At 42.9% G+C, this 54,187-nt stretch carries 46 protein-coding genes and 1 pseudogene; 22 read left to right on the forward strand and 25 right to left on the reverse strand.

All coding sequences use genetic code 11. The features are described 5' to 3' along the window. Positions 1-613: 613 nt before the first annotated feature. Positions 614-1,639: an anti-sigma factor antagonist gene (locus HXY43_RS18590; RefSeq protein WP_290885868.1), complete on the reverse strand. Its 1,026-nt coding sequence runs from the start codon at positions 1,637-1,639 to the stop codon at positions 614-616. A 196-nt stretch (positions 1,640-1,835) separates the two neighbouring features. Here HXY43_RS18590 and HXY43_RS18595 point away from each other — a divergent pair, with 196 nt between their 5' ends. Next, complete coding sequence (locus tag HXY43_RS18595; RefSeq protein WP_290885871.1) at positions 1,836-2,633, forward strand: 7-carboxy-7-deazaguanine synthase QueE; 798 nt, start codon at positions 1,836-1,838, stop codon at positions 2,631-2,633. Positions 2,634-3,256: 623 nt separating this feature from the next. On the opposite strand, the gene HXY43_RS18600 is transcribed toward HXY43_RS18595, so the two are convergent. Further along, positions 3,257-3,904 carry a DUF3318 domain-containing protein gene (locus HXY43_RS18600; RefSeq protein WP_026734014.1) on the reverse strand — a complete coding sequence of 216 codons (648 nt, stop codon included), beginning with the start codon at positions 3,902-3,904 and terminating at the stop codon, positions 3,257-3,259. A 75-nt stretch (positions 3,905-3,979) separates the two neighbouring features. After that, positions 3,980-4,537 (reverse strand): hypothetical protein, encoded by a 558-nt coding sequence (locus tag HXY43_RS18605; RefSeq protein ID WP_026734013.1) that lies wholly within the window; start codon positions 4,535-4,537, stop codon positions 3,980-3,982. A gap of 246 nt (positions 4,538-4,783) precedes the next feature. Here HXY43_RS18605 and HXY43_RS18610 point away from each other — a divergent pair, with 246 nt between their 5' ends. Then, positions 4,784-5,812: an alpha/beta fold hydrolase gene (locus HXY43_RS18610; protein WP_290885878.1), complete on the forward strand. Its 1,029-nt coding sequence runs from the start codon at positions 4,784-4,786 to the stop codon at positions 5,810-5,812. A gap of 69 nt (positions 5,813-5,881) precedes the next feature. Here the strand turns inward: HXY43_RS18610 and HXY43_RS18615 are convergent, their stop codons facing one another. Beyond that, positions 5,882-7,066 carry a hypothetical protein gene (locus tag HXY43_RS18615; RefSeq protein WP_290885880.1) on the reverse strand — a complete coding sequence of 395 codons (1,185 nt, stop codon included), beginning with the start codon at positions 7,064-7,066 and terminating at the stop codon, positions 5,882-5,884. Positions 7,067-7,135: 69 nt separating this feature from the next. Here HXY43_RS18615 and fghA point away from each other — a divergent pair, with 69 nt between their 5' ends. The 3 genes from fghA (at position 7,136) to HXY43_RS18630 (ending at position 11,571) form a co-directional block, all read left to right on the forward strand. Beyond that, the gene (gene fghA, locus HXY43_RS18620; RefSeq protein WP_290885883.1) at positions 7,136-7,981 is read left to right on the forward strand and encodes an S-formylglutathione hydrolase; all 846 of its coding nucleotides are present in this window, start codon (positions 7,136-7,138) and stop codon (positions 7,979-7,981) included. 437 nt (positions 7,982-8,418) lie between these two features. Then, a complete protein-coding gene (glgP, locus tag HXY43_RS18625) occupies positions 8,419-10,632 on the forward strand; it encodes an alpha-glucan family phosphorylase (RefSeq protein WP_290885886.1) in 2,214 nt (737 codons plus the stop codon). A gap of 156 nt (positions 10,633-10,788) precedes the next feature. Next, the gene (locus tag HXY43_RS18630; RefSeq protein WP_290885889.1) at positions 10,789-11,571 is read left to right on the forward strand and encodes a Tab2/Atab2 family RNA-binding protein; all 783 of its coding nucleotides are present in this window, start codon (positions 10,789-10,791) and stop codon (positions 11,569-11,571) included. Positions 11,572-11,799: 228 nt separating this feature from the next. On the opposite strand, the gene HXY43_RS18635 is transcribed toward HXY43_RS18630, so the two are convergent. Beyond that, positions 11,800-12,282 (reverse strand): MgtC/SapB family protein, encoded by a 483-nt coding sequence (locus HXY43_RS18635; RefSeq protein WP_290885892.1) that lies wholly within the window; start codon positions 12,280-12,282, stop codon positions 11,800-11,802. 553 nt (positions 12,283-12,835) lie between these two features. Here HXY43_RS18635 and HXY43_RS18640 point away from each other — a divergent pair. Further along, positions 12,836-15,250: a putative PEP-binding protein gene (locus HXY43_RS18640; RefSeq protein WP_290885895.1), complete on the forward strand. Its 2,415-nt coding sequence runs from the start codon at positions 12,836-12,838 to the stop codon at positions 15,248-15,250. A gap of 316 nt (positions 15,251-15,566) precedes the next feature. On the opposite strand, the gene HXY43_RS18645 is transcribed toward HXY43_RS18640, so the two are convergent. The 6 genes and pseudogenes from HXY43_RS18645 to HXY43_RS18670 all read right to left on the reverse strand — a co-directional run bounded on the left by HXY43_RS18645 (position 15,567) and on the right by HXY43_RS18670 (position 20,234). Continuing rightward, on the reverse strand, positions 15,567-16,391 hold the full coding sequence (locus tag HXY43_RS18645; protein ID WP_290885898.1) for a hypothetical protein: 825 nt from the start codon (positions 16,389-16,391) through the stop codon (positions 15,567-15,569). Positions 16,392-16,442: 51 nt separating this feature from the next. After that, positions 16,443-17,612, reverse strand: a pseudogene (locus HXY43_RS18650) (hypothetical protein). Positions 17,613-17,861: 249 nt separating this feature from the next. Next, complete coding sequence (locus HXY43_RS18655) at positions 17,862-18,533, reverse strand: DUF1361 domain-containing protein (RefSeq protein WP_290885901.1); 672 nt, start codon at positions 18,531-18,533, stop codon at positions 17,862-17,864. Between the two features lie 307 nt (positions 18,534-18,840). Next, positions 18,841-19,041, reverse strand: coding sequence for a hypothetical protein (locus HXY43_RS18660; protein WP_290885903.1), 201 nt, complete (start codon positions 19,039-19,041; stop codon positions 18,841-18,843). Positions 19,042-19,177: 136 nt separating this feature from the next. Next, positions 19,178-19,654: a hypothetical protein gene (locus tag HXY43_RS18665; RefSeq protein WP_026733999.1), complete on the reverse strand. Its 477-nt coding sequence runs from the start codon at positions 19,652-19,654 to the stop codon at positions 19,178-19,180. A gap of 46 nt (positions 19,655-19,700) precedes the next feature. Further along, entirely contained in the window at positions 19,701-20,234 is a 534-nt protein-coding gene (locus HXY43_RS18670; protein WP_290885983.1) for a DUF2085 domain-containing protein, read from the reverse strand. A gap of 564 nt (positions 20,235-20,798) precedes the next feature. On the opposite strand from HXY43_RS18670, the gene HXY43_RS18675 reads away from it, so the two are divergent. Continuing rightward, positions 20,799-22,559 carry a procyclic acidic repetitive family protein gene (locus HXY43_RS18675; RefSeq protein ID WP_290885906.1) on the forward strand — a complete coding sequence of 587 codons (1,761 nt, stop codon included), beginning with the start codon at positions 20,799-20,801 and terminating at the stop codon, positions 22,557-22,559. Between the two features lie 647 nt (positions 22,560-23,206). Here HXY43_RS18675 and HXY43_RS18680 read toward each other — a convergent pair. Together HXY43_RS18680 and HXY43_RS18685 are read right to left on the reverse strand one after the other, a co-directional pair. After that, positions 23,207-24,802 (reverse strand): iron uptake porin, encoded by a 1,596-nt coding sequence (locus HXY43_RS18680; protein ID WP_290885909.1) that lies wholly within the window; start codon positions 24,800-24,802, stop codon positions 23,207-23,209. A gap of 155 nt (positions 24,803-24,957) precedes the next feature. Further along, positions 24,958-25,860: an EamA family transporter gene (locus HXY43_RS18685; protein WP_290885912.1), complete on the reverse strand. Its 903-nt coding sequence runs from the start codon at positions 25,858-25,860 to the stop codon at positions 24,958-24,960. Between the two features lie 97 nt (positions 25,861-25,957). On the opposite strand from HXY43_RS18685, the gene HXY43_RS18690 reads away from it, so the two are divergent. Further along, positions 25,958-26,449, forward strand: coding sequence for a MarR family winged helix-turn-helix transcriptional regulator (locus HXY43_RS18690; protein ID WP_290885915.1), 492 nt, complete (start codon positions 25,958-25,960; stop codon positions 26,447-26,449). An 80-nt stretch (positions 26,450-26,529) separates the two neighbouring features. On the opposite strand, the gene HXY43_RS18695 is transcribed toward HXY43_RS18690, so the two are convergent. Beyond that, the gene (locus tag HXY43_RS18695) at positions 26,530-30,408 is read right to left on the reverse strand and encodes an amino acid adenylation domain-containing protein (protein ID WP_290885918.1); all 3,879 of its coding nucleotides are present in this window, start codon (positions 30,406-30,408) and stop codon (positions 26,530-26,532) included. A gap of 128 nt (positions 30,409-30,536) precedes the next feature. Next, positions 30,537-31,088: a DMT family transporter gene (locus HXY43_RS18700; protein WP_290885921.1), complete on the reverse strand. Its 552-nt coding sequence runs from the start codon at positions 31,086-31,088 to the stop codon at positions 30,537-30,539. Between the two features lie 104 nt (positions 31,089-31,192). Between HXY43_RS18700 and HXY43_RS18705 the strand changes: the two genes are divergently transcribed. Beyond that, complete coding sequence (locus HXY43_RS18705) at positions 31,193-31,375, forward strand: hypothetical protein (protein ID WP_290885924.1); 183 nt, start codon at positions 31,193-31,195, stop codon at positions 31,373-31,375. A gap of 247 nt (positions 31,376-31,622) precedes the next feature. After that, the gene (cobJ, locus tag HXY43_RS18710; RefSeq protein WP_290885927.1) at positions 31,623-33,545 is read left to right on the forward strand and encodes a precorrin-3B C(17)-methyltransferase; all 1,923 of its coding nucleotides are present in this window, start codon (positions 31,623-31,625) and stop codon (positions 33,543-33,545) included. A gap of 114 nt (positions 33,546-33,659) precedes the next feature. On the opposite strand, the gene aroA is transcribed toward cobJ, so the two are convergent. Beyond that, positions 33,660-35,009: a 3-phosphoshikimate 1-carboxyvinyltransferase gene (gene aroA, locus HXY43_RS18715; protein ID WP_290885930.1), complete on the reverse strand. Its 1,350-nt coding sequence runs from the start codon at positions 35,007-35,009 to the stop codon at positions 33,660-33,662. A 541-nt stretch (positions 35,010-35,550) separates the two neighbouring features. On the opposite strand from aroA, the gene HXY43_RS18720 reads away from it, so the two are divergent. Then, positions 35,551-36,015: a hypothetical protein gene (locus HXY43_RS18720; protein ID WP_026733992.1), complete on the forward strand. Its 465-nt coding sequence runs from the start codon at positions 35,551-35,553 to the stop codon at positions 36,013-36,015. A 98-nt stretch (positions 36,016-36,113) separates the two neighbouring features. Here the strand turns inward: HXY43_RS18720 and HXY43_RS18725 are convergent, their stop codons facing one another. The 3 genes from HXY43_RS18725 to HXY43_RS18735 all read right to left on the reverse strand — a co-directional run bounded on the left by HXY43_RS18725 (position 36,114) and on the right by HXY43_RS18735 (position 37,810). Then, the gene (locus tag HXY43_RS18725; RefSeq protein WP_290885934.1) at positions 36,114-36,695 is read right to left on the reverse strand and encodes a thioredoxin family protein; all 582 of its coding nucleotides are present in this window, start codon (positions 36,693-36,695) and stop codon (positions 36,114-36,116) included. A 165-nt stretch (positions 36,696-36,860) separates the two neighbouring features. Further along, a complete protein-coding gene (locus tag HXY43_RS18730) occupies positions 36,861-37,298 on the reverse strand; it encodes a DUF202 domain-containing protein (protein ID WP_290885937.1) in 438 nt (145 codons plus the stop codon). Positions 37,299-37,594: 296 nt separating this feature from the next. After that, positions 37,595-37,810, reverse strand: a complete 216-nt coding sequence (locus HXY43_RS18735) for a chlorophyll a/b-binding protein (protein ID WP_026733989.1) — start codon at positions 37,808-37,810, stop codon at positions 37,595-37,597. A 275-nt stretch (positions 37,811-38,085) separates the two neighbouring features. Here HXY43_RS18735 and HXY43_RS18740 point away from each other — a divergent pair, with 275 nt between their 5' ends. Further along, complete coding sequence (locus tag HXY43_RS18740) at positions 38,086-39,603, forward strand: thymidylate synthase (RefSeq protein ID WP_290885986.1); 1,518 nt, start codon at positions 38,086-38,088, stop codon at positions 39,601-39,603. Between the two features lie 163 nt (positions 39,604-39,766). Here HXY43_RS18740 and HXY43_RS18745 read toward each other — a convergent pair whose 3' ends face one another. The 3 genes from HXY43_RS18745 to HXY43_RS18755 form a co-directional block, all read right to left on the reverse strand. Beyond that, the gene (locus tag HXY43_RS18745; RefSeq protein WP_290885940.1) at positions 39,767-40,384 is read right to left on the reverse strand and encodes a hypothetical protein; all 618 of its coding nucleotides are present in this window, start codon (positions 40,382-40,384) and stop codon (positions 39,767-39,769) included. 59 nt (positions 40,385-40,443) lie between these two features. Continuing rightward, complete coding sequence (gene dcd / locus HXY43_RS18750) at positions 40,444-41,025, reverse strand: dCTP deaminase (RefSeq protein ID WP_290885943.1); 582 nt, start codon at positions 41,023-41,025, stop codon at positions 40,444-40,446. A 99-nt stretch (positions 41,026-41,124) separates the two neighbouring features. Further along, a complete protein-coding gene (locus HXY43_RS18755; protein ID WP_026733986.1) occupies positions 41,125-41,661 on the reverse strand; it encodes a P-loop NTPase family protein in 537 nt (178 codons plus the stop codon). A 366-nt stretch (positions 41,662-42,027) separates the two neighbouring features. Between HXY43_RS18755 and HXY43_RS18760 the strand changes: the two genes are divergently transcribed. The 9 genes from HXY43_RS18760 to trmFO all read left to right on the forward strand — a co-directional run bounded on the left by HXY43_RS18760 (position 42,028) and on the right by trmFO (position 50,526). Next, positions 42,028-42,582 (forward strand): nucleoside monophosphate kinase, encoded by a 555-nt coding sequence (locus tag HXY43_RS18760; RefSeq protein WP_026733985.1) that lies wholly within the window; start codon positions 42,028-42,030, stop codon positions 42,580-42,582. 138 nt (positions 42,583-42,720) lie between these two features. Then, the gene (gene rph, locus HXY43_RS18765) at positions 42,721-43,452 is read left to right on the forward strand and encodes a ribonuclease PH (RefSeq protein ID WP_290885949.1); all 732 of its coding nucleotides are present in this window, start codon (positions 42,721-42,723) and stop codon (positions 43,450-43,452) included. A 250-nt stretch (positions 43,453-43,702) separates the two neighbouring features. Continuing rightward, positions 43,703-44,422 (forward strand): 6-phosphogluconolactonase, encoded by a 720-nt coding sequence (gene pgl / locus HXY43_RS18770; protein ID WP_290885952.1) that lies wholly within the window; start codon positions 43,703-43,705, stop codon positions 44,420-44,422. A gap of 228 nt (positions 44,423-44,650) precedes the next feature. Further along, a complete protein-coding gene (locus HXY43_RS18775; RefSeq protein ID WP_290885955.1) occupies positions 44,651-45,550 on the forward strand; it encodes an FHA domain-containing protein in 900 nt (299 codons plus the stop codon). A 41-nt stretch (positions 45,551-45,591) separates the two neighbouring features. Further along, positions 45,592-46,026, forward strand: a complete 435-nt coding sequence (locus tag HXY43_RS18780; RefSeq protein ID WP_367161489.1) for an FHA domain-containing protein — start codon at positions 45,592-45,594, stop codon at positions 46,024-46,026. Between the two features lie 279 nt (positions 46,027-46,305). Next, a complete protein-coding gene (locus tag HXY43_RS18785) occupies positions 46,306-47,049 on the forward strand; it encodes a M50 family metallopeptidase (protein WP_290885961.1) in 744 nt (247 codons plus the stop codon). A 190-nt stretch (positions 47,050-47,239) separates the two neighbouring features. Beyond that, positions 47,240-47,833, forward strand: coding sequence for a TetR/AcrR family transcriptional regulator (locus HXY43_RS18790; protein ID WP_290885964.1), 594 nt, complete (start codon positions 47,240-47,242; stop codon positions 47,831-47,833). A 221-nt stretch (positions 47,834-48,054) separates the two neighbouring features. Beyond that, positions 48,055-48,930, forward strand: coding sequence for a hypothetical protein (locus HXY43_RS18795; RefSeq protein WP_290885966.1), 876 nt, complete (start codon positions 48,055-48,057; stop codon positions 48,928-48,930). Between the two features lie 249 nt (positions 48,931-49,179). Next, entirely contained in the window at positions 49,180-50,526 is a 1,347-nt protein-coding gene (gene trmFO, locus HXY43_RS18800; protein WP_290885968.1) for an FADH(2)-oxidizing methylenetetrahydrofolate--tRNA-(uracil(54)-C(5))-methyltransferase TrmFO, read from the forward strand. A gap of 121 nt (positions 50,527-50,647) precedes the next feature. Here trmFO and HXY43_RS18805 read toward each other — a convergent pair whose 3' ends face one another. After that, positions 50,648-50,965: a hypothetical protein gene (locus HXY43_RS18805; protein ID WP_290885971.1), complete on the reverse strand. Its 318-nt coding sequence runs from the start codon at positions 50,963-50,965 to the stop codon at positions 50,648-50,650. 446 nt (positions 50,966-51,411) lie between these two features. Between HXY43_RS18805 and HXY43_RS18810 the strand changes: the two genes are divergently transcribed. After that, positions 51,412-51,570 carry a hypothetical protein gene (locus tag HXY43_RS18810; protein WP_290885974.1) on the forward strand — a complete coding sequence of 53 codons (159 nt, stop codon included), beginning with the start codon at positions 51,412-51,414 and terminating at the stop codon, positions 51,568-51,570. 63 nt (positions 51,571-51,633) lie between these two features. Here HXY43_RS18810 and HXY43_RS18815 read toward each other — a convergent pair whose 3' ends face one another. Both HXY43_RS18815 and thrS read right to left on the reverse strand, forming a co-directional pair. Next, a complete protein-coding gene (locus HXY43_RS18815) occupies positions 51,634-52,332 on the reverse strand; it encodes a molybdopterin-dependent oxidoreductase (RefSeq protein ID WP_290885977.1) in 699 nt (232 codons plus the stop codon). A gap of 83 nt (positions 52,333-52,415) precedes the next feature. Continuing rightward, positions 52,416-53,606: a threonine--tRNA ligase gene (gene thrS, locus HXY43_RS18820; RefSeq protein ID WP_290885980.1), complete on the reverse strand. Its 1,191-nt coding sequence runs from the start codon at positions 53,604-53,606 to the stop codon at positions 52,416-52,418. Positions 53,607-54,187: the final 581 nt, after the last annotated feature.

Consider the following 54,187-nt stretch of genomic DNA (forward strand, 5'->3'; position numbering starts at 1 on the left):
AAACATAGAATGGTGCGTTAGCCTTTGGCGTAACGCAACGGCAATAAAGGGGGAGGAAAATCCACACCCCTTTTTGCCTCCCCTACGTATCTTTTCAAAAATCAAATACTAGTCCTATAGCTATGGACATTTCTGTGAAATGATCTGAACCTTATTGGCTGAAAGGGGAAGGAAAAAGTACTGGGACATGCAGTTTTGATTGACTGCTTTGTAAAACTAGAAATAAAGACAAAAAAATTATTGCCATAAGCGCGATCGCGCTCATGGCAATAGTCGTAATTGTGATTAATTGATTATTAGAAACTTATAAATATACTCTAGTAAAACTTTTCAAATCTGGTGTCAGTGAATATCCAGACTTAAGTAAGTGGGAATGTACTTACTAGCAATTTTTATTGGTTTTATCAGTACAAATTCATACATTTACAAAGTTGTAGCAAAACTATTGAAAAATACGCAAAGTGTAGAAGACTATCAAAAGTGCAAGGAGTGAGTGACTTCTTTATTTGCGAAAGAGGTGGGGCAGCTAAAGGTAGAAAATTAACCTTGTCATCTGGTCTTTTGCGGCAACTCTGCCCCTAGGCTTCCGGGATGCTACCTTTGTAGAACTAAGCTAAACAGCACCACTATTTTTGTGAAACAGGATGGTTACTGTTTTCCAAATCAGTTTCACATCATATAGCAAGCTCCAGTTTTTTTGATACTGTAAATCCAGACGAATTACGTCCTCAAATTTACGTATGCTAGACCGTCCATTGACTTGCCATTCTCCAGTCATACCTGGTTTCACATCGAGACGCTGCCACTCGGGTATCTCATAACGTTCTACTTCATCGGGTGTGGGTGGTCTGGTTCCTACTAAACTCATCTCTCCTTTAAGGACATTCCAAAACTGGGGCAGTTCATCCAAACTTGTGCGTCGCAAAAAGCTTCCGATTTTGGTAACTCTGGGATCGTTGTCAATCTTGAAAAATGCCCCTTGTACTTGATTTTGTTTTTCCAGTTCGGCTTTTCTCGCTTCCGCATCAACATACATCGAGCGGAATTTCCAAATCCGAAAGCGCTTACCCATCCAACCACAGCGAATTTGACTGAAGAAAATTGGGCCGGGATCGTCAAGTGCGATCGCCACAGCAATAGGAATAAAAATAATTCCTGTAATTACTAAACCTACTAATGCTCCCACAATGTCTATCAACCGTTTCATCCAAGAACGCACGGAAGGATGTGTGGTCGGTAGCTGTTCTTCGAGTTGGTTCTTTGAACGTGCTGGGATCAAAGCATCAGACTCAATGGAAAATACTTTCTCCAGTCCTGTTAGGTTTAATACAGCCATGACTTGAGGGGTAACATTCCGCAGTATAAACTCAATACCTTTATCCTGAGCGGCTTTGAAATTACTCACCAACGCGCCTAAACCACTACTGTCCATGAAAGTAGTTTGCTGGAAGTCGATGATGATTTTCTGCGGAATTGGATTTGCCTGGGTTAAATTTTGACAAGTTTGCTTGAAGGCTACAGCCTCCAGCACGCTCAATCGCTCGGATACTTGTACTATTGCTGTGTCATGTAAGAACATTACTGGAAAATCTGCCTCTTGGGGTTGGCTAGTCATGAGGTCCTGAACATTCATTGCCATTTCAGTCAATGTAATATGCCGAACATGATTTTGTCTTAGTGAATCACTTAACCTTATTTTCGATCAGTTGAAATCATAACTAATTACTAGTTAATGAGGTTGAAATTAGAGATTGCCATTACGGTTCACAATAGAACAAGAAGTTAAAAAACATCCCTGCTGTTTGAAGTGGGGCATACGCATTGCTATCATCAAAATGACTACTAAAACTGTTATTACACCTACAGCACGTCTGGTAGAGGTCTTTTCCGCTATTCAAGGGGAAGGGCTGAACGTTGGGACACGTCAGATATTTATTCGCTTTGCTCTTTGTGACTTGCGCTGTCACTTCTGTGATAGCGCTCACACTTGGAGTGCACCCACCACTTGTAGGATAGAGCGATCGCCAGGAAAGCGCGATTTTGAATTTTACTCAAATCCTGTCTCTTTACCCATATTACTTGAATCGGTTGAGCGACAAAATATACCTTCTCTACACGATAGCATTAGCCTGACAGGTGGCGAACCTCTTCTTCATGCCAGATTTTTAGTGGAATTTTTACCACAGGTACGTGCAGTAACTGCTTTACCCGTATACTTGGAAACTGGCGGACATCGTCCAGAACAGTTGGCAATGGTTCTGCCCTATTTGGACTCTGTGGGTATGGATTTGAAATTGCCCAGTACGAGTGGCGAAACTCGTTGGCAAGAACACACCAAATTTCTCCACCTTTGTTACTCTTCCCAAGTTGAATGTTTCGTCAAGATCGTCATTTCCGCTCAAACAGACCCCGCAGAGTTGGAGCGTTCGGCTTTATTAGTGTCAGAAGTGAGTCCGGAAATCCCTGTATTTTTACAACCTGTTACACCTTTGGCTGCTTCTGAGCAATTCACTGAAACCCCCATACTTGCACCTTCTCCCGAGCAAGTTTTGATGTGGCAAGGTTTGATGAAGAGGTTTGTTAAGCAAGTGCGTGTTGTGCCTCAGACGCATAAAATGTTAAATCAACTCTAAAGTTAGTAGCTAGTAGTTAGTAGTTAGCTAGTAACCACTAACCACTAACTAATATCTACTACCCAATAGCATTGTTTTATGAAGATGAGAGCAAATCTAAGCCAAAATTTATAAAAATTCTGCGTAAAATACTGTACTTAAGTTGACAGTTAACCTAGTCTGAATACGGAAGTTCGATTCTAAAAATAGAGACTGTTTGGGTGCAAAAATATAGATCTTATTGAACCACTAAGACACTAAGACACCGAGTCAAATCAGGAAAAACAGGCAATGAAAGCAGATTTTTCACACCACCAAAGGGCTGGTAAGCTGTTGTGCATTTAAATTGCACGAATTGGGCGGGCGGTGACGCCCACCCCACAAGAGTTAGACTAATTTAGAATATGCAGATAAATGTGTTTTAGCTTATGGTCTGAGCGATCGCGATTCCGGTGGTGGTGGCGTAATTGATTACTAGACGCGAATGCAAAAGTTTTTTTAGGGCTAGGTAGTTTCTGGTTGAGGCGGCGACAGATGGAATAAGCGTTTGGCGATTTGATTTATTCGTGTAGACTGAGCGGGAGATGGGGAGAAACTAAGAATTATTCCCCTTGTCTCCCTTGTCTCTCTTCCTTCGATTTTGCCTAATATATACCTTCATCCACAGTTGATTTAGATTTTGCTTTGACTTTGTTAGCACTGCGTTTGAGGGCTGAGAGTCGTGCTTCGTATCTAGACCGCTGACGCTTGCTAGGAGTCATATCAACTAGGGTTTTCAAAGCACTTCCCAAACTTTTATAGGCATTGGGGAGGCTATAACCAAAGCGAGTCGCCAAAGCGATCGCTTTTTCATCGGCTTCCACTAATTCTTTTAACTGCTTTTCTCCATTATTCTTTTGATAAAGTCGCCAGCCTGAAACTCCGCACAGTGCCAAAGCTAATATCAGCAATAAAGCGTCCTGTACCCACAATTCACCGACAGCACCACCCAAACCAATTGCTAAGGCTGCCATTTCCCAACCATCTTTGGGGATAGTATCATTTTGAATGCGGGCAACTTCGTGCCAAAACAGCAGATTGCGCTGATCCATTGCCAGCGAATCCCATTTCACCAGATCAATTTGAATTTCCACCTGATCTTTACCAATTTCTTCGCTGCGGATCAGCGGTGGGTTTACCTCTGTTGTACCTTCAACTGTTACCCAACTTTGCAATTCTGGCGGTAGTAAGCCTTTTAACCGCCGAAGTTCACCCATTTCTGCTTTAGCAGAAGAAGTAGCATAGGATGTCATATGATCCAACCCTAGAAAACTTCAGTATATTGAGCGTATCACTTTGGAGTATAGCTATTTCACCACCCATTCGGCTCATTCACCAGGAAAACTTCCTCGCTTTTTACGAGCTTCCATTGCCTTCTCCAAAAGTTCTAGCAATCCGGGAGCTTGTTCTTGAATGCTGAGTAAAAGTCTCTCACCCAATTCTACATTTCCTGGGTCTTGACCTGTTTCCATCACAGCTTTCAGGCGGGGGAGTGCCACACTATCAATCAGCTGAATCAACCCACTCAGACAGCGGTTAAATTGTTTTTCTGTGAGAATTGAGTCTTCTAAAGGAAACTCGATAATAGCACGAATTTCGCCGTCGGAAGGGTCATACTCCCATTGCAGCATTTTGGTTTCCCAAGAAATTGCTAGCATTGACTGGAGAATTGCTGCTTTGTAAGGATGGTCTTGTACTCCTGCAAGAACTTGTGGTGCAAATAGCCGAAAAAACTTTCCCTCCTCATCCAACTGGACAACGATTAAAAAATCTTCTATGTTTTCACTTTCTACACCTGTAATAATACGGTCTTCTTCTTCATCTAAACGATAGTCCCAACCAAGATTATCTAAGTAATAAGCAATCTGTTGCAGATTAGCTGCCATAAAAGCCTCATAATGAATGGTAGAGCGGCTGTTATCAGACCTAGTTTAACGTGATGGGGGCAAATAGTATTGCTACCTAATCTTCTGTCGGTCATAAATGCTTTGTTATATATCTTACAAAAAATACTCCTTTGCGGAGTTGCCAAGCATGTCTGGTAAAAGAATTTTATTGTTATAGATCTAATGGCAGATTCGATTTAGTCATAATTTGGTTTAAAACATAACAACTTTAACTTCTATAAAAATATGTCTGATTATTTCAGCAAAACAACTGCCATCCTTGAACAAGCCATTAATCTAGAGAACAATCTACCAATAAAAAACGAAGCTTGCCGCTCAAAATTCTTTTTCCATCCGCATCTAACTCGAAAAGTTTGCCTTTTCTTCCACGGATTTACTGCTGGCCCTTATCAGTTTGAACCTTTAGGAAAAGCTCTATTTGCGGCTGGTTATAATGTTTTAATTCCGTTGCAGCCTGGTCATGGAATAGCAGGAAACTGGAATAAAGATAATCCTCCTCCTTTACCTATGGAGCGAGAAGTTTATCAAGATTTTGCTCTGTTTTGGCTACAAACAGCACAAACATTGGGAGAGCAAGTGATAATCGGCGGATTATCTACAGGTGGAAATTTATCAGCTTGGTTAGCATTAGAACGTCCGCAAGAAATAGAGAAAGCTTTGCTGTTCGCTCCTTATTTAAGCGGTACTAATAAAATAGTAGATTTTTTAGTGGAAACTCTGCCTTTTTATTACGAATGGTTAAATAAAGATAACCCTGGTAATTTTGGCTATAATGGCTTTCGCATTCCAGCATTGCGATTATTTTTAGATATGGGTCAAGAAATTTTGGAACGAACTAAAGATAAATCGGCAGTGCCAATGTTTGTAATTTCCAGTGAAAGCGACCTCACTATAGATGAGCATGAACTGCAAATCTTGTTTGCAAATGTCAACAAATATCAGCAAAAATCTTGGTATTTTCGCTTTGATAAAATCTATGAAATTCCCCATACCATGATGACAAAAGCTGAAGGTAATGATTATCAAGACCTGCTTATTACTATTGCTAAAGCATATTTGGAAAGCGATATTACTTGGGATAATTTGCTTAAACTTGGCTATCAAATCCTACAAGGTAAAACGTTAGATACTGCCGTAAATATATTAAATTTAAATGAACCAGTTTCTCAAGAAGTGTCAGTATTACTGGCAGTAATGGATAAAAAAAAGATTATTGATGCTCATAAGTTAATGGTTGAGAAGCAATCAAAATGATTCTCAAACTGTTCATTTTGATTTGAATAGCTTTCTAAAACAGACAAATATTTTCGCTATTTATTAAACTCATACGGGTTGTTTTACTGATTCAATAGACTTTAAAATGCCACTTTCCACTTGATTAATTGCTGTCATTATGCCATTTTCAGGGTTTTCTAGCAGAGAATATTTGACTTGCTGCAAATAATCGTGAATCGCATCCCGTAAAATTGGTTTTTCAACTGCGACTGTATGATGATAATCCCATAAATCCCAGATGATAATCCCAACTCCTACAATTGGATCTAGTAACTCTGCACCTACCTTCGCAGCAACCGCACCACCAGTTTTTGCAGCCATTTTTGCGCCAGCTTTTCCAGCAAAAGATGTAACTATTTTGCTTCCTACTTTTGTCACTGTTGGAATCATTGCTTTAGTAAGTAGGTAAGCGCTTCCACCAGTCAAAACCTTTAAGGATAAATTAGAAATATTGCCTTCTGTATCATTAATAGTGATTGCAATATCATTTAGATAACGCTCCCAATCTCCTTGAGGTATTTTGTAACTGCTTTGGATATTAGAAATATTTTTACTCAATTGTGTGACATATAAATTTATAGTATCTCTAGTGAGGTTCTCTAATTCAAGTTGGGCAATTTTTGGTCTAAGGACACGCTTAGCAAATTCTGTTTGGAAATTCTCTGTCAATTTTTCTGCTACTGCTTGTGTAGGAGATGGATTATTTGTATTTGCCCAGTGAGCAACTGCTGAAGATAGCCATACAAATGGTGTGCTGAACTCTAGTTTCTTTTGATTGAAGTAATTAAAATACCAATCTAGGAAACTATCATCAACACGAGTCATCAATTCATCAACCCAATCGTTTAATTTTTCAGAAGCATAAGCTTCTGATTGAGATTTAGCATTTTCAAGAGCAGTTGCGATCGCCATCTCAATGCCTTTGGGTTGTGGAATTTTTTCAACAATAACTATATTGTTATTTGTTTGAGTAGGGATGCTTTTATCTTCAGGTGATGAACCTGCGATTAAAAATCTACCTAGCAAGGGAATAATTACAATAATGATGACAGCAGCCCAAACATAGGGAGTCACTGACTTAATAAACTCACTCCAAGCTCTTATACGATCTGTCTTGTGTACATAGGAAACTTTTTTATCTTTTTCCTGTTGTTTTTGTTCAGTATCTTGTGCGGATGTCGATGATTCCTGAACATATTTAGACTCGAAAATATGCTGTTGCTCTTGGCTCATAGTAAATTTTTAACTGATGTAAATAGCCTGACCTCCACTCGTAAGTTTAGCGAATATAATCAATAAACTATGTCTGTCGATCTTATTTCAGAATCAAGATGCTTTGATGGCAAACTCGGCTTTTATCGTCATTTCTCCTCTAGCTGCAATGGTGAAATGCGCTTTGCCATCTACCAACCACCACAGGCAAGTCACGATTCAGTACCAATTCTCTATTTCCTTTCCGGTTTGACTTGCACGGAAGAAAACTTTATGGCTAAGGCGGGGGCGCAACGCTTGGCAGCAAAGTACGGCTTAATGTTAGTAGTACCAGATACTAGCCCCCGCCAAACCGGAATTCCTGGTGAGGATGACGACTGGGACTTTGGCACGGGTGCTGGCTTTTATGTTGATGCGACTGTGGAACCGTGGGCGTCGCACTACCGCATGTATAGTTATGTCGTTGATGAATTACCTGCTGTAATTGCCGAAAACTTCCCAGTGCTACCAGATAAACAAAGCATTTTCGGTCATTCTATGGGTGGACATGGGGCGTTGGTTTGTGCAATGCGAAATCCCCAAAAATACAAATCAGTTTCAGCTTTCGCACCCATTGCTGCACCGATGCGTTGTCCTTGGGGTCAGAAGGCGTTTAGCGGTTATCTTGGTGAAGATCAAGAAGCTTGGCGTGCCTACGATGCTAGTGAATTAGTCAAGCAAGTTGGTTATCACAGTCTAATTCTCATCGACCAAGGCACTGCGGATAAATTTTTAGCAGAACAATTGCTGACTGATGTATTTGACCAAGCTTGTAGGGAAGCTAATCAACCTCTGACTTTGCGTTATCAACAGGGTTACGACCACAGTTATTACTTCATCGCTTCTTTTATTGAAGATCACATCCGCCATCATGCGATCGCCCTGATTGAAGTGTGAATTACTCTCAGCTAGAGGACTCCCTGATTTATCATTAGGGAGTTTTTGCTTAATTGTTTTATTGTTACAAAAATTAATTTAGTTATATAATTTTTATTAAAAAAGGTATTTTAATTGATAAATATAGTAGTAAAAAATCATTTGAGCTTATTGGACAGAAAGTTATAAACAGTTAAATAAATCTTAAATATATAAAAAATAATTTAAAACAACGTCAATAAATTTGAGATAGACAGTTATCAAAATTGTCACAAAAAGACGGATGATTGTTAGTATGTTGAAAAGCAAAAACCAGAGACTTGGATAGGTTTTTTGTCAATAAACTGCTGCATTTCCAGAGGTTGACTCAGCAACAAGGCGACGGGAAGCAGGTTGAAATAGTCGCCTTATTTGCCGTTATTGACTAGTAAACTTACAAAACTAAACGAACAATAATTATGACTAAAAGCAGTGCAATTAACGCAGCGCTTCGCTTGAGTGAAAAATTGCCTTTGCCGCTACGACGCTTAGCAGATTTGGCTTATAACTACTGGTGGTCATGGACAAGCGATCGCCTCGCCTTATTCCAAACCATCGATCCCCAAGAATGGGAACGCTGCGGGCATAATCCAGTAGCAATATTAGAATCGGCAACTTACGAACGCCTCACCCAGTTAGCAGAAGACCCGTTTTACCTCAAACAAATTTCTGCCCTAGCCAAAGAATTTGACGAGTACATGACGCAAAAAGATACTTGGGTGAGTCGGGTAGCACCGCAAGTTTCAACTGAACATCCCATTGCTTACTTCTGCGCCGAATTTGGCATCCATGAGTCCCTACCCGTCTACTCTGGGGGTTTGGGCATTCTCGCAGGCGATCACCTCAAATCAGCATCGGATTTGGGCGTACCAATGGTCGGTATCGGCTTGCTGTATCGCCAGGGTTACTTCCGCCAACGCTTGAACCGCGGTGGTTGGCAAGAAGATTACTACGTTGATAACCTCTTCCACCGTATGCCCTTGGAATTAATCAAAAATGAACAAGGGCAAGCACTCACCATCGAACTAGAAATTCGCCAGCGCTGGGTGAAAGTGCAAATTTGGCGAGTGCAAGTGGGGCGAGTCAGCCTCTATCTTTTAGATAGCGATCGCGATGACAACGATCCCATCGATCGCTGGTTAACCGGACACCTCTACGGTGGGAACCAAGAAACCCGCATCGCCCAAGAAGTCGTTTTGGGAATTGGTGGCGTTCGTGCTTTGACAGCTTTAGGAATTCAACCATCTGTCTATCACCTTAACGAAGGACACGCCGCCTTCTGCACCTTAGAAATTTCCCGGCAAGAAATTGAACGCACAAACAAATCCTTCTACGACATCGAAGCAGATGTGCGAAATCGGTGTGTATTCACCACCCACACACCCGTCCCAGCCGGTCACGATGTCTTCTCACCAGATTTAATCGACTCCTTCTTTGCCCACTACTGGCCGCAACTGCGCCTTTCCCGCGAACAATTCTTAGCATTAGGCGCACGTCGACTCGGCGATCCTTGGGAACCCTTCGGTATGACCGTTTTAGCACTGCGGATGTGCCGTACCTCCAACGGTGTCAGTGAACTACACGGTCGAGTTTCCCGCCAGATGTGGACAGTCATGTATCCAAATCGGTCTGAAGACAACGTCCCCATCGGTTACATTACTAATGGAGTTCATGCACCAACCTGGACAGCTCCCCTCATAGCAGATTTGTACAATCAGTATTTGGGTACAGATTGGAAAACTCGTGCAATCGATCCCAAAATGTGGGAGAAAGTAGACGAAATTCCCGATCGAGAACTGTGGTGGCGACATCAAATCCTCAAAGAAAGACTCGTAGCCTACACCCGCTATAAAGTCAAAAAAGCAAGGGAAGGACGAGGCGAAGAGTACGAAAGAATTCAAGCTACCGACTTCCTACTCAATCCGAAAGCACTAACCATCGGATTTGCCAGACGTTTTTCACCTTACAAACGCGGTCATTTGCTGCTGCGTGACGCCGATCGCGCTTTACGGATTTTTGGCAATCTCGATCGCCCTGTACAGATTATCTTCGCAGGCAAGGCACACCCTGCCGACGAAGAAGGCAAGCGGATTATTCAACGCTTGATGGAGTGGTGCAGACATCCAGCAATAACCAACCGCGTCGCTTTCATCGAAGACTACGATATCTACACCGCGCAAAAACTCGTGCAAGGCGTCGATGTTTGGTTAAACAACCCCCGCCGTCCCCTAGAAGCATCTGGTACAAGTGGGCAAAAAGTCTGCTTTAACGGTGGCATTAATTGCAGCGTCCTTGATGGCTGGTGGTGTGAAGGCTACAAAGCCGACGCCAACGGCAAAGGCATTAACGGCTGGGCAATTGGTGAAGACGCCCACACCAGCGATCAGGAATTACAAGACCGCATTGATTCTGAATCACTGTATAAATTGTTAGAAGAGGAAATAGTTCCCCTCTACTACAACCAAGATGCTAACGGCATTCCCCACGGTTGGTTGCAGATGATGAAGGCTTCAATTAAGACCCATGCACCACTGTTTAACACTGATAGAATGATTGCTGACTACGTTTCTCAGGTGTACGTGCCAGAAATTTCTGTAAAAGTGCCACCGATTTTAGCGAAAGTTCTGGTTTAAGAAAAATGAACCACCAAGACTCCAAGTCACCAAGAAACCCTTTGTGTCTTTGTGGTTCACTTTTTTATATGAATGAAACACCAAGACTCCAAGTCACCAAGAAATCCTTTGTGTCTTTGTGTCTTTGTGGTTCATTTTTTATATAGGTAAAACGAAATGCGTATCTGGCAAGCTGATTTTTATCGTCGTCCGCAGCAAAATGTATGGGAGTTGTTGATTTGCGATCGCGATCGCAGTTTTCAGTATGAAGCTACCTGTCCCCAGTCTGAAGCAAATTCCAATTGGGTTGCTTCTCAACTACAATTGGCTGCTGGTGGACAATTGCCGGATATCATTCAGGTATTTCGTCCTCAGTCTTTGGGTTTAATTGAACAAGCTGGACGCAGTTTGGGTATTAATGTTGAACCTACGCGGCGCACTTTTGCCCTGAAGCAGTGGTTGCAGGAAAAGCAATATCCAATCGTGTTAGACAAGCCACCACCCACGCCATTACCGGAAAATCTTTGGGGAGAAGAGTGGCGTTTTGCAACACTGTCAGCAGGTAATTTGGTGGAGGCGTTTGCAGAAGTTCCCATTCCCATTTTGGTAATGCCAGAGTTTTTGTTGCCTATTAATCTGGGTTTGGCGTCAACGGTGCCGGTTCCCGGTGTGGTAATTTATGGAGGACGCCAATCGATGCGCTTGGCGCGATGGTTGCAACAATCACGTCCTGTGGCGTTAAGTTACGTTGCTGGTGCGCCGGATGGGTTGGTATTAGAAGCAGGTTTGGTGGATAGGTGGATTGTTGTTACGTTTGAAGATCCAGAAGTGGCTGCGGCGGCTAGGGTTTACGAACAGCGCAAGCAGCAAAGTCACGGGTTACATTTTTTACTTGTGCAGCCAGATGACTCGGGAATGACTTTCAGCGGCTTTTGGTTATTGCGTGCGGAAGATTATTAATGTATACAAATATTTGATGATGTCAGTTTTTATGCCGCTAGCAAAACTATTGAAAATGAACGTGAAACTGATTGGAATTTTGTTAATTTCGTGAAATCAATTATTATAACTAGAGCAGAAGAAGAAATTTTTAATAAGGCATTAGCACTTTTTAATTATTAATAAAAATAAAGATAGAACAAAAAGCGATCGCAGTTTTAAAAATTACTTTTTCGGAAGCAGACAGACCTAATAGATTCTTTCATAAATTTTCACAACATAAAGAATAAACCAAGACAATAGGATGCCAATTAATCCTAATTGCCACAAACCACATCCAGCTGCCATTCCTAAAGCCGCTGACAACCAAATAGCTGCTGCTGAGGTGAGTCCCTTGACTTCGACTCGTTGTGATTCTTCTTGCGGAGATTCGCGCAAAATTACTCCAGCACCAAGAAATCCTACACCAGTTGCCACACCCTGAATTACGCGGCTAAGCCCATTGTAATCTCGGGGTTCTACATCTGTTTGCAGAATTATCATCACAAACATTGCGGCAGCAAGACTCACCAGCATATGAGTTCTCAAACCAGCTGGTTTGCGCCTACTTTCCCTTTCTAAGCCAATTATTGCCCCAAAAAACATCGCCAGAGATAGCCGAAAGGCAATGTTTAACCAATCATTAGGCGACAGGTAGTATGTATTTGACAATATTGATAATGCGAACATCATTTGTGGTTTGAGTCGAAACACGCACTAAAGCAGCGATCGCTCTCATATTTCAGATCCAACTGCCTCCTGCCCTCGCCATTCTGGTATTGTGATAAGATTCTCTGTATAGATTTTCTTTGATAAAATGCCCAGCAAGCTAGCAGCATTAAGGAACCAAGCTCAGGCAGAAATTCCCGTGTATGACTAGTTATTTATTACTCTGCTTCCAGATAGGCTAATTAGCAATATACAAACGCTGAGGCAACACAGGAGATAATAAATCTTTTCTTTAGTACTTTTAGTATAAACTAAATCGCAATACCAAAAGCCAGCAGCGCTGTTTCCAGACTGTCAAATGACTTAGACTGGGCGAAGCATTTGAAAATATTTTCTTTCCATTAAACTGAAAAATTATCGTACAAATGCTTTGCTCGTATAGTGGATAGCGGATAGTGATTAATAGTTAGAGATTTACAACCAACTACTAACAACTGTACAGGCGTAAAGCCTTGCACCCGTGCTAACTTCTCTGGTTTCCACCAGAGGCTATGACAACCGACAACTGACTAATTGAGTGGACAAACTCTACTGGCTTGAGCAAATTAAACCACTAGACCGCGCCGAAGTCGGTGATAAGGCTTTTTATTTGAGCAGAATCATGCAGCGTGGTTATCCGGTGGTGTCTGGTTTCGTCATTGCGGCATCAGTTTTGCGAGAATTTCTAGAAACTCTGAACAGTTCAGAAGCATTAGTTGCTGACTTACCCAATTCTTCTTTGCATTTAGATGTAAGCAATTGGCATCAACTTCAGCAGGTGGCTGGAAGCTTACGTCAGGAGATTATCACTGCCACTGTGCCACCACAGCTGTTAAATGCAATTTTAAACGCAGCGAGAAGGTGGGATACTAAATTTCTGATTTTTCGTCCTAGCCTGATGCTTCCGACAGGCAAACAGGGAGTTAGCAATTTATCTGGATTGCTAGAGTCACAAGTTTGTCGCTGCGAACTAGAGGCGATCGCCACAGCACTGAAGCGGACTTGGAGTCAGCTTTTTCGTGCTAGAAGTCTTCTCTATTGGCAGCAAGTAGGTATTGACTTGCAGCAAATAAAATTAGCAGTTTTGGTACAACCAATTCAAAATGCAATTGCCAGTGGCTTAGCGATCGCCAACTCTTCAGCATGGGAAATTCAAGCCACTTTGGGATTGGGATTTGCGATCGCCTACGGTGAAGTTCTGCCAGATGTCTACTACATCCAACCAGAAACTGGCATGGTGCTAGAGCAACAGTTGGGTTATAAAATGCTGGCTTATCGTATTGATGATGCAAATTCTGGGGCTGATTTGCAATCTGTGCCAGCCTCTGTGTCAACCTTAGATGATTCTTGTTTGCAAGTTTGCCTTCTTGAGGAAGCCCAACAACAAGCATATGCTTTATCAGAAGAACACTTACAACAATTAATTGGCCTGGCAAATCAACTTGTGACAGAATTTGGTGCGAACCTTACCTTAGAGTGGACAATTTCTCAAGAAATGCCTTCAGGGGTACTCTACCTGACACAAGTTAACGTTCCCCCATCTGGGATTTCCAATGTCCACTTCATCAAAGGATTGGGGGCAGCAATGGGACGCATAACAGCAACAGCCCATGTGGTGAACTCACAATACAGACCAGAACAAATACCTAAAGGAGTGATTTTAGTTGCTCCAGCCATCACGCCTAATTGGTTGCCAATATTGCAACAAGCAGGTGGGATTATCACTGAACAGGGAGGTTTAACTAGTCATGCGGCAATTCTGGCAAGAGAATTGGGCATTCCCGCTGTAGTAAACGCAGCAAATGCTACAACATTGATTCAAAACGGCGAACAACTGCTCATCGATGGCGACAAGGGAGAAATTTATCGCCTCAGTATGGGTGGAGGAGGAGACGATACCAGGAGGAAAAAATTAGATCAATTCTCTCCTTTTGCCTCGTTATCTTTATCTCCCCATCACTCTGTTAGTTCATCACACGTTAGTCATACACCACTGTCTGTAACAACGGAGCAAACTACTCCCCATCACCCCATCAATTCTCATTTACCTACGATCGCTACTCGGTTGCTGGTAAACTTGAGTCAGCCAAGCTTAATCGAGCAAGCGCTCTCTCTACCTGTAGATGGAGTGGGATTATTGCGCTCAGAACTGATGGCACTTACCATGTTGGAGGGACAACACCCCAATCATTGGCTAATCAATGGGCGTCAGACTCAATTACTAGAGCGCTGGTACGATCAGATTGTGCAGTTTGCCCATGCCTTTGCACCAAGACCTATTTTTTATCGCTCTTTGGACTGGCGATCGCACGAATTGTCATCTTTTAGCCATAATATCCCATCTTCACGACAGTCGGTTTTGGGAGAGCGGGGTACTTTCAGTTATTTAGAAAACCCCGCCGTTTTTGAGATGGAACTAACGGCTTTGGCAAATGTACAAAAAGCTGGTTATACCAATATCCACCTAATTTTGCCATTTGTTCGCACGGTAGAAGAGTTTCGCTTTTGCCGCCAAAAAGTTGAGCAAGCAAATTTAAATCAAGTACCACAATTTCAGCTGTGGATTATGGCAGAAGTGCCAAGCGTGCTGTTTTTGCTGCCAGAATATATCAAAGCAGGTGTACAAGGTATTTCCATTGGAACCAACGATCTCACTCAACTATTGCTAGGAGTAGATAGAGAACAAGGACAGCTAGCAAAAGCATTTGATGAACGCCACCCAGCGGTAATGGATGCAGTCGCTAGACTGATCCACATGGCGAGAGATGCCGGAATTCCTTGTTCTATTTGCGGTCAAGCACCAGCATTGTATCCGGAAATCATTGACAATCTGATCGAATGGGGTATTACTTCCATTTCCGTAGAACCGGAAGCAGTATTGAGGACATATCAAGCCATTGCCCGGGCTGAGAAACGCTTGCTTTTAGAAGCAGCGCGGCGACAAATACAGTAGTTATTAGTTAGTAGTTAGTAGTTAGTGGTTAGTAGTTAGTGGTTAGTAGTTAGTGGTTAGTAGTTAGTGGTTAGTAGTTAGTGGTTAGTAGTTAGTGGTTAGTAGCACCCCTTTCAAGGTGAGTGAAAAATCTGCTTTCATTGCCTGGTTTTTCATGATTCGACTTGGTGACTTAGTGTCTTGGTGGTTCAAGAAAATTTATTGTTTAGGATTGCAGCACCAAAGGGCTAGTGGTTAGTAGTTAGTAGTTGATTTTTTACCACTATCCACTGTCCACTATCCACCACCCACTAACCACTATCCACTAACTACTAACCTATTTCATATAACCAGTTTCCCGCAAGAACTTACGTAAATCAGCAAAGTATCGAGTGCGATCGCGTCCTTTATAAGCTTGCTTGACTTTCTGCCAACCATCTTGTCCTTGACCGAGCATATATTTATCTGCCAAGTATGCCGCTAAAAACCCCTTGCCGTTATCTCCTTGTTTCCGCGCTGATAAGAAAGTTTGCCATAGCTCAAAGGCATGATTGTAAATTAATTTGGGATAGCGGCGGGTAACATCTATCATCTTGCCTTGGCGATATTGCCAAATTTGCAACGGATAACCAGAAGCAGCATAGGCTGTGAATGCATAGGCAAAGCGATCGTCTCGACTTTCAAACTCTGGTAGCCCATCCTTATCTAAATCTTTAAGTCGATAGCCACCATTACCCCATTCATGGCGAATTTTTTTGTACTGCTTGGTTTTTGCATCATAGCGATAAATCAGTGAGTAAGTACAACAGTGCGCTCCACCAGTAAAGAAATCGGCAATTACTTCTGGTTCTTTGTCACCGTCCACGTCTAGCACTGGCAACTTATCGCGATCGTTTTCATCTAACAAAGCACCTATAGGTCGATCGTATTCGCTGTCTTGAGGCAACTTTTGATCTAAGACGGTTTTACCCTCCCGAACAATTTTTATCTGCACATTTTTATACTGATATTCCTGTGGTTGTTCGTAGGAGATTTCTGCTCGCACATTGCCTGATTGTCCGGTGATAACTTCAGCTCGTACAGATGTAGTAGATATAGCTGTTCCGCTTAAAATAGCTAAACCAATTAGAGATTGAGTAATAAACGAACTAATGCTCTTCATAAACGGTGTTGTATATAGCACGTTTAACTTTATACAACACCTCTGGAAGAATCAATATCGGAAAATTGCTGCTGCTGGTACACCATTTGGTAATTCTTCTGGCTTAACGATGTAAACTGCACCACCATTGAGGAGTGTATAAATAGCAGCAAAATCCAACATATCCTGGTCGTCAGGCTCTGGTTCTGGGTGTAAATCTACAGTCATTGTCTCTGGATCGAAATCACCCCATACCTGCTGCCCTATCGGCACTAACAAATAATCAACTCTTTGAAAATAAGCAGCGGGAACAATTTCTTTGAGATCGCTAGAGGCTCTACCAGTACCTTCCCCAGCAATTTGCTGGTAAAGCTCCATAATAGCCTCATGCGATTGAGTATACATGGGTTCCACAATTTGCCAAGCCTGCTCGTGTAATTCTTCCGGCTTGATAATGTCTACATTGGCATGAATACCTTCCTCCAGCAGATGTTTGTAAGAATTAGCTTCTCTGTAAATAGCAAAGAGATACTCAACTCCAGCCAGCACTAAAGGTGCTTTTTCATCCCGTAGTTTTTCGTGTAATGCGTCATCAATGGCGTGAAAGAATTGCAGGATGTCTTTTTGGTGTTCGTCTCTGTCGGGGCTACCCTGTCCGTGAAATTCACCAGGCTGCGAAGAAGGATTGGCAGTTCCCCCTCTGGATGTCCCAATTCGCCGCTGCCCCTCTTTGGCAGTCTCGTCATAGAGGAGAGCTTCATCTAGGCTCTTAGGCATATTTTCCACCTCTACCTCTTGGATGCTGTAGTGTGTTCCCTCAAAGAATCTGACATTATCTTGGCTGAGAGCCAGGACTAAGAACCGTCCATCATTGTTGATGAGATGCACCAGTGGCTTGAGGTGGAATTGATTGCTAACAACTACTAATTCTTGAAACTCCATCGGGAGTTGGTAGTAGCGAAACACATTTGGCGAGATAAAAATTGCCAAACCGTCGTCTTGATTTTGCCAAAATTCATTCGTATCAAGTTCTTTAGCTTGCTGGAGTAACTCTACTGCTTCAGTGTCGTCCATCCCCATTTCAGTCAAGCTTTGCTCTGCTTCACGAATTAAATTTTTGAAGCGAATTGGGTTCTGGCGAGTTTCTGGCCCTACTTTTTGCGTGGGCATGTACAGAGAAACACAAGGATTTTGAGCATTTTATACTAAAAACTTGAGTTCATCAATCGACAATAGCGGCATATTTTAAATTCCTATCCACGTCAATTAAAGCTGATCGATCTAGATTAATTTCAAATTCTTTTTTGTGAGTCTGCATCTTTCTTTTGATAAAAAAATACCTACCTTAAGTCCTCTCTTGAGATGGAGGAAAAGGTAGGTACAGACGTAGATGGCTTTGAACTGAAGGGTTAGTTGTTGGTTGTTTTTACAACCAAGCATCAACCATCAACCACTAACAGTCTCCACGATAAATACATTTATTTATCTGAATTAACCAGCATTATGGGTGTTGGAATTGATCGGTTGTGATTTAATCGCTATACCCTTGTTTGCTTGCCTAACAAAACCTAAAGTTACTCGTTTCATCAGCCAATACAAGCCAACAAGTATACCAAAAGTAATAGCAATAATTACTAGGGGCTGCTTGCCTAAAATTTCTTCTACACCTCTAGTTAGTAAAGCATCTGGTTGAGTAACGAAATCCCAACTGTTAAAACGCAAGAACCTACCCCAATAAATACCAACAGCACATAAAGCATGAGTAATCATTTCCACCCAGACAATCCATTGACTCTTACCTATGCGGTGCAAGTAGTATCCCACATTAATTAAAGATATGACGTAGGCTTCAAAACCAGCCAGAATTACTAGTAAATACAAAGGAATTAACACCAAGGTAATCATCCACACAGATTGAATTGTGCGGACATCGTCGATCAGGTGAATCACATCGGTTAACAGATAAGGCGCATTTGGTAAGAAAGCATAGAAAACTATAAATCCCAGCCACCAAACCCAAGAGCGTCCGCGTTTGATGCGAAACAACCAAACACTCAAAGCTAAAGGTATAAATGCCAGAAATAAATTCCAAGTCATCCAACGCATATTGATTTGCAAAACCGGTATTACCCTGGCTATTAATTCAATCAGTTCTGCTTTCATCACTGCTTCCTTAGAATATGTGTGTGAATGATTGTGTCTTCCCTCTGTTTATAAATTTAGTTGATTGAGGAATCAAACAACTCAAATCTGACTGTGGTTGTTGCCCGAAACTAGAAAATCAGTTACATAAAAACTGAATATGTATGCTGGTATTGCTGGGAAGGCAGGTGTATCAATCACTTAGTATAGCCATAACCACAAAATAAGCTACTCTCCTAGAACAGATTTGCTGTTTTGGAATTTTGCTCTGTTTATGACTATAGTTATAGATTTCATCTTGTCGTGGTTCTGTTCCAGAAATGAATTGTTAACGCAGCAAGACTCGGCTGCGAGGACCGATCGCTCTTTTAGGTGTAGATTCTTCTTTGGTACGGCAGTTCACAGAATCTCGTGAGCAAATAGCTGCAAGGTTAAAAACTGTTGAATTTCCTGTAAAGGAAGTACCGCTACTAAACTCCATGTCAGGTGTGGGAGAGGGAGTGGGGGGAGACACCCTTCGAGAAATCAAAAGTATCAAGTCAAAAATCACGCCTTAGAATCTTGACTTTTGACTTTTAAATTTTTTTGTCCTTCTTCCCTTCCAGATTTGAAGATTACTAAATTGGTGTTTCAGGAGTGGGCTTTGTGCGAATTGCAATGATGCACTATTCAGGCTGACTACAATACTTATTTATCTGTGCTGCTAAAACATCTGATTGCTTGCCTGCAATTTCGGCTGCTTTCAGGGCAGCGTCTATTTCATCTCTCGCCTTTTGCATCCTCTCTCTACCTACTGTTGTAGCTTTTGCTGTCTTTGCTGCACCAAGAGCCTTACCTGCCTTGTTAATGTTTTGACTGAGAGTTATAAATACCTTAACAAAACGGGTTTGAAAGTCTTGAAGTTTGGGGTCTTCTAAGTTTAGTTCCTCAATCTTTTTAGTGACAGCTTCCAAATCCTGAGCTAGTTTCAAGCTTGTTGACACCTGAGTAACTTTATTTGTCTCTAGAAGAGAATTTCCTTCATTAACAACCCCAATTAGTTGCTGGCATTGAGAAACTTTGCTGTTGTTGCAACCAGCAAGCAACAAAGTTATACCCAGGCTAATAGGAAAAATAACGCTATATTTAGGCCCAACAGACATTTACACCTTGTTAACAATCAACACAACAACTAATCACTATCCAGCCCTAATCCCCAGTCCCCATTCCCCATTTCTGCCCAGAGGGGGTTGCTCCATGCAATATCGGCATCGTAAATAACCCCCAAGCCAAACCTGTAACCAACCCAAACAAAGTCACAACATAATTATTAAAACTCCACCAGTCCAAAACTTCTGCTGCCAATTCCAATGCATAAGCCATCATCAACACACTGGCAAGCGCCGCACCACTCCAACCGTACTGATGCAGCCAGTAAAAACCTTTACCTTTTGTCATGCCATACACTAATCGAGTCAGGAACAAACCCGCCACCGTACCGTAACAACGCATACACACAGCCATAATAAAGGGTGCTGCCAAAGCTACTCCCATCTGGGGTTGCGGGCATACATGGCGACCCATGAAATATATAATATCCGCAATCATAGGTAACACTGGCAACTTTGATGCAGCAAGAAAAGGAGCAGCAAGTGGCCCTACTACCATCCCCGCCAATAGGAAGTCTGCTATAAAACTTACCCAATGAATTTGTAACTGTGTTTTGAAAGCTACTCCTTGTATCATCTCTGCCTGTGTTCCCTTTGTGTCCTTTATAGTTCGTTTAATACTAATTCACAATTATTATAAAACTTAACAAATCCCAAAAAATGAGGGTGAGCAATGGCCACCCTGAATAAAAAATAGGGAAAGGTTAAACATAAAAGAGCAGAATAGCAAAAAAGCTCTCTGGATTGGCAAGAGTGTCCAAGACCGCACCGCCTGAGTTCTCCTAAAATTTGGTGTAGGCAATGATAAATGCATGGCTCACTCCAACTGGATTTCAAAAGGAGATTGAAAGCTTACAGCTAATTAACGTTGCGGTATTAGTAAATTCGCTACTAAGTATTTTTATAGAAAATTTTCCAGACAAAATATTTAAAAAAAAAGTAAAAATTGAGACTTTATCTTGAGTACATGCAAGAATGGCCAGCAAGGTGAACAAGAGCCTTGAGAGTTTTTACTGTCAAAGCTTTAATCAGTAGTTAGCAAATAAACTTTGTTGTTGGTTGATGGTTGTATTTACTACCACCTACTAACAGTCATCACGAAAAATACTCTTTGTGCCGACCTACTAAATATAAAATTATGAGCGAAAGTCAGAGTTTTCCAGAAACCAGCGATCGCCTGCCGTTGCGATCGCCTGAAGAAGTAGATTTAAATATTTTCAATGGCATTAAGGGCCCAGACGATCGCGGAAGTTCGGCGGTTAAGGATATGAAGCAGTTGTTCCACAAGCTGGTTGTTGTGGATGATGAGACACTGCTAAATATCGAAACTATCAAAGTTCCAGGGTTTATTGGTATTTCCGACGAACAGCAAGTTTACGATCCTCAAGGAAACACAATCTCCGGACACGAGGATATTTTGAAGTTTCTAGATGCATATGGTCTTTTGGTCTGCACTTATCAATACCACAAAGACCGCTACGGCACAATTATTGACTTGCGCTGGCCTCCCAACGAGCAAGAACAGTATGATTTGATGGAAATTTTCATCAAAAACGAGGGACATCACTCGGGGGCGATTTTACCAGCACAAAGGTTTACAGGAGAGAAGACATTTGCTAGCTTTAACGAACCAGACAGTTACCACAATGGGATGTATGGAGACAATGGGTTCGTTGCTGTGGCTCAACGTCTGGTTTTTCCTGATTTTGTCACCAAAGAGCAATCTCGTGGCTACACTGATAGCATCATTTGCTGGATGGCGTTGATCAACCCATTTGTTCAATTTGCTGCCAACGATTTTAATGGCGGCGATCCTACTCGTGTTTGCGATCGCCCTACACTAAAGGAGTTTTTGAAAAATTGTGCTCTTGCTAGTCTTGGTTCCCAAGAAGCACTAGAATTCTTTTATCGTCCAGAAAATACAGCTTATTGCGCTGAATTCATTTATATCAGCTTGAATACACCTGTTTATCCTTTCAACAAACAGGGTTTGACTTTGTTGTTGGATGGTGATGAAGACAAGGCAGTGGAGATTCTCAAACTCCAAGAATACCAGAATATCAGACGCGAAAATATTCTCAGCTTCAAAAGCGACAACCCGCAATTTAAAGCCTTTAATATTCAGATGCCAGTAGTACCAGCTGATTTGCCACCTTTAGATGTGCTAATGGTTCAGCATGGACAAACAATTGACCCCAACAGTATCCCATTTCCTCCTTTTAAACTATCTCAAGTACTTCGCCGTGCCTTTCGCACATTACTTCCGCGCACCCATGCAATGAACAATCCTAAAATTGTTCAAGCGCAAGTCAAAATGTTTGGATATCTAGAGCCTTTGATTCTCAGGCAATTGGGTATTGGCATTCCTAGTCCTCAACCTGTACCCAGGCCAATGCCTATACCTCGACCTTTGCCTGAAAATCCTTCTGTTCCTGCAAAACAAGGTGCGAATAGTAATCCTACTTCTCCTCAACAACCCAGTCCTGAACCTAATCCTCAGCCTCAAGACGATCCCAGATTGTCGGCTGTTCGCCAATTTATGGAATTTGTAAAATCACAATTGCAACAGCAGTACAACAGTTACGAAGAATTTGATCGTACTTTCGATGCGATCGTTGAAAAAGCAGATAGTCTGGTAGGGGAAAGCGAATTAAAATACTTTGTACCGCCGCGTATTTATGTAGATTTGGGACAAAACGACGGCGATGAAAATTTACCAAAAGGTTGGGGTTTTCGGCTAGAAACGGTGGGATCGCTGATTTATCGTGGAGCTATCAAAGGCATTGCCCAAAATGCTACAGAAAGCCCTCAGCAACCTCCACAGGAGCAGTTTCAGGATTCTCAATCTAGTTCCAAGCAACCAACAAACCCCTTACAGATGTTTTGTAAGAGAAAATAAATATGGGGTTTTAAATTAAAGGGGACTGGAGATTGGGGACTAGGGACTAGTGATTGCAGGGCCGTTTCATTCTAAAAAGCAAAAATCTAAATTCCTCCAACCTCTTAAATTCTTTGTGTTCTTTGCGTACGAGCGTGGTAGCCTGCGGCAAGCCGAAGAAGGCGCGTCTACGTTTATACAGATATTTTCTGGGTGGGAAGGGATTAATCTATTTTTTCTCCAGAGAATGAAACAGCCCTGGGACTAGTGATTGGGGATTAGGAAAGAATTATTTCAGGGATCTTTCCCAGTCCCCAGTACCTAATACCCAGTCCCTTTTATTGCATGTTTAGCATTGTGAATTTTGATAACTCTTGGCGATCGCAATGGAATAGGACTTACGCATTTTACAAATCGATAGTTGGTTAAACCAACTGTTCAGTCTATGGACAAGCGTGCTAGCACTATTAGACATCTTTAAAAAGTCAGTAGACCGAAAAGTTCTGCGATCACTAAAAAATAGTAGTTTACGATACCGTTAAATTGTATTCAAAAATGCAGTATACTTAGACAAAAATCAGCTATATTAGGCTACTGCTCCAGAGCGATCGCAAAACTTTTCGGTCTACTGTAAGTGGGACACTTACTTTCAGTGCCAAGATATTTGGCTAAAAAGAAAACACTGTTCTTAGCGTTCCTGTCACAATAGTGTCGTTAGTATCTTGATTAGCAGCATTGGTAATGACTTGAATTAGGGGTGTCACTCGAATATGGTCATTAATCGGTAGGTTATAAAATGCTTCAAAGTTAGTTTGAGTAGCGTTACCAATATTACCTTCAATAAAGGGCTGACCGGCTGCAATACCTGATAAAGATCCTGGCTTCAATAAGTCTCGGAATGCAATACCCGCCATCCAGTATTGAGGATTGAGATCACCGAAGGTAGTGTTACTGTAATTACCGTAGCCATAACGACCAAAAACCGCCAACTTATCTGAAAGTGCGAATTCAAAATTAACTCCAAATACATCAAAGTGGTTACTCAAGACATACCCGCCACTATACTGGAGGCGTACAGCAAGGATTTTAGAAGGAGCATATTCAAATTCAACTAGACCTTGGTAGGTATCACCAAATAAACCGCGATCGCCTGCATTGGTAGAGTAAAGCAGTGGAATAAACGTGGATAAACCTCTAACTTGCCCTTGATTGCTAGGATTTTCTGCATCTGCTGTTGCGTAAACAGCACGTATGCTAAAAGGTGTGGCTTTGGGTTTCCAATCAATTGCTGCTCCAGCACTGGGGCCATTAATAGGAAAGAGAATAAAGTTGTTGATAAATGCTTGGGTGGTAAAGTCTCGGAAACTAAGATAGGCGTAACTGTTGCGATCTACATAGTCTGTAGTACGAATATTAGGACCGAGAGAGACTGTAAGGTCCTGAGTTGGATGGAAAGTGTAATACAGCCTATCTACGCCAATATTGCCATCGCTAGGTGGTTTTACTGAAAAGTCTAAAACACTGCCAAAAAAAGGCTCTAAAACCCCAGCCGCGTTATCATGACTACCGTTGCTGCCAGTATCAAGACGAATTTTTAGCCGATCGCTACCATGAAAACTGGTGTCTAAATCTAAGACAACACGGTAAAGGGTGGTAATATTTGGGTCGTTTCTAGTGATCTCTGCACCTGTGGGGCTGACAATGCGATCACCCTCAAATGCTCCTCCATTCACTGCAAAGATGGCTTGACCTGATAGCTTTGTAGTTGTAGAAAACTGATTGGCTTCTATTTGGGTAGTGCGAGCTTCCAGAGTATCTACTCTTCCTTGCAAAGTTGTCAATTCTTCAGCAAACTCCTGTTGTAGTTTTTGTAGTGTAATTAAATCCTCTTGAGTTAGTTTGTCGGCAACTTTAGTTGCCATCAGTTCGTTGACGTGATTTAGGCAAGAATTTAAGATATCTGCAAATTCATAACGAGTTAAAGCACGGCTACCACGAAAAGTGCTATCTGAATAACCTGTAATACAGCCATATCGCTCAACTAAAGATTGCAGTGCTTGAAATGCCCAATCGGTGGGTTGCACATCAGTAAATTGATCAACACTGCTTACTTGGTTGAGAGAGGGCATTCCAGCACTAGCAGAATTTAAGAATTGATCTGATGGCACCAACTGCTCGGCAAGTACGGGAGTAACTTGGCAGAAGAAGGGGAAAAGGCATAAGTTGATGGTAATCTGCCAAGGTCTGCTGGAACTTAGATTCATCTTGCTTGCAAAAAGCGAAAAGATTTGAGAAAAGTTAGAATCAAGGCAAGTTTTGAAATGGGAATGTGTTACAGGATTTATCATATAATGAGTGTCCGGTAAATTGCCCATAATTAAGCCGTTTAATTAACACCTCCTCAACCTCGTCAAGACAGTTATTTTTTGAGCCGTGATTTGAAAGTCTTAGATGAGCGTTGAGGTAATTGATTAGTTCGTTGTCCGATCAAAACACTCATCAAAACGATCGCAATCCCAATAAGTTGAATTGGCGTAAATGCTTGATCTAGTAAGACAAATCCAATTAGTGTTGCTACTACAGGACTTATCAACCCTAGATATGAAACAGCCGATGCTTTGAGTTTATCAATTCCCCGGAACCAAAGCGCATAAGCAACTCCAGTACCGACCAAGCCCAGGTAAAAGAAGCCCAATAGGTTAGTTGTAGAGAAATCAGTTATTGGCCCCTCAATCACTAGGGCGATTGGCAACAGAACGACTCCGCCAACTGCTAACTGCCATGCTGTAAAGACAAGTAGAGAAACTGGGCGTTTCCACCGTTTGACTAGTACCGTTCCTAGACCCATTGTTGCGGCTCCAGCGATTGCGGCAACAATACCGACACTATCAAGGCGCGCAGTAGAGTCGAGAACCAGCAATCCCACACCTACAAAGCCAGCGATCGCCGCTACGATAGATAGCTTAGATGGTTTTTCATTCAATATTATCCAGGAAAACAATACGACTAATAGAGGCTGGATCGCGCCTGCTGTTGCAGCAACACCACCCGGAAGGCGATAAGCAGCTATAAATAACAGCGCTTGAAAGATTCCGATATTGAGGCTACCTAAGAGCAAAATACGCCACCACCAAATACCTTTAGGCAGTTTCCTCAACCATGCTGTTAGCAGAATACCGATCGGCAGTGATCGTAAGGCAGCCACCAATAGCGGATGGTTAGGTGGCAGGAGTTCAGTTGCCACAACATAAGTCGTTCCCCAGGTCATCGGCGCTAGAGCAGTCAGGAGAATATTGGACAGGCGAACAGTAGCTGTCTTCATAGCTTTTATCTTTATATCAAGATACTCATTATCAAGATTTTAGTATTTATCTTGATGTTAAGATGCTTAATTTAAGGTTTTTAGGTGAGTCAATTCAATGAATGCCGATCCAGTCGATCAAATTTTGGGGCAATGGCAGCGTGAGCGTCCTGACCTCGATGCATCACCAATGGGTGTGATGGGACGCATAGCACGGCTAGCCAAACACCTCGATCACTCGATTCAAGAAACGGTTTCCGAGTTTGGGCTAAATCCTGGAGAATTCGACGTGCTGGCTACCCTGCGTCGCTCAGGACAGCCTTATCAGCTTTCGCCAACGGATCTGTTTAACGCTCTGATGGTTTCATCTGGTACGATGACGCATCGGGTGGATCGCTTAGAACAAGCTGGCCTTGTGAAGCGCATTCCTGATCCAAACGATCGCCGAGGGATGCTAATTCAGTTGACCGATCAAGGTTTCAAGGTGATTGAAAAAGCGGTTGAGGCTCATGTTGCCAATGGGCATCGTCTCCTAATTGTTTTAGAGGAAGCGGAGCGCAAACTTCTTGCTCAATTGTTGCACAAGCTTCTAATTTCGTTTGAGGAGTAGCGATCAAGTTTGACACTCTCCGCCCTATAAGTGCGGAGAGTGTCAATTCGAGTTGTTACATTGCCACCTAGCCTAATGTTTCACTGAAGCACAACTTCTTTTTCAGGCTTACTATCGACACCCAGATGGTAGTGAATTGCCCTCACCAATTCACTGATGCCTGTAATCTTTAGCATGCTGTAGTGATCAACTTCGAGGTTGATGACCGTCGGAGGCTTTTCAGAGTATTCACTGTGGCTTTCAATGAACGAGTAATCATCACCCTTCGCCTTAAAAATAGTAATGGGCACAGCTATCTGCCGTTCAGCAAGTTCGCGGAATGTGTACTTGGCTTCATAGGTCTGGTGTACGATTCTAATGATGCGTTTCACCAGTTCCAAATCAAGGTTCTTATATCTTGAGCAAATGAATGACGCGAAGTTGTCTTCATCCTTCGCGACCTTCAAACACTCCTCCAATGCAGGATCGGTAATACTACTTGCGAAAACTGAAAACAGAATTGTCACATAGGTTTTGTTGCCAAAGACAGGTTGATTGCCATAAAGCGCTTCGTTCTCAGTTCGGATCTTTGGTGATCCCGGCGCGAGCAAAAAGAGATTTTCCACATGTTCACCGGACTGTTCAAGCTGATAAGCAACCTCAAAGGCCACCCGCGCTCCAAAGGAATACCCCCAAAGCGTGTAGAAACCAGTGGGTTGAATCCGTTTTATTTCCTTAATGTCTTCTGCAGCCATCTCACTAATGGATGAAAATGGCTTCTCGCCTTGATTGATTCCATGTGCCTGGATACCGTAAAAGGGTCGATTGATATTTACTGTGTTTGCCAGCGACCTTAAGTTCATTGGGTAGCCTCCGAGCCCAGGCCAGCAAAAGACGGGATATTTTTCTCCCGTGGACGATAGACAGACTAGACGCGAGAAACGTTCAACTTCATCTCCGTCAACCTTATGAGCGAGCTTCTCAATGGTTGGAGCTTCAAAAATGGCATGCAGCGGCAAGGTACAATGAAACTCTTTGTTAATCCTATTGATGATTGCCACAGCTAGAAGTGAGTTCCCGCCGGACTCGAAAAAATCGTCTTGCACCGAAACCAAATCCCACTTCATTGCCTGCTTCCAAATCTCGCCGATTCGCTGTTCGGTCTTTGTACGCGGGGTGATGATGGGACGTTCGTCCATTTCAATATTCACTTTGTCTGACGCTTCCAGTGCTTTAACGTCGATCTTGCCATTGGGAGTAAGCGGTAATTCGTCCATGACTACAATCTTGTTAGGCAACATGTAATCCGGCAAAAAGTTGCGGATATCCTCTTTGAGCAACTCTGCCGGACCTTTCATGTGAACGGCGTCTTCCTTCATTCCTTCGCTGATCAACTGCTCATGACTGATGCGACCCCCAACACAGAAGTAAGAAGGTCCCGGTTCTTCATGACTGGCGCTTAGTATCTTGGTTATCCGCTTTGCTGAAGGAAGATCGTTGCCAGTCTCGGAACTGTATCCAGAGGACAATAGCCCCAGATTTTGATTGTTCATCTGAAGATGTTGAAGCTTCCTGCCAAGCGCAACGTAATTTGCCCATTTATGGCTGCTTCTACCAATTATTGTGATTCCAAAACTTGCCTGTTCGTAAGTCAGCTGATTGATGGCGATGACATGGGACTTCAGAATCAGGTCGTCTGAGATTTTTTCCAAGCGACCGTCTTTGTATTTATATTGACCCGCAGGCAGATCAGCAATCTTTCCAGGATGACTTTGCACATAGATATCAACCAATTCGGGTGACAATGACCTGACTTGAGACACCAGCTCAAAAGTGCCCAGATAATAGTCTTCGTCTGAACATACCAGCCTGTCCTTGACAGCAGGCATATCACCAGCATCAGCGATACTCAGCCGATATGCCGGAAGAATCCGGTCAAATAGGCCCAGCATGTGACCCGTTTCAATTTCGAGTACTTCCTGGATATTGTTTTTATAAACCAGCTCGATCGCTTTTTTCTTTCCAATGAAGTGGATTCTAATTCGTCTCTGTTCTGTACCATCTATTTCATTGAGGAGTACTAATTGATGGTGTCCCGGATGGTAATAGTAGTAACCAGGCTTCAAGCCAGCAAAGTTGACTAATTCGAGATACATTTGCGTTGCATACAATGCACCCGGTGATGCGTAACCGTACTTGGGCAATAGACGTTCATCACTGTGAAACGAACCGAAATATCTCAAAATCTGACCTAATTCTGTGAGGTTCAACGTATCCAGGTGTCGAGACCCAGGCAAACTGGAGGTTTCAGCACTAGTCGCCGATCTATCCAGCAACTGCACAATATCAGCTTTCCGGACGGCGCCCCCCTCGAATAAACGGTAGGATTTCCGAGCAAACACCAATCGTTGCTGTTCCTGGGTTGGTGTTTTACCTGGAAGATCGACCACCATCTTGCTGTTGTTGTCGTCGATTTCCCGATATCCGAGATTCGACAATTGAGCTTTGACCTGAAGCTTGTTTTTCTTGGACAGATGGTGCTCTGCGTGGATCCCCTGATCCATCAAAGCCGCTTGCTTCGGACTCAATTCAATGCAGGCAATCAAATCCGGGTACCCGGTACGGGAATTTTTCTTAACGATAACTGCTGCGTTCTTCACCCAGTCATGCTGCTCAATCGCCAACTTTACTTCGTCGAGTTCAATCCGAAACCCTCTCAGTTTTACCTGATTGTCTACCCGACCAACAAACTGAACCGTCCCATCTGTGTTCCAATAAGCTAAATCGCCAGTCTTGTATAGTTTGCCACTCCCACTCGTCGAAAACTTATCGTTGACAAATCTTTCCTGAGTCAACTCTGGTCGATTCAAATATCCACGCGCAAGCTGAACGCCCCCGATGTATAGTTCACCAGTTTCTCCAACCCGTGCTAGCGATTGACGGTCGTTGAGAATGTAAAACTGAGTGTTGTGAACGGGAGTGCCGATCGAGATCGTCTCAGGGTAATTAGCAATCATGCTTTTATCAACCTTAAAAGCGGAAGCATTGATCGTGCATTCGCTTGGACCATAGAGATTCGTTAAGTCGCAATGTGGCAGCGCTTCGAGGCATTGTAGCGCAAGTTTTTTTGACAGAGTTTCGCCGCCGCTGAAGATCTGTGTGAGTGATTGACAATTGTGGAATCGATCGGTGTCGAGCAGCGCTTGTAGCAGCGTCGGAACGCATTGCAGAGTCGTAACACCATATTGGATAATCGTCTCAATTAATTGTTCTGGATCTTTATAAGCTCCGGGGCGGCTCATGACAATTTTACTACCGCAACAGGATGCAAGAATCTCCCATTGTGCTGCGTCAAAGCTCATGGGTGTTTTTTGCAAAACAACTTTGTTCTGATCCAACTTGCAAACAGCTCGCATCCAATTCATCTGGTTAATGATACTGCGGTGTTCAATCATCACGCCCTTTGGCTTTCCCGTACTTCCCGATGTATAAATGACATAAGCTAAGTTATCCGGACGCAGATGCTTGCACAGATTATCCTGTTCATTGATACCGGGGGGTATCTCAAACTTCTCGGCTTCTTCGAGGGTAACAATTCGCGTCCCTAGGGGTAACAGTTCCGCCAACCTAATACGCAGCTTTTCCTGTGAAAGAACAATTTTGATGCCTGCATCCTCGACTATATATCTCAATCGGTCCTCAGGATATTCTGGCGATAATGGCAGATATGCGCTGCCTGAGAACAGAATGCCCCAAATTCCAGCAATCAATCCAAGGGACGGCTCAAGGAAAATACCTACACATTCATCGACATCTGCACCAAGATGCAGAAGATACGAACCTAAACGCGAACTGATTTTGGTAAGGTCTCGGTAAGTCAGACATTCATCATGACAGATGATTGCTTCGCCATCGGGTCGAGCTTGCGCTTGCTCTCGCAACAAATCAGGAAGAGACTTTGCAATCGAATCTTTCTGCATAGCTGATCTCCAGTCCTTCTAAATACTTATTCGTTTTAGTCTGGTATTGGATAATTGCTCGTGACTTTGCGCTCGATTTGTATTGACAGGATGGGATTGGTGCTGGTAGGGTTTAAGTTGTCATTCAATCACCGCTTGGCATACGCGACGAACGAAACGCCCAGTATCACCAGGACTACTCCGGCAATTCGGATTGGACTGGCTGGATATCTTGCAAGCCCGATCGCACCATAGTGATCAAGAAACAGTGCGGCAATCATCTGACCCGCGATTGTTAATGCAAGTGCAAGCGCGGCTCCGATCTTGGGTGTTGTAAAAATTGTTGACCAGACATACGACGTGCCCAAACACCCACCAATCCACATCCACCAGGAGGTTTGAGCTAAGGAAGCCGAAGCAGGAAACGGATACCGCGCGGCGAAGCAGATCGCGAGTGATGCTAGTGTCCCTGCCAGGTATGAAACAAAAGTAACCTGCATCGGTTCACCAATGTACCGCCGCAACAGCGTGTTAAGCGCAACTTGAACTGGTAGAATCGCCCCGCCTGCAAGTGCCGCTAGCAGGTAAACCGTTCGTCCGCTCATTTTGAAACCCTCTGTCTTATTTAGCTTGATATCAAGAAACTTAATATTAAGATTTTTGCAATTTTTTATCTTTTTGTCAAGATATTTTGATATCAACTGAGCACTGACAGTATCATCAGCTGGATGGCATTGACCATGCGATAGATGCGATCGCTCAAAAAGCAGATGAGTTAATAGACGTTGAGGATCTGAAATATTTCGTGCCTCCGCGCATCTATGTAGACTTGGGACAAAACGATGGCGATGAAAATTTACCCAAGGGTTGGGGTTTTCGACTGGAAACTGTAGGCGCGCTGATTCATCGCGGAGCAATCCCTGCCTCTTGTAGCGTTGCTCATCCAAATCCCCAACCGCCATCAAAGGAACGGGTAGACAAAAAATGACCTTTTGCAGGCTTGAGGGATGAGAAAATAGCCTTCAGAATATCATCCGTGATGATGGCGTGAGAGAATCATTAATTGGCAGCACTGCCCCAGTTTGTCAGTTTACATCTTGCAGCAGTTGCAACAGCCACCAGGCAAAGCTTCCAAACCCTCGTTACCAGGTTGAACCTGGTAACGAGAATTGAGAGCCTCTGGCTCTCCTAATCGAAATGGTACAAGATATCAGTCAGCCAATAGGTAATCCAAATTGCTTTTAGCTGAATTTTCTCCGATCGCTCTCATCGCCACCACTCCCACGGGTGCAAAAATACTACAAGTTCTTTGCCAAAATCAGGCTGCAACCCTCTGGGTTCCAGAATCTTTAAGGAAAAATACTGTTGAAGAAAATATTTATGCGTCATTTTACACAGGTTCTCTCAAAAATCATATAGCCAACCTGTGGCAGACACACTGCGCTTTTGTCTTTTGTTTGGCGACTGGTGCAGTGATGCGACTGATTGCTCCTTTGTTACAACACAAATCTACCGATCCGGCAGTAGTGGTAGTGGATGAGACCGGACGTTTTGTAATTAGCTTGTGCAGCGGACATCAAGGTGGTGCAGATCAATTAGCGAGGTTGATAGCTTTACAACTTAATGCCACACCAGTCTTAACAGGTGCTTCCACTGGTTTGGGACTGCCAGCTGTAGATATGCTGGGCGTTCCCTTCGGTTGGCGTCGGGGTGAAGGTGACTGGACTGGCGTCAGTGCAGCTGTGGCACGCGGTAAAGTTGTGCGAGTGATTCAAGAAGCAGGTTCAACCCTGTGGCAAAACCATTTGCCTCCAAAACACCCCTTCGAGTTCGGTGAATCTGCAACACCACAAGCCAAAATCTGGATTACATCCAAACTCTCCCACTCCCAGACGCGCCATGGCGCATCTCTACATCTCTCCCCCTCCTCCACTCTCCCACTCCCCGAAGTACACTGGCATCCACGTGTATTGTGGGTGGGAGTTGGTTGTGAGAGGGGAACTTCACGAGAATTGATAGCAGCGGCTATTCAGCAAGTATTTGCAGCGAATAACTTAGCAGAAAGTGCGATCGCAGGAATTGCCACTATCGACATTAAAGCTGATGAAGTTGCTTTGATGGAACTTTGCCAAGAACGAAATTGGCCTTTAAAAACTTTCTGTTCAGAAATACTCCGTACAGTTTCCGTCCCTAACCCTTCTCAAGTTGTTGAACAAGAAGTAGGAACTCCCAGTGTTGCCGAAGCTGCGGCTTTATGTGCTGCTTGTCACCTCACCCCCAACCCCTCTCCGCTGGCGGAGAGGGGGGTGAGGTTCTTCGTTCCCAAACAAATTTTCCGATTGCAGGGTGAATCTGGTGCAGTGACAGTGGCAATTGCCCAAGCGGAAAAAGAATACATCGGACGAACTGGAAAAATTTTACTTGTTGGTACTGGCCCCGGACACTTGGAACAAATGACACCAGCTGCCCAGATTGCAGTAAGCAGTGCAGATGCGGTGATTGGTTACAGTCTCTACATAGAGTTAATTGCTCCCCTACTGCGACCGGGACAGATAGTAGAATCTTTGCCAATTACTCAGGAACGCCAACGGGCGCAACGGGCGATTGAGTTGGCGAATTGGGGTTTAAGTGTAGCAGTTATTTCTTCTGGTGATTGTGGAATATACGGTATGGGAGGCTTGGTGCTGGAAGAGTTGCAAAGCCTCGGCTGGGATGGCAAAACTCCGAATATCCAAATATTTCCGGGAATTTCCGCTTTGCAAGCTGCGGCATCGCGGGTAGGAACACCGTTGATGCATGACTTTTGTGCGATTAGCTTAAGCGATTTACTTACACCTTGGGAAGCGATTGAAAAACGCCTAGAAGCAGCAGCGATGGCTGATTTTGTTACAGCTTTATATAATCCGCGATCGCAAACTCGTACCCAGCAGCTAATAATTGCTAGAGATATCTTTCTCAAGTATCGCCAACCCAGCACACCAGTAGCAGTAGTGCGATCGGCTTACCGTCAAGATGAGCAAATCACTCTCACCACTTTAGATAAATTGCTCGATACTACTGTCGATATGCTAACTACAGTATTAATTGGCAATTCTCATACCCGCACCCATGCAAATTGGATGATTACACCACGGGGATATTTGGGCTTTAGTGGTTAGTGACACCTCACCCCGCCCTAGCGGCACCCCTCTCCTTGCTAAGGAGAGGGGATGGGGGTGAGGTTTGTATTTCACTGAATTGAAAATAGCTATAAATGAAAACCGCAGTCTTAATTAGCTGCAAACTCGTTGCAGTGTGGGAATAAAATCTGGATAAGAAATAGCGGCTGCTTCTGCACGCTGAATGGTGGTGGTATTGGTGGCAACTAGAGCTGCGATCGCCAAACTCATGGCGATACGATGGTCTGTATGGCTATCAACATCAGTACCCACTAGAGGAGTACCACCTGTAATTTCCATACCATCGGGTAGTTCTGTAACTTTTGCTCCCATTTTGTTGAGCTGCTGCGCCATAACTGCGATGCGATCGCTTTCTTTTACCCGCAATTCCGCAGCATCTTTAATTACAGTTATTCCTTCGGCAAATACTGCTGCTACTGCCAAAATCGGAATTTCATCTATCAATCTAGGTATGATATCGCCGGCAATAGTACTACTTTGCAGGCGGCTAGAACGCACCCGCAAGTCTGCTACAGGTTCACCAGCCACCTCTCGTTCATTTAAAAGCTGAATGTCTGCTCCCATCATTGCTAAAGCTTCTAAAATGCCTGTACGGGTAGGATTGATGCCGACATTCTCAATCACCAACTCGGAATCTGGTACAATTGCCCCAGCTACTAACCAAAAGGCGGCTGAACTGATATCACCAGGAACAATTACTGTTTGTCCTACTAGTTGAGCCGGGCCTGTAATCGTGACACTGTTGGTTTCTGGGTCAATATCTAGTTTTGCCCCAAATGCCCTTAGCATCCGTTCGCTGTGATCGCGGGAAAGGGCTGGTTCAGTGACGGTTGTTTGTCCCTCAGTCATTAAACCTGCCAGCAAAATGCAGGATTTAACTTGGGCGGAAGCGATGGGAGAATGGTAGTGAGTGGGTTTAAGAGCTTGTCCTTGAATTGCTAAAGGTGCTAGAGAATTGCCTTTGCGTCCCCAAATTTCTGCCCCCATCTGTTGTAAAGGTTTAACCACACGAGACATAGGACGCGATCGCAAAGAACTATCGCCAGTAACAGTAAAAAAGCGTCCTGGATGAGACGCCAAAAGTCCTAGCATCAGCCGAATTGTCGTACCCGAGTTCCCTGCATTCAATACATCAACTGGTTCTTGCAAATTTCCCAGACCGATACCTTTAACTCGTACCAATTCTGTATTCAATGGGGAAATTTCTGCCCCCATCGCTTGGAAACAACTAGCTGTGCTGCAAGGATCTTCACCTAGCAGTAGTCCTTGAATTTGGGTTTCACCTTGGGCGATCGCGCCTAACATCAGAGAACGGTGGGAAATAGATTTATCTCCTGGAACCCGGATGCGACCTCGTAAAGATAGCCCAGAAGCAGGCCGTTGAATTATTAAATTTTGAGAAACGTTTTCTTTAGTTTCTACGGTTATAACAGAAGGCGACATTAGGATAAACTGACTTGTGACTATACCGGAAGTTGAATGCCAGCAAAGGCTTTCCGCCGCTACTAGTTACTTCCTCGCTAGTATCGTATCGCTTTCCGTTGTATGAAAATTACTCAAATACACCAAGACTCTGTTTGATGTCCACCTGTTGCTATTTTTCCCTTCTCTCACAAAAAGCCATGCTTTGCATCTGTTTATGGCAGCCTTTCTCCAAAAAACTTAGGAATATCACACATTGCACACCTACAAATACTCTCACGTCTTTATAATGTAACCAGCGATTCTCTCAAGGCGTAAAGTAGTTTAGGCGCGATTCTGTGTACTCTGGTAACAAACTCTTTGAACCGTGTAAAGCATCATTAGCTAAAACTAACTGTAGAAAAACACCGTTAGAGCTTTATAGACGGGTATTCTACCTGTTTTTAATCTGATTTGTCTAGCTTATCAAAACTGGCCTGCCTAAGCACTTGCTTATCCTCACCTGCCAATCTTCCGATCTTGGTTTCATTTCATTCCATAGCTTTTAGCCTTTATCGCTCCCATGCTGACTCACCACCGTAAGCCCGTGTGCCTATCATTGATTTCCACAGACTTGCCACTCTGGTCTGTTGTGGAAACTGCTGCGACACTGTATCAAAAAGACCGCGATCGCTTTCATTTACTGTTGACAGCACCGCCTGTAGAAAACAGCAAAGAGGCGTTAAACCCTAGTAGTCCCAGAGTCTTATGGCTAGAGATTTCCCCTTACCGGGTAACTATGACTATGCAAGGAAACACCCAGTTGAGTTATCGTCATTTTTGGGAACGGGGTGTTTATGGTGTCACTCGTTATTGGTTGCCTGCTGAATCACTGCAACCCAACCAGCCAATTCGCTTACGTAACTTTACCCGTAATCTGACACTGACAGGACATCCATTGCCAGAACATTTGCGGGTAGAATACGAATTATGGGCAGGAAAAGTCCAACTGGGATGCTACATTCTCAATTTGGAAATTCATCATTGATTTGTAGTTAGTAGTTAGTAGTTAGTAGTTAGTAGTTAGCTGTTAGTTGTTAATTATTTCCCACTAACCACTATCCACTATCCACTAACCACTATCCACTAACCAAAATAACTCGGTTCGTTTCCTGGTTTCCACTTAATATTGCAACCAATACTCGGTTTTTGTTCTGAATTTACAGGTTTGCTCGCTAGCACCGCCTCAATCGCAGCGCGTAAATCTGCACCTGTTACAGGTTTATTATTACTAGGACGACTGTCATCTAATTGTCCACGATAAACGAGTTTGCGATCGCCATCAAATAAAAAGAAATCAGGTGTACAAGCCGCTGTATAAGCCTTGGCGGTTTCTTGACTTTCGTCATAGCACAGGGGAAATTTAAACCCAAGTTCATGTGCCATTGCCTTTAAAGCATCTGGGGCATCATCTGGGTAGTTATTAGCATCATTGGCACTGATCGCAACAATTCCTAAATCACTTTGTGAGTAATCTTTTCCTAACTTTGCTAGTTCTTGTTGAACGTGCTTCACAAAAGGACAATGCCGACAAATAAACATGACTAGCAGTGCTTTTTTATCGACAAAGTTAGAAAGCGAAATCATCTCGCCAGATACTACATCCAGTAGATGAAAATCTGGTGCATTAGTCCCTAGGGGTAACATTGTTGAAGCAGTTAAAGCCATATTTCACCTGAAAATATTACCTGGAAAATTACTTGTTATCACTTGTCTTTAATATATCAATTTTTAGTGCTTGATTAAACACATTATTTCTCTCTCATCTATGAATTATGATGACTCTGCGGTTAATTATCAATATTATTTTTCCTAATAAATAGAGTTTGACATTTAACGAGAATTACGAGACAGGGGCTGATTTAAATCTCGCTGCGGTGGAGACACTTTATTTCGCATAATCAGCAAAGGTAGACTGAAAAATCCAAATACCACTACTATTCCAGCTATAATCCAAACTGTCCACCGAATAGGTTGATAATCACCACTTTCAATTTGCCAGAAAACTTGGTTATATCGCCAGGCTGCAAAAACGATAGTAACAATACCAAAAATTACTAAACTAACACCCAAAGTTTCCGAGTTAAAAAAAGGATGTGGCGGCATTTCCTGTTGCGTTAGGGTAAAACTTAACTGGCGCATAAACAAACCAAACCGAGCAATAGCAAAACCAAAACCAATTAATGCAATTGAAGTTCTTAACCAAGCCAAAAATGTACGCTCATTCGCCTGATGCTCCCTTTGACGGTCAATTTTGGGCGTTTTGCTCATGATTAGCTTTGCTACCCTCTCATCCACAAGAAAACACTATCACTATATCTATTGAGTTTAAAGAAATACTCCCTCAAACGGATAGCTTTTATAGATTTCTAGTGCTTTTCGTTTGAATGAGGTACACGGGTCACGGGTAGGAGCAATTCATGAATTGCTCCTACCACACGACTTGCAGTAGAAAAGACCAAACATTTCAATAGATGTTGAGATTGAAAATAAAAAATGTAGAGATGCAACATTTTTGCGTCTCTACATCTACTAAAACAGCCGTCAGTGATGTTAAAGCTCAATTTTTACAGGTTTCCAAAAAGACCAAAAATGCCGTGTCCAGTAAACACTTCTAATGCAATTAAAGACACAAAGCCTATCATTGCTAAACGACCATTGAGCAATTCAGCGTAGGGAGTAAAGCCAGTGCGATCGCCTTGCTCATCTACATAAACCCTTGGCTCGATCGCAAAATTGTTCATCTTGCCCTGATCGTCAACAATTGCACCGTTTGTACGCATGGTGGATATTTCCTAATGAATGAGATAATTGCATCTATGTAAATAATTGTAACAATACAGTTAAATTTTGTAAAGCAAATAAGATGTGTAATAAGGGCGATCGCATTTATCTAGGTCTAAATTTGTATACGCTTGACCAATAAAGACCATTTCTCCAATAATTGCCAGGATTTAACATCATTTACCTTGTTAAGCTCCTTAGCAGACCTTGCATAAACGTTACTGGTTGTGGTGTGATTATAATTTGGTAATTTTTTTTGACTTTAAGTCAAGCAATCACAGCAGTGGGTAAAGTGACCCAATTTCAGTACACGGCGCTGTATAAGCCCAACCAACTCATCTACGGTTCCGGACAGACAGCAGTAATTACAGGATGGACGGTAAAACAGGCCATAGCCAAACACCTTCAGCCACGAGAGTATGCTGTAGTTGGTCAGCTATATTCACCTACAAGGGGAATAAATTTATTAATTCGCAATTTACTGAATAACCCCCACGTTCGTTTTTTAGTTGTTCTCAACGCTACAAAAGAAGACAAAAACGCGGGTGCTGGGACTTGTTTATTGGACTTTTTTAATCATGGCTTTGAGAAAGGAGTGTGTGATACCGGGCGATTTTGTTGGAGAATTCGCTCTAGCATTCCTGGATATATTGATGAAGTAATTCCAGCCAATGTCCTACAAAAATTGCGGGAATGTATAGAAATTAAAGAAGCAAAATCAATCGCGGAAGCTTGTGATTTTGTGAGGACTTTTGCAAAGCAAGAAACTCTTGAACCTTGGGGGGAAGAAAAAGAATATCCCATGCCAAAGGCTGAACCAACTATTTTACCTGGAGAACGTTATGGACATCGCATAGAAGGTAAAACCATCGCTGAAACTTGGGTAAAAATAATCCATCGCATTAAAACAACTGGAACAATTCGACCTACTGGTTATGATGGACAATGGCAAGAATTAATTGATTTAGTGGCAATTGTCACGGAGGAACCAGAAGATTTTTATTTTCCAGAACCGAACTATTTGCCCATTGACCGCAGTTTTTTACAAGAATATATTTCCCAAGTTTTAGATGATTCGCCGACACAAGAAGGAGTGAAATATACATACGGTCAAAGGTTACGTTCTTGGTTCGGACGTGACCAAATTGAACAAGTTATTTCACGCTTAGGACAAGATATTGATTCAGCCAGAGCGGTAATGTCTTTATGGGATGTTAGTAAGGATGGTAACGACAGTCCACCTTGCTTGAATCATATTTGGGTAAGAATAGTAGATAATGAGTTATCTTTAACGGCGACTTTTCGCAGCAATGACATGTTTTCTGCCTGGCCCGCTAATGCAATGGGATTAAGGGCTTTGCAACGACATATTCGAGATGAAATCATACAAAGGTTTTATCATCAATTGAAAATAGGGCCATTAATTACCATTAGTCAAAGCGCCCATATTTATGATGACTGTTGGGAAAATGCAGAAAAAGTGATTCAATCTCAATATCCTCAAATTTATCAGCAAAGAGATTACGCCGATCCCGCAGGCAGTTTTGTCATTATCGTACAAGATAATCAAATTTTAGTAGAACATATGACTCCTGGTTCAGGAGAAATAGTTAACTGTTATTCAGGTAAATCTGCAAAAAAACTATATCAGCAAATAGCAGCAGATTGTCCTGGCTTGCAAGTTGAACATGCAATGTATTTGGGCACGGAATTACAAAAAGCAGAAATTGCTTTGTCAATGAAAAAAGAATTTATTTACGAGCAAGATAAATTGCTGAAAATGATAAAATAAACATTTCATCTCCTAATTTTAATTCACTTTAGTATTTTATATACAATAGTTTTTATATGAGGTAAATCTTTTTTATCTTCTACCTATAATCCTTGCAGCTATTCCAGATACTATTTTCTCGACTGCTATTCCTAATGCTACTATAGCTCCAATTAGACTAGGTTTATCTTGAAAAAAGTAATATCCTATCCCAAAAAAAAATTGAATATACAGATATCGATATAATACCTAGCTGCAAATCCTTATTTAAGGATTTACGACTGGTCTGAGCTAGGAGTTGAAAGAATTTTAAACGACTTGACTTTGAATTATATAAAGACGCGGCAGATTCATTTTTGAAGAAAATGATTGTACAAAACTTTTCTTTGTGCTTAAGTTCTATAACATCTCTAGAAAAGTTTTGTACTGGTATTAACAATTCACCTTCTGCCCAACCCGGATCAACCTTTGTTGATATGTTAGATAGCCCTCTGGAAACCTGTGATACTCTGGACAATATCAATGCTGATATTGAACCATCTTGGGGCATTCTTAACCTTTCATAAGTACCGATTAAAGCTATGTCTCCTGGCTTAATTACAACCGATTTTCCTTCTTCAAGGGTGTCAAGGTTAGGTTTAGCTATGAATGTTTTGTAAAAACCACCTACTCTCAAGTCATAGCCCATAGGTGTTAAACAATCATCTGAACCATGCTCAATTAACAATGGTTTATTATCATTCCACTGCGCTTCGTCATAACATAATATCTTTTTCAAATCTGTATCCGTCAGGATTGACATTCACGACAAATCTCCTTTACATCGCAAGAAATGCAAACTCTTATTTTTGACATGGAAGTTTAAACCCGAGCAAGAGTGACAATTTCAGGCTGGTCTTGATATTTCCCCTGACGTGCCTGGTAGCTAACAGCACAATTTGCTCCTTCCAAAAACAATAATTGTACTATTCCTTCATTCGCATAAATGCGGCAATCAGCACTAGAAGCATTAGATAACTCTAGGGTTAAGTAACCGCGCCAAGCTGCTTCGGCTGGAGTAACATTTGCAATGATTCCGCAACGAGCATAAGTGCTTTTACCTAAACAAATGACTGTAATGTTGTCAGGTATTTCTAGCTTTTCGAGAGAAACTCCAAGACCATAAGAATGGGCAGGAAGAATAAAATAGCTGCCATTGGTATCTTTATGAAGTTTTGTTGATTCCAAATTTTCAGGATTAAAATTCTTGGGATCAACGACTGTACCTGGAATATGCCTAAAAATGCGGAAATCTACAGGTGATAGTCTGATATCATAGCCAAAACTGCTAAGACCATATGAAATTACAGGTAAGTTTTCAATGTGACGAATTTGTGTAGACTCAAAGGGGGAAATCATTCCCTTTTGAGCCTTTTCAGTAATCCAGATATCGTTTTTAATCACGAGTTCGCCGCTAACCCTAATTTAAACCGATTTACTAGAATAGCGTTTTTTTTGCTAATTTCAACAATCTTTCTAAGATAACCTGAACAGATTATTTGTTTAAGGTTGATGACTGCGACGAATATCCGTGATTTGATCTGCTATATCTAGAATCGATTTTGGCATGTCTGGCCCTGTGAGAATGATATCGATATGAGAGGGACGTTTTGCCAGAAATGCTAAAACCTCTGCTTCAGGAATTAAACCAAAGTTAATCGCTAAACTTAATTCATCTAATACAACGAGAGAATACTTAGCCTCACATACAACCTTTTGTGTATGTTGCCACAACTTTTGTAGGGCTTGAGCTTCGGATTCGTCGAGGTGTGGTGTATCAATACAACGAGGCAAATCGCAGCGAATCCAATCTAAATTTTGTCCTAACCGAATGGGATGTTCGTGTCCTTGACGGATGCCTCCTTTGAGGAATTGCACTACTAGCACTGGCGTACCCTGACCGGCAATTCTCAGTGCCTGAGCCATAACGCTAGTAAAAAAGTTACGATGAGCACTAGTGAAAACTTGTACGAGACCCTCTACAGCATATGGTAAGCTAAGGGTCGAATTTCCGCTTGGGGTTTCTAGCTGGGCAACCATAGATAAATGTTCAAAAAGTTACAACAAATTAAAGCGCTTTTTCTGAGGTTAGTTTTGGTAAACCTGCTTGTATAATCAAGCTATTTTTAAGAATGTGTAGTGGATTTTGCAATTTGCATTCTTAGTCAAACACTACGTTTGTACTGAAGTCAAGAGCTATTGCGTTTTCAATTTTTCATCTTGCTTCTACAATTGATGGTCAAAATTAAAACATCTAACTGGAAGCTTAAATCCCGGAAACACCTGAGATCGGGCTGGAAGATTCTGAAAAACTTCTGAAATGTCCGGATGTGAAATTTACCTTTTGTTTGTCAAAACAGATTAAGACAGTTGTGAAATTGACAGAGATACTAGGAGTGAATTGTTGTGAGATTGGTCATTCTGGGAGGTTCAGGAGCAGGAAAAAGCACTCAAGCACAAAGGCTTAGCGAACATTTTGATATTCCTCTGATTGCCACAGGGGAAATTTTGCGCCAAGCAATAGCGAAATTAACTGACTGGGGACGTCTCACTCAACCATACGTGCAAACAGGGGAATTAGTTCCAGACGAAATAATTATTGAATTCATCCTAGCTCGGCTGAAGCAGCCTAATGTCAACCGTGGTTGGGTGTTAGAAGGTTATCCCCGTACTGCTTTTCAAGCAGAAGAACTGGATTTTTTGTTAGATGACCTAGGACAAGATTTAAACTGGGCAATTTATTTACAAGTACCACATGCGGTTATGGTCAGCCGTGCTTTAGGTCGTTCTCTTCCTGATGACCAACCAGAAATTGTACAGCGCCGCGTCGAATTATTCTACGATCGCACTATTCCCATACTGGAATATTACGATCGCCGCCGCCGCTTATTGACGATTAATGGCGATCAGTCACCAGAAATGGTGCAGCACTGTATTATTAATCTCGTCTCTGTTGCTTAACAGTCTATAGAACTTTTCCCCAGTCCCCAGTCCCTAGTCCCTAAATTCTTAACATAGTTGTTTAAAAATACCGAAACCTCAAACTGAAAGGATAATCTGAAGGCAGTATCCTAATATTAAAATTTTGAGGCTACTCCAATGGCTTGGCAGCGTCCAGACGGTCGGCAACCTTATCAACTCCGTCCCGTTAGCTTTCAGCAAAATTTTACTCGCTTTGCTCCTGGTTCGGTTCTCACAATCTGCGGTGAAACAAAAGTACTGTGTACCGTGAGCGTAGCTGAAGGAGTCCCCAAATTTCTAGCTGGTACTGGTAAAGGTTGGCTAACCGCTGAGTACCGAATGTTACCAACTGCCACTCAACAACGGCAAGAACGAGAATTTTTGAAATTATCTGGCCGGACTCAAGAAATTCAGCGTTTAATTGGACGCAGCTTACGGGCAGCAGTAGATTTGGATGCCTTGGGAGAACGCACGCTGAATGTAGATGCAGATGTGCTACAAGCAGACGCAGGTACAAGAACAGCAGCGATCACAGGCGGGTTTGTAGCGTTAGCAGATGCGATTTCCAAATTGATGCAGCAGGGAGTTTTAGAGCGATCGCCCCTAGTTGGACAAGTAGCAGCTGTTTCCGTCGGATTACTACAGGGAGAGGCTTTCCTAGATTTGAACTACATTGAAGATGTTGCCGCTACAGTAGATTTCAATGTGGTGATGAATCAAGATTTAGAGATTATTGAAGTCCAGGGAACAGCCGAAGAAGGCAGTTTTAGCCGTGCCCAGTTGAATCAACTGTTAGATTTCGCAGAAAAAGGAATTCAGAAATTGTTAATTGCCCAACAGCAAGCGATCGCTCCTCTGAAAATAGGGTAAAAATTTATGAATTATGAATTATGAATTATGAAATTTTCAGCATTCAGCAAAAATCATTCATAATTTTTACTAATTTCCTATTTCCCATGTTACTAATGATTTTTATTAAGATTTGGCGAAATTTTATTACTTTGCCGTATCTGTGTTGAATAAACAAATTGTTGATGTTAAAAGTTTCAGAAGGTCAAAACAGGATTAGTTATAAGTTCGATATGGTAATGCTGGAAGTCGCCAATATCATGAGGAAGCGATGAACAGAAAGGTTGAAATTCTACCGGATCAGGCAGCGCTGATTGCGCGAGCAAAAGAATTGATCCTCTCAAAAATTAACGCTGCGATTGAACAGCGGGGGAGATTTACCATCGCCCTTTCTGGCGGCAGCACACCCAAGCCGTTATACGAAGCGATCGCCACAGAAAATCTACCTTGGGATAAAATTCATGTATTTTGGGGAGATGAGCGTTACGTTCCATCCGATCACCCAGATAGCAATGAAGGCATGGCGCGTCGTACATGGTTAGATCGCGTGGATATACCAGCGGCTAATATTCACCCAATGCCCACTACCGAAGGCGATCCAGCAGTATCTGCGGCTAAGTACGAACAGGAACTGCAAGAATTTTTTCATTGTTCGCCGGGTGAGTTTCCTGCTTTAGATGTGATGTTGCAAGGAATGGGTGATGATGGTCACACTGCTTCTTTGTTCCCCCACACAGAAGCTTTAAAAGTAAGCGATCGCTTAGTTACAGTAGGTAACAAAGACGGCAACCCACGTATCACCTTTACATATTCATTCATTAACGCAGCAAGGTGCGTTATTTTTGTAGTGGCTGGTGCCAACAAAAAACCAGCTTTAGCTCAAGTTTTCGCACTCCAAGCAGATAGTTTTACTTACCCATCCCGCTTAATTCAACCCCAAGGAGAACTTTGGTGGCTGTTGGATGCAGCGGCGGGTGATGAACTTAAATAAGTGATGAAGGAAGAAAGAAGAAGTATGTAGACGCCTGTCAAGGCGTCTTTCCGCAGAGTAGGGTAGAGTATGAACGATGAAATATTAAAGTGTAAATTTTTCATCTTTTAACCTTCTACCTTCTGCTTTCTGCCTTCATAAATAGTAATTGCTAAGATCGGAAGCTAGAGTTTGCCCCTCTGCTTGCCAGCACTATTGTATGATGACCTAGAACAAAGGTTAAATTCCATGATCGTCTGCCCAAACTGCAATCACCACAACCCTGATGGCGCTACCCAGTGTGAAGCTTGCTATACCCCGTTACCAGCGACTACTACCTGTCCTAGTTGTGGGGCAACCGTGCAGGCAGATGCTTCTTTTTGCGGACAGTGTGGCTACCACCTGCGTACAGGTACGCCAATACCAGTAGCAGCAACCGTAGCACCAGACATCCCTCTAGAAGTAGAACCTTTAGTAAATCCTGACCCACTTGTACAACAACAAACAGTATCGATGAGTGGATCTACCAGTTATACTGCGCCTGACTCTTCACCTTTACCACCAACAGCAGTAGCAGCTCCTTCAGAAAATGAAATTCCGGAACCACCTGCCGCCCCAGCTCCAATTTTTACTGCTGAGGAAACAGGCCCATCTCCAGCCCCGATGCCACCAGTGCCACTGCCACCACCAACTGTCGCAGCGACGCCTATAACTGCTGAGGAAGAAAGTCCGGCACCAGAACCACAACCCGCACCAGCACCGGAAGTCGAACCACCACAGCCCACACCACCAGTCACTGCTGCTAGAACGCAATTACAGCAGGTAACTGCGCGGCTTGTTCATGTCCAAACCGACAGACAAATTGAATTGCCACAGAATCTTTCTGTCATTCATATTGGTAAGCCCAATGACCGTATTCCCCCGGATGTGGATGTTTCTGGATTTCCCAATTCGGAAATTGTTTCGCGGATTCATGCAGATATTCGTGTGGAAGGAGACGCTTACTATATTGAAGATGTAGGTAGTTCTAACGGTACTTACATCAATAATTTGCCACTATTGCCAGGAAACCGACATCGTTTAAGACCAGGCGATCGCATTAGCCTGGGTAAGGGAGATTTGGTAACATTCCTGTTTCAATTCTCTTAGGTAGTCAGTTATAGTAGAGGGAATTGATACAAGCCTCGCGCGTGATTACACTTACCCTCCTGCACCCACTACAATCCATTCCAGCTCAAAGTTGGACTTTTGCAGACGACGAACCAGTCATTCGCATTGGACGAGCGGCGGATAACCATGTTGTTCTTTATAGTGCCGTGGTTTCCCGCCTTCACATCGAAATACGACGAATAGATCGTGGCTGGGAAGTTGTGAACTTAGGTGCAAATGGAACTTATATAGATGGAGAAGCGATTGTGCAAATACTGGTTACAGATGGAGTCATTCTCCGCTTAGCTCGCTCTGGGCCACAAATTCAAATTCATCTCGGAGTATCGACTGCACTGCTAGTCACCTCGCGGCGTTGCTCAGCAACAATGGTAAATGGAGCGTGTGCAGATGTTTCCTCACTTCAGCGGGGTAGCGTAGTGGTAAGTGGGGAAAAAGACACAGAAATTGGAGAATGAGAAATATAGTAAAGTAGGAACTGATTCTCTTTTCCCTGATTGGTCTGCAAAACCAAATATAACTTTGTATAAAATGATATCTTGCACCTATGTTCAACAGCCGGGAGGCTCTCCCACTCCTAGGGTGTAGACGCCCAGAGGGTGGCTTCTCGGAGAGTAGCTCTTCTCGCAGGGTAGGGTACAAGATTTGAATCCGCGTTCTCCTCACTCTCAGAAGCGGCTAGGATGGATACAAGTGCTATTGAAGCACTTGGCTTGAAAAGCTAAGGAAAGTCACCCATGAGGGAACATAGGAAAGATTTTGAACCCATATTCACCAAAGAAGCCCCACTTGATCGTATGGGGTTTACCTGGTTAATAGTAGCGGCGATCGCGACCATTGTATTATGGCAACTACCCGCAGGTGATTACATTTTGTACCCATTTAGCATTCTGGCTACTTGGTTTCATGAAATGGGTCACGGGTTGATGGCGCTGTTGTTAGGAGGAAATTTTCAGCAATTGCAGATTTTTCCTGATGGTTCTGGTGTAGCGACTTATAGTTACAGTGGTGGATTTTTATTGGGGCCGCTTGGTCGTGCTTTAGTAGCAGCAGCTGGGCCAATGGGGCCGCCTATAGCTGGTGCTGCTTTGATTTTAGCTTCACGCAACTTTAATACTACCACCTGGATTTTGAAAATTTTAGGTGGTTTTTTGATGCTTTCAGCGCTAATTTGGGTGCGATCGCCGTTTGGATTGGTAGCAATTCCCCTGTTAGGCTTTGTGATATTGGGTGTTAGTCTTAAAGCACCTCGTTGGGTACAGGAGTTTAGCATTCAATTTCTGGGCGTACAAGCCTGTGTAAGTACTTATCATCAACTCAATTATTTATTTAGCTATGGTGCTGGTTATCTGGGGCTATCTGATACTGCACAGATTCAGCAGGAATTGTTTTTACCTTACTGGTTCTGGGGAGCTTTGATGGCGATCGCATCTCTGGTTATTCTTGTGCAAAGTCTGCGTATCGCCTATCGTCCCACTTGAAGAAAGTAGAAAACAATCTAATACGGTTCCGTTAACACTAGCCGTCGCATGGGGGTGGGTGATGGAATAATGGGATTATGTCTCCCCATCTCCCCATCTTCCTTTCCTTGTCCCTCTTTCCTCTCGCAGCTTGACTGCAAACTATACATCAAGTTAGACTTATTCAGACCAGTTGGTCGCAAATATATTGATGTCAAAAGGCGAAGAAACAAAAGCAAGAATTATCCAGCAAGCGGCCGAACTGTTTAATCAACAGGGGTATGCTGGCTCGTCTATTTCAGACATCATGCGAGTGACAGGATTGCAAAAAGGAGGGATATATAATCATTTCAACAGCAAAGATGAACTAGCGCTACAGGCTTTTGATTATGCGATCGCCTGCATTAGGCAACTATATCGAACTGCCTTGCGGAACAAGCGTCATGCAATTGAACGCTTGCAAGCAATTATTGATGTATTTCACAAATATATAGATAATCCACCTATCAAAGGAGGTTGTCCGCTGTTGAATACTGCGGTTGAGAGTGATGATGCTCACCCAGCATTGCGAGAACGTACCCAACAGGCAATGAATTCGTGGCGCGATATGCTTTGTCGAATCATTCAAAAAGGAATTGAAAAAGGAGAAATCCGTCCGGACGTTGATGCTGATGAAGTTGCAACCATAATTATTTCAGCCCTAGAAGGGGCTGTAATGATGAGCAAGTTATATGGAGATTCGATTCATATGCAAAGAGTAACTAAGCATTTAAATGATTACATCGAAAGTCAATTGCGGATATAAAGTAAACATCTTTTTTGTTTTTTTTATGAAAAAAAAGACCGTTGAGTCTGAAATTCAATTAAAGTAGTGACTATGCCAAGCTTTATCCTACAGATCAACGTCCTGCATGGCAAAAGACGGAATTGAGTGCAGAAGAGTTTGAGCAATTCCGGCGGGTTTTGATGAAACTGCATCAACGCGAGATGAACCGAGTAAATCATGCAAAGTAATAGAAATATATTATGAAAAATACACAAAAATTGGCGATCGCCTGTTCCTCTGGTAGCTTTAAAGGCGCTTTCACTCATGGTGTATTAAGTGCGCTAGAATCTGCCGGAATTCGAGCTGATGCCTATGCCGCTGCATCTTCATCGGTTATACCAACTGCTTGGGCTACCATTGGCAAAGCTACAGATTTGGGCGTTGATTACTGGTTAGCCGGGTTAAAAGTAATCAAACAACCGGATGTGGGGATGAGCCAATTAGCACTTGGGGGAATTGCACATTTCAGTCCGCTGAAAGAGCTACTATTTGCAGCACAAACACCAGAATATTTTGTTGCTACCAGTGCAGTAATCACTCCAGAAGCTACTAACGAGACTCAAACTGAAAAAGCGAGACGTTTAGGACGGCGTTTATTGGTATCCGCAAGCAAAGGCGATCGCAGTTGGGTAAACGAGCATTTGCAGGCGGTGTTATTTAGCACCAACAATCTCAAAGATGAACTGCGTCTTGATACCAGTAATTTTGAAGAAGTGGCTTATGCTTCTTCTCGAATGCTGCATGCTTGGGATGTCCCCGCTTGGATAGGTGGAAAGCCTTACGTTGACGCTTCCTACACTTGTTTGTGTCCAGCAATAGAAATGGTTGAGTTGGGATACACCGAAGCGATCGCGATCGCTAACGAACCAGGAACCCTCTATCGTGATATGTTCCAACTACAGCCAATTCCTGAGAATTACAAAGGGGTGGATATCCACATTATTAAACCGGATGTAGATCCCCAAGAGTTCGGAGTTAGTTTTACAGATGCTACTGTTGAGGGATTCTGTGCAGTTTACCAGCATGGAAAAGACAAAGGTCAAGAATTTATAGCTCGGTGGACAGCTACTAATTAAATGCAATGATTTTGGGTTGTGTTTACTCACAAACGCACCCAAACAACTTTATTATTCAACCTCGGTTGGACTAGTAAACAGTATCATTGTATGTACATGTTTCATACTTTATACGTCAATTATCTTTTTTATTTAGCAATTAACAACCTCTGGTTAAAAGTATAAATTGATATATAGCATTAAAAAATAATCTTTCTCAGGCAGTGAAAGTTTTAGTAAAGTGCAAAGGGTGAAACTAAGTATTTAATTATGGAAAAACAACCGATCGTAGTTATTGGAGGTGGACTGGCTGGAACAGAAGCAGCTTGGCAAATTGCCCAGGCGGGAGTACCCGTAATTCTCTATGAAATGCGCCCCCATCGCTTCAGTCCCGCCCATCATACAGAACACTTAGCAGAATTGGTGTGCAGTAATTCTTTTGGCGCAATGGCTAGCGATCGCGCTGCTGGTTTGTTACATGAAGAATTGCGTCAACTCGGTTCGATTGTGATTGCTAAAGCGGATGAACATCAAGTCCCCGCTGGAGGAGCATTAGCCGTTGATAGAGGACAATTTAGCCAAGATTTAACACAAACCCTCTCTCAACATCCTTTAATCGAACTGCGTCGGGATGAAATACGTAGTATACCGGAAGGAATTGTAGTTTTAGCAACTGGGCCGCTTACCAGTCCCGATTTAGCTGAAGATTTGCGTCGCTTCACCGGGATGGAATATCTTAGCTTTTTCGATGCCGCTAGTCCTATTGTTGTTGGAGAAACGATTAACCACGACATTGCTTTTCTTGCCTCTCGCTACGACAAAGGCGAAGCCGCTTATCTCAACTGTCCGATGAATAAAGAGCAATACCTGCGGTTTTGGCAAGAACTTTGTGCAGCTGAACAAACAGAATTGAAGGATTTTGAGCGGGAAACAGCAAAATTTTTTGAAGCTTGTCTGCCTATTGAAGAACTAGCACGGCGAGGAGAAGATACAATGCGCTACGGGCCGCTCAAACCAGTAGGATTGAACCCCCCCTCTGTCCCCCTCACAAGCGGGGGGAATGTAAGGGGGGGTGGTGAACGTCCTTACGCCGTGGTGCAGCTGCGACAAGAAGACAAAGCAGGTCAACTTTGGAACATGGTAGGATTCCAAACTAACCTGCGCTGGGGCGAGCAAAAGCGCGTATTCCAAATGATACCCGGTTTGGAAAATGCCGAGTTTGTACGGTTAGGGGTGATGCACCGCAATACCTTTATTAATGCACCGCAGTTGATGCTACCTACCTTGCAATTTAAAAATCGTCAGACATTGTTAGGTGCTGGGCAGTTGATTGGTACTGAAGGCTACACAGCCGCTTCTGCGGGTGGATGGCTGGCTGGCACAAATGCTGCACGACTAGCTTTGGGTAAAGAACCGTTAAATCTACCGACAACAACGATGATGGGGGCGCTGTTTGAATTTATCAGTTCGGCTTCACCCAAGCATTTTCAACCCATGCCACCCAACTTTGGAATTCTGCCCGAACTAGGAGAGAAAATCAAAAACAAACAGGAACGATACGGACGCTATCGCGATCGCGCTTTAGCTGACCTCAAGAAATTTATCATTGATAAGTAGGCAGCGCAAATAAACATATTTCTCGTGGTGACTGTTAATGGATAGTGGATAGTGGTTAGTGGTAAAGATTAAAAGCCAACTACCAACCACTAACCACTAACTACTAACTACTATCCACTAACTATGAAGCTTTCTTTTGGTCTTGAAATAATTCATCTTTAGTAATTGCCAACCCATGTATACCAATGGCTGCGATCGTCGCGCCGATGAATCCCCATGTGCCATTAGTAAATGCATTCATGCGGTGAACCATACTGCGATGGTAAGCTAAATCTAACTGTCTCTGACTTACTCTTCTCTGCCTTGCTAACTGATCCACATATCTCTCGGTTCTTTCCATCGCTGCGTAATCATTGTTGAACGAGTAAATCGATGTTCCCGCCACCATCAAGCCTGGAAAAACCAAAGCAATCAAAAGAATGGCTCTGCCTATATTCATAGAAACCTCGCTTTCAGTTGGGTAACTCTCTGTCTTGAAACAACAGAAGACAATTACGGTGAACTACCCACACTGACTTGGAGTACCAAGTACAGTGTTGGCTTCCAATTTCACAGAAGATTGCCGCATCTTGGATTTGCGTCCGCGAGTTGGGTTGGCATTTAGTTAACTAAATGTCTGGCGATCGCACCCTGTTAGTTGTAATCTGTTGTCGATTCCCCCTCATCCCCCTTGAAAAGCAAGATTAGGGGACTTGATATTCTGAAAAGATCGGGTAAACTAGTGTGAGTGTAGTTTAGACATTTATCCCTCCAAAATCAGCCTGCAAAAAAAGGCAGAATGTCAAACAACCTCAACCATTTGATATATCTAAATTAATGCTGGCATAGCTAGGATTTTGCTTTGGTGTCTGGCGAACAAATTTTGGATCGTTGCTCACGGGGTGAATGGTATGGCTGCTTTTTCAGCGCTTGAGCTATAGCCTCAGCATCCTTTGCGAAAAAAGCTTCCTTCGCAGTAGGGCGCTTCAGCCGTGGCATAGGTTCATAAAAAAAGCGATCGCTGCCCACGAGTTAGATGTCTGCAAAGAACTGCGATCGCACTGACATCGTTAAGAGCCTTAATTTCCGAATGTGCAGCTATCTAGGCTCAATGCCCAGCAAGCCCTTTCAGACAACTTTGATTCGATGAGTAACAACAGCCCAATAGCTATAACCTTCGTCATTCCAAGGAACTTTATCCGGTTGAGTATTGCCACTAGAATCGGTGGCACGAGCACGCAAACCATAGCTTCCTGGACGAACATCCCAGTCTAGATCCCATCGTACCCATGCTGAGGCAATATTCGGTTCCCGCAGTCTGGCAGTTCGCCAAGTTTTGCCATTATCTAAACTGACCTCTACTTTAGTAATTTTTCCTTCACCTGACCAAGAACGCCCACGAATGAGATGTTTTCCGGCCTTGATTTGTCCATCCCAAGGTAATTCAAAGGCACTTTTGACTTTTTGCGTGGTTAAGATTTGCCCCATCACTCCTTGTACTTTCAGCTTTTCTGGAACAGGATAATCTTCCCCAATTAAGACATATTTCTTAGTGTTGTATGTGGAAAACAGAGGTGTTTCTGAAACCTGAATGCTGCCAACCCATTTGGTATGAGCAATACCCACCCAACCCGGAACCAAAACTCGCATGGGAAACCCATGATCTATAGGTAGGACATCACCATTCATGGCATAAACTAACAAGGTATCTTCTTCTAATGCCTTCTCAAGAGAAGTCCGAGCGGAGGTTTCCTCCGTAGACGCCCTCCGGGCGGCTTCCCAAAGGGTTCGGAACTTCGGAGCGTCTCGCCCGCCCTGATTATGCAACTTAAATGCACATCAGCTTATCAACTTGGTGTCTTGGTGGTTCATAAAACTTATTTTTGAACCACAAAGACACAAAGAAAGCTTTATCTTAGATTTAATAATTCTGCTTCTAACTCAGGAAGCTGAACTTCCTGTTGTCCAGCAATTCCGAGACGACGCAAGTTGAGAGATTGATTCATCGCTTCTTTTTCACCGACAACAGCAATTAGTGGAATCTTGCGTACAGACAGTTCTCGAATCTTTTTGGCAATCGTGCGATCGCTCACATGCAATTCTACCCTCGCCCCTATCTGTTTCAGCCTTTTGAAAATCACTTCCGCCCAATCTGCCGATTTTTCAGAAACTGAAGCCACGGCAATTTGCACAGGAGCAACCCAAAGCGGTAAAACCCCACTGTGATTTTCCAACAAAATGCCAATCCAGCGTTCCAAAGAACCTAGAACTGCTTGGTGCAGCATCACCAGTTGCTCTAAATCGCCTTTCTCATTGACGAAGGATAAATCAAAAAGTTGAGGAAAGTTGAAATCAACCTGAATCGTGCCACACTGCCACGATCGCCCTAAGTGATCTTGCAAGCTAACTTCAATCTTGGGACTGTAGAAAGATCCTTCACCAGGCGCTAATTCATAGGCGTAACCCAGGGCTTGCACCGCTTCAATCAAGGCAGACTCAGCCCGATCCCATAGTTCATCCGATCCAAGACGTTGCTCTGGTCGTAGAGCAATCCGAATTGAAAAGTTATTATATCCAAACGCTGCGTAAACCTGCTTGACCATCCTCAGAAAATTGCTAATCTCATCTCGGATGTCGGCTTCCCGGCAAAAGATATGGGCATCGTCCTGCACAAACTGACGCAGACGCATACAGCCAGATAGCGTACCGGAAGGTTCGTTACGATGGACAATGCCAAATTCCAGCAATCGCATCGGTATTTCCCGATAACTGCGCTTGTGAGATTTGTAGATGGCAATGTGTGCAGGACATGACATTGGTTTTAACGCATAGTCGGGTTCTGCATCAGCATCCGGAATACCTACAACAAACATGTTCTTACGGAACTTTTGCCAGTGTCCTGAACGTTCCCAAAGCGATCGATTCAATGCTACAGGCGATCGCACTTCCTCAAAGTCGTAAGCTTGGTAAACTTGTCGCATAAAGTCTTCGATAACCCGGAAAAACTGAAGTCCGATGGGATGCCAAAACACCATTCCTGGACTATGCTCCTCAAAATGAAATAAATCCATTACTCTTGCTAGTTCTCGATGATCGGACATGGTTGTATCTCCTTGTGAATAATTTGCTAATGAAAAACCCCTCTAGGTTTGACTTAGAGGGGTGGTTGGGTTTCGATTGCACGCAGCATCTATCCTCACGTCCCTCCAGGCGCGATTGTGGTGGTAGTGGTGGTAGTCCAATAAATAGACATCTGTTCTCTCCTAGTTCTTCTATAAAAACTCAAAACCCTCCTAGGCATTGCCTGGAGGGTTGATGCGGTGCTGTCGAATTTTAAATCAACGCGATCGCCTCACAACCCCCCAATTGGTAGTTTGGGTAGTAGTGGTGGTAGTTGTTAGGCGAACGTTTACTTGCATTGCGAGTTGAAAGTTTTTTGGCAGTCGATATTACCTATTTAAATTCATTTAAACAAATTTCTGCGAAGTGTCAAGCCTAGCCCTGTCAAGGTGGGTAAAAAACGAACCATTATCTTAGTAGAGAAGACTATTTTCCTCTTTGTGTCTTTGTGTCTTTGTGTTTCAATCATTCTTTTTTCACCACCCTCCGGGTTCGCCAGTCCCCCATCTCGGCAGAAGCCAAGACGGGGGCTGGACTCACCAAGACACAAAGACACCAAGAA

It is taken from the genome of Fischerella sp., assembly GCF_013388695.1.
Taxonomy (GTDB): Bacteria; Cyanobacteriota; Cyanobacteriia; order Cyanobacteriales; family Nostocaceae; genus PCC9605.

Excerpts from the sequence above, each read along its gene's own strand:
- HXY43_RS18595 (WP_290885871.1), top strand. The coding sequence starts at position 1,836 with ATGACTACTAAAACTGTTATTACACCTACAGCACGTCTGGTAGAGGTC.
- HXY43_RS18785 (WP_290885961.1), top strand. The coding sequence starts at position 46,306 with ATGAGGGAACATAGGAAAGATTTTGAACCCATATTCACCAAAGAAGCC.
- HXY43_RS18725 (WP_290885934.1), bottom strand. The coding sequence starts at position 36,695 with ATGGCTTTAACTGCTTCAACAATGTTACCCCTAGGGACTAATGCACCA.
- HXY43_RS18615 (WP_290885880.1), bottom strand. The coding sequence starts at position 7,066 with ATGAGCCAAGAGCAACAGCATATTTTCGAGTCTAAATATGTTCAGGAA.
- HXY43_RS18775 (WP_290885955.1), top strand. The coding sequence starts at position 44,651 with ATGATCGTCTGCCCAAACTGCAATCACCACAACCCTGATGGCGCTACC.
- HXY43_RS18810 (WP_290885974.1), top strand. The coding sequence starts at position 51,412 with ATGGTATGGCTGCTTTTTCAGCGCTTGAGCTATAGCCTCAGCATCCTT.
- HXY43_RS18730 (WP_290885937.1), bottom strand. The coding sequence starts at position 37,298 with ATGAGCAAAACGCCCAAAATTGACCGTCAAAGGGAGCATCAGGCGAAT.
- HXY43_RS18610 (WP_290885878.1), top strand. The coding sequence starts at position 4,784 with ATGTCTGATTATTTCAGCAAAACAACTGCCATCCTTGAACAAGCCATT.
- glgP (WP_290885886.1), top strand. The coding sequence starts at position 8,419 with ATGACTAAAAGCAGTGCAATTAACGCAGCGCTTCGCTTGAGTGAAAAA.
- HXY43_RS18795 (WP_290885966.1), top strand. The coding sequence starts at position 48,055 with ATGAAAAATACACAAAAATTGGCGATCGCCTGTTCCTCTGGTAGCTTT.
- aroA (WP_290885930.1), bottom strand. The coding sequence starts at position 35,009 with ATGTCGCCTTCTGTTATAACCGTAGAAACTAAAGAAAACGTTTCTCAA.
- HXY43_RS18635 (WP_290885892.1), bottom strand. The coding sequence starts at position 12,282 with ATGATGTTCGCATTATCAATATTGTCAAATACATACTACCTGTCGCCT.
- HXY43_RS18790 (WP_290885964.1), top strand. The coding sequence starts at position 47,240 with ATGTCAAAAGGCGAAGAAACAAAAGCAAGAATTATCCAGCAAGCGGCC.
- trmFO (WP_290885968.1), top strand. The coding sequence starts at position 49,180 with ATGGAAAAACAACCGATCGTAGTTATTGGAGGTGGACTGGCTGGAACA.
- rph (WP_290885949.1), top strand. The coding sequence starts at position 42,721 with ATGGCTTGGCAGCGTCCAGACGGTCGGCAACCTTATCAACTCCGTCCC.
- pgl (WP_290885952.1), top strand. The coding sequence starts at position 43,703 with ATGAACAGAAAGGTTGAAATTCTACCGGATCAGGCAGCGCTGATTGCG.
- HXY43_RS18675 (WP_290885906.1), top strand. The coding sequence starts at position 20,799 with ATGAGCGAAAGTCAGAGTTTTCCAGAAACCAGCGATCGCCTGCCGTTG.
- HXY43_RS18805 (WP_290885971.1), bottom strand. The coding sequence starts at position 50,965 with ATGAATATAGGCAGAGCCATTCTTTTGATTGCTTTGGTTTTTCCAGGC.
- HXY43_RS18695 (WP_290885918.1), bottom strand. The coding sequence starts at position 30,408 with ATGCAGAAAGATTCGATTGCAAAGTCTCTTCCTGATTTGTTGCGAGAG.
- HXY43_RS18735 (WP_026733989.1), bottom strand. The coding sequence starts at position 37,810 with ATGCGTACAAACGGTGCAATTGTTGACGATCAGGGCAAGATGAACAAT.
- HXY43_RS18645 (WP_290885898.1), bottom strand. The coding sequence starts at position 16,391 with ATGAAGAGCATTAGTTCGTTTATTACTCAATCTCTAATTGGTTTAGCT.
- HXY43_RS18605 (WP_026734013.1), bottom strand. The coding sequence starts at position 4,537 with ATGGCAGCTAATCTGCAACAGATTGCTTATTACTTAGATAATCTTGGT.
- HXY43_RS18755 (WP_026733986.1), bottom strand. The coding sequence starts at position 41,661 with ATGGTTGCCCAGCTAGAAACCCCAAGCGGAAATTCGACCCTTAGCTTA.
- HXY43_RS18690 (WP_290885915.1), top strand. The coding sequence starts at position 25,958 with ATGAATGCCGATCCAGTCGATCAAATTTTGGGGCAATGGCAGCGTGAG.
- HXY43_RS18665 (WP_026733999.1), bottom strand. The coding sequence starts at position 19,654 with ATGTCTGTTGGGCCTAAATATAGCGTTATTTTTCCTATTAGCCTGGGT.
- HXY43_RS18590 (WP_290885868.1), bottom strand. The coding sequence starts at position 1,639 with ATGGCAATGAATGTTCAGGACCTCATGACTAGCCAACCCCAAGAGGCA.
- HXY43_RS18685 (WP_290885912.1), bottom strand. The coding sequence starts at position 25,860 with ATGAAGACAGCTACTGTTCGCCTGTCCAATATTCTCCTGACTGCTCTA.
- HXY43_RS18630 (WP_290885889.1), top strand. The coding sequence starts at position 10,789 with ATGCGTATCTGGCAAGCTGATTTTTATCGTCGTCCGCAGCAAAATGTA.
- fghA (WP_290885883.1), top strand. The coding sequence starts at position 7,136 with ATGTCTGTCGATCTTATTTCAGAATCAAGATGCTTTGATGGCAAACTC.
- HXY43_RS18745 (WP_290885940.1), bottom strand. The coding sequence starts at position 40,384 with ATGTCAATCCTGACGGATACAGATTTGAAAAAGATATTATGTTATGAC.
- HXY43_RS18680 (WP_290885909.1), bottom strand. The coding sequence starts at position 24,802 with ATGAATCTAAGTTCCAGCAGACCTTGGCAGATTACCATCAACTTATGC.
- HXY43_RS18600 (WP_026734014.1), bottom strand. The coding sequence starts at position 3,904 with ATGACATCCTATGCTACTTCTTCTGCTAAAGCAGAAATGGGTGAACTT.
- HXY43_RS18655 (WP_290885901.1), bottom strand. The coding sequence starts at position 18,533 with ATGAAAGCAGAACTGATTGAATTAATAGCCAGGGTAATACCGGTTTTG.
- thrS (WP_290885980.1), bottom strand. The coding sequence starts at position 53,606 with ATGTCCGATCATCGAGAACTAGCAAGAGTAATGGATTTATTTCATTTT.
- HXY43_RS18720 (WP_026733992.1), top strand. The coding sequence starts at position 35,551 with ATGCTGACTCACCACCGTAAGCCCGTGTGCCTATCATTGATTTCCACA.